Here is a 56,841-nt window from a genome sequence, read left to right as displayed (position 1 = left end):
GAGGAGGTCGAGATGAGCACCGCGGACCGTTCCGGGAAGGGCAGGACCTGGTGCCCGAGCGGCAGACCCGACGCGCCGGAGGCGGTGGTGCTGGGCGTCCGCTCCGGGCAGGACGGAGAGGTCGTGTACCTCGCCGATCCCGTGCCGGCCCGGGACGTCCTCCCGGTCGTCCCGAAGGACGTCGAGCCGACCCGGGTGCTGCGCTTCGCGTCGCACTGCGTCAGCGAGTGCCTGCACCGCAGGGGCAACGACTGCACCCTGGTGGAGCGGGTGGCGGTCACGCCGGCGGACGAGGACCGGAACGTGCCGCGGTGCCATCTGCGCGCCCACTGCAAGTGGTGGGCGCAGACCGGCGTGGACGGCTGCCGCCGGTGCCCGGCCGTGGCGACCACCGTCGTCGAGGGGGACGACCTGGGCGCGCTGGTCGCCGACCCCGCCACCACCCGCGAGCAACTGGACGCGTGGATGGCGCGGGCCGGAGCCGACGCGCCCCGCGCGGCCGCCGGGGCCCGGTGAGGAGCGCCGGGAGGGCCGTCCGGGCTTCCGCTCCGCGTCGGCCGGTTCATGACGACGCGCCACCGCGCCCCGGGATCAGACCGTCGGCAGGCCCTGGGACGGGGCGGGTCGCCGCGGGGAGCGCAGTACGAGCAGGGTGATCTCGCTGGGGGCGAAGACGCGGAAGGGCGGGCCCCAGAAGCCGGTGCCGCGGCTGGTGTAGAGGAGGGTGCGGGCGCCGTGGCGGCTCAGGCCGGCCACGGCGGGCTGGTCGAGGCGGACCAGGTGGTGGAAGGGCCAGATCTGGCCGCCGTGGGTGTGGCCGGAGAGCTGGAGGTCGACGCCGGCGGCCGCCGCCCGGTCGATGAACTTGGGCTGGTGGGCGAGGAGGAGGACGGGAAGGTCGGGGTCGGCGCCGTCCAGGGCTCCGGCGAGGTGGGCGCGGTGGCCCTCCAGGCCGGAGGACTCGGCGGTGACGTCGTCGACGCCGGCGACCACGAGGGTGTCACCGCCGCGTTCGAGCAGCAGGTGGCGGTTGCGCAGCGGCTCCCAGCCCAGCTCGCCCATCAGGTCGACCCAGCCCTGGGCCTCGCTGTAGTACTCGTGGTTGCCGGTGACGTAGACCAGGGCCCGGGTCGCCCGCACGGTGCCCAGGGGAGCGGCCTGGGCGCGACGGCGTTCGGCCGTGCCGTCCGCGATGTCGCCGGTGTGGCAGACCAGGTCGGCCTCCAGGTCGTTCACCGTCTCGCAGACCCGTGCCGACCAGCGGGCGCGGTCGAGCGGACCGTAGTGGGTGTCGGTGATCAGGACGACCCGGGTGCCGTCCAGCCCGGCCCCCAGACGAGGGAGTTCCACGTCGAGCCGGCGCACGCGCGGCACGCGTCGGGCCTCGGCGTATCCCCAGGCGAGCAGCGCGGCGGTCACTCCCAGGACGGCCCAGGTGACGATGCGCGCCCGGTCCTGGCCGTCGCCGACGCCGGCCACGGCCAGGGCGGGCCGCAGCAGGACGCCGAGCAGGACGGACCAGGTGAACAGGACCCAGACGCCGCCCAGCAGCGTGTCGCCGACGATCGCCGCCCGGTCCCGCTGGCGCCGCCCGTGGCCGCGTGCCATCGCCAGCGGCATGCCGATCAGGCCGAGGACGCACAGCGCGGTGCCGGTCGGGGCGACGGGGAGCGGCCAGTGCTGACCGGTGTGCAGGAGGACCCAGCAGGGCACGGCCCACAGCAGGACGGGGGCGATCAGGGGGACGTGGCGCATCAGGCGCCGCAGTCGGTCCGGTGACGCCCCTCGCGCCCCACCGGTGGCGGATCGGGTGTCGCTGGTCTCGGTCACGCTTCCCCTCCCGAGGTTCTGTCCGGCGGATCGTGCCCGTGGCGCAGCCGGGCGGCGGCACGGTCGACGCACCGGCCGGCCTTCCGCGGCCCCGTTCCGCTCCGGTCGGTCCCGACCGTCGGAGTCTCTTGGAGGGCCCATTGTCCGCCGTCGCGGAAGGGGTCGCTCCCCGGGCTCCGGTACGTCCGTCCCGGGGGCTTCGAGGGACCGGGGCCGAGACGGGGGAGGGCCGCCGTTTCGGGGACCGCGCCGGTTCGGGGCCGGCGACTGCGGGAGTCCGCCCCGCCTCAGGGTGAGGACGGAGCCGCCGCGTCCGCCCCCAGACCGGCCAGGCGCAGGAGCAGGGCCTTCACGTCGGTGGCTTCGATCCGGCCGTCCACGGCGCCGGGGAGGGAGCACACGAGGAGCGGACCCTCGTCCTCGTCCGCGGGGAGGAGGCCGTGGCTGCCGCGGAGGGGGGAGGGGTCGAGGGGGACGACCGCGAGCCGGTAGCGCATGCCGAGCTTCTTGCGGGCGATCTCCCGGGCCGCCCTGACCCGCACGTACGGGTCGGCCGGGTCCATGAGGAGTTCGGCGGGGTCGTAGCCGGGCTTGCGGTGGATCTCCACCAGCCGCGCGAAGTCGGGGGCGCGGGCGTCGTCGAGCCAGTAGTAGTACGTGAACCAGGCGTCGGGTTCGGCGAGGGCGACCAGCTCCCCCGAGCGCGGGTGGTCGAGACCGTGCTCCTTCTTGCCCTCGTCGTCGAGGAGCCGGGCCAGTCCGGGCAGCTCCGCGAGCGCCTCCCGGACCACCGGGAGGTCGGCGGGACGCCGGACGTACACGTGGGCGACCTGGTGGTCGGCCACGGCGAAGGCCCGGGACGTCATCGGGTCCAGGTACTCCATGCCGTCCTGGGTGTGGACCTCCAGGAGACCGGCCCGGCGCAGCGCGCGGTTGATGTCGACGGGCCGCTCCACCCGGGTGATGCCGTACTCGGAGAGGGCCACGACCGTGCGGCCCCCGGCCCGCGCGTCCGCGAGGAGCGGGCCGATGACGGCGTCGAGCTCGGCGGCGGCCCGGTGGGACCTCGGGTCGTCGGGGCCGTAGCGCTGGAGGTCGTAGTCGAGGTGCGGGAGGTAGCAGAGGGTGAGGTCGGGGTCGCGGGTGCGCATGACGTGCCGGGTGGCCTCGGCGATCCAGCGGCTGGAGACGATGTCGGCCCCCGGGCCCCAGAAGTGGAAGAGCGGGAAGGTGCCGAACCTCTCGGTGAGTTCGTCGTGGAGGGCCGGCGGGCGGGTGTAGCAGTCGGGCTCCTTGCGGCCGTCCGCGTAGTAGACCGGGCGGGGGGTCACGGTGACGTCGGTGTCGGCGCCCATGGCGTACCACCAGCAGATGTTGGCGACGGTGTAGCCGGGGTGGACGCGGCGGGCGGCGTCCCAGAGCCGGTCGCCGGAGACCAGGCCGTTGTGCTGGCGCCACAGCAGGACGTCGCCGAGGTCCCGGAAGTACCAGCCGTTGCCGACGACGCCGTGCTCCGACGGCAGGGTGCCGGTCAGGAAGGTGGTCTGGGCGGCGCAGGTGACGGCCGGCAGGACGGTGGCCAGCGGCGCCCGGGAACCGGCGGCGGCGAGCGCCCGCAGCCGCGGCATGTGCTCCAGGAGCCGGGGGGTGAGGCCGACGACGTCCAGGACGAGGAGCGGAGTGGGGCGCGGGGGGACGGACCCGGGGACGGCGGAGGCGCCGGTCGCGGCTGTCGCGTCGGTGGTGCCGGTCGTGTCGGTCATGGCAGTTCCTTGAGGCCGAGGTCGGTCAGGAGGTCGCGTGCCAGGGAGAGTTCGGCGGCGATGCCGTCGGCGAGCCGGGCCCGGGTGAGGGGCCGCAGCTCGGGCGGGAGCGCCTGCCAGGTGTAGGTCTCGACCTCCAGGTGGCGCGTCCGGGGGACGGGACCGCCCACCAGGAGGGCCAGGGTGTCCTCGACCACCCGGAGCGTGGAGGTCAGCGGCGGCGCGGGCCGCGCGTGCAGGGGGACGTGGAAGTGGGAGCGCCACGGACCCGTACGGGGAAGGGCCCCGCCCGCGACGGCCTCGCCGAGGTCGTCGGTGCCGCGCAGCCCGCCGGCGGCGACGGTACGGGTCTGGTGGAGGAACCGGGGCTCGGCGAAGGCCGCCAGCGCCTCGCGCACGGCGGGGAGGTGCGGGTGCTCGGCGTGCAGGGCCGCGGACAGCTGGGCCTTGGGAACGGTGACGCCCGCCGCGTCCAGGGCGGACAGCGCGCCGGCCGGGTCCTCGAAGGAGGTGGCGAGGTGGCAGGTGTCGACGCAGACGCCGACGCGGTGCGGCGCGCCGATCGCGGTGAGGGGGCCGATGGCGTCGGCGGTGGTCTCCACGGCGCAGCCGGGTTCGGGTTCGAGGGCCACCCGGATCGACTTGCCCGTCAACTCCTCAAGCAAGTCGAGGCGTTCGGCGAGGACGGCGAGGGCGTCCCGCGCGGCCGAACTCCCGGACGGGCCGAACCCCCGGCGCCACGCGAGCGGCAGCGTGGAGATCGTCCCCTCGGCGACGTCGGCGGGCAGGAGGGCGGCGAGCAGCCGGGCCAGATCGGTCGTGTACGCGAGGCGCTCGGGCTCGGTCCAGTCCGGCCGGTACACCCGGTACTTGACCTCGTCCAGACCGAACCCCTCGTACGGGAAGCCGTTGAGGGTGACGACCTCCAGGCCGCGCCGCTCCAGCTCGGCCCGCAGGCCGCGCAGCGCCGCCGGGTCGTCCGTCAGGGTGCGGGACGCCGCCCTCGCCAGCCACAGGCCGATGCCGAGCCGGTCGCGCCCCAGCCGTCGGCGGACGGGCTCGCAGTGGTCGCGGAGCTGGGCGAGGACGCCGTCGAGGGTCTCGGCCGGGTGGACGTTGGTGCAGTAGGACAGGTGGACGACGGACCCGTCGGGATGCCGGAAGCGCATCGCCGCCCCCTCATTCCCCGCCGCGGAGCACGGAGTTGCCCTCGTGCAGCCCGTGCGGCGGCGGGACGTCGAGCCGGAGGCGGCCGCTGAGCCCGTAGAAGGCCACCGGGTTGCGCCACAGCACCCGGTCGACGTCGTCCTCGTCGAACCCGGCGGCGAGCATCGCCTCGCCGACCCGGCGGGTCTTCAGCGGATCGCTCTTCCCCCAGTCCGCCGCCGAGTTGACCAGGACCCTCTCGGTGCCGTGGGCCCGCAGGACCGCGACCGTCCGGTCCTCGTCCATCTTGGTGTCCGGATAGACGGAGAAACCGAGCCAGCAGCCGCTCTCCGCGGCCTCCCGGACCGTCGTCTCGTTGAGGTGGTCCAGGAGGACGCGCTCGGGAGGGAGGGCGGACTCGCGGACCACGTCGACCGTGCGGCGCAGTCCGGCGAGCTTGTCCCGGTGGGGCGTGTGGACCAGCGCCGGCAGACCGTGGTCGGCGGCGAGCTGGAGCTGTGCGGCCAGGGCGGTGTCCTCGGCGGGCGTCATGGAGTCGTAGCCGATCTCGCCGACGGCGACCACGGAGTCCTTGACGAGGTAGCGGGGCAGGACGTCCAGGACGGGCGCGCAGCGCGGGTCGTTGGCCTCCTTGGGGTTGAGCGCCAGGGCGCAGTGGTGGGCGATGCCGTACTGGGCGGCCCGGTAGGGCTCCCAGCCCAGGAGGGCGTCGAAGTAGTCGAGGAAACTGGCCGGGGAGGTGCGCGGCTGGCCGAGCCAGAAGGACGGTTCGACCAGGGCGCGGACACCGGCGGCGTACATGGCCTCGTAGTCGTCGGTGGTGCGGGAGGTCATGTGGACGTGGGGGTCGAAGATGCGCATCGGGACTCCTCGGGCTACGGACGCGCCTGGGCCGTCAGGGCGAGCACGCGCTCCAGGTCGTGGGGGACGTCGCGGCCGGCGGCGGTGCGCTCGGCGGCGTGGTCGGCGAGCATGCGGGCGAGCGTGGCGTCGCCGTGGGCGCGGCGCCGCAGCCCCGCGACGGCGTCGACGGGGACGTGGACGAAGAGGCACTTGAGGACGGCGTGCCGCCAGGAGTGCTGGTCGAGGTGGGCCGCCGCGTAGGGGCCGACGGCCGCGGCGACGAGCCGGGCGTCGTGGGTGCGCAGCGCGTCGGCGACGAGGGGCAGCGCCCCGGGGCCGCTCACGAGGTGCGGCAGGGCGTGGAGCACGGCGCGGCGTTCGGCGGCGCTCCCCCGGTGGTAGAGGCGGTCGAGGGTCTCCGGGTCGGGGCGGGCCTCGGCGAGGAGGAGGACGCGGACGGCGTCGGCGTGCTCGTGTCCGCAGTGGCGGCCGGCGGCGGCGAAGCGCAACTCCCAGGCGGAGTCGGGACTCGTACCGGCGGGAACGGGGCCCGGACCCGTACCGGCGGCTTCCGCCAGTGCGTCGGCCAGCCACGCGCGGGCGGTGTCGGTGAGCCGCGCGTCGAGGGCGGCGCGCGAGACGGCCGGGGCGTCGGGGGAGGGCGCGTCGGGGGAGGGGGCGGCGGTCACGCGGCCGGGTCTCCTTCCGGGGTCCGGGAGCGGAGGAAGGCGAGGGAGCTGCGGGCGAGTTCGGGGCCCGCGTGGGAGTGGCGCGGCAGTTCGACCACGGTGAGCCCCCGGTATCCGGTGGAGGCGAGGGCGTCGAGCACCGGGGGGAAGTCGATCTCGCCGTCGCCGAACGGCAGGTGCTCGTGGACGCCGCGCCGCATGTCCTCGATCTGGACGTGGCGCAGCCAGGGCGCGGCGGCGCGGACGCAGGCGGCGGGCGACAGCGGTTCCAGGCACTGGCAGTGGCCGATGTCCAGGGTGAGGCCGAGGGGCGCGGGGTCCCCCAGGGCGGCGCGCAGACGGTGGAAGTCGTCGAGCGTGGCGAGGAGATGGCCCGGCTCGGGCTCGATCGCGAGCGGGACGCCCGCGGCCCCGGCGGCCTCGACGACCGGCCCGAGCGCTTCCGCGAGGCGTTTCCAGGCGGTGTCCGGGTCGGTGCCGGGCGGGGCGGTGCCGCTGAAGCAGTGCACGGCGTGGGCACCGAGATCCGCCGCGGCGCGCACCGCGGTGACGAGCAGCCGGACCCGGACGGCCCGGTCGTCCGGGTCGGGGTCGAGGAGGGAGGGACCGTGTTTGCGGCGGGGGTCGAGGACGTAGCGGGCGCCGGTCTCGACGGTGACGCCGAGGCCGAGCGCGCCGAGCCGGCGCGCCACGCGCGCGGTGCGGGCGGCCAGGTCGGGGGCGAGGGGGTCGAGGTGCATGTGGTCGAGGGTGAGGCCGACGCCGTCGTAGCCGAGGTCGGCGAGGAGCGCGAGGGCGTCGTCGAGCCGGAGGTCCGTCAGCCCGTTGGTCCCGTAGCCGTAGCGGAGGGAAGCCGGGGCCGGGGCCGTGGGAAGTCCGTTCACGTGGGGCTGACCTTTCGTGCGAGACGGCGGGCCGAGGGGGCGAGGGCCAGCAGGGCGAGTCCGCCGGCGGTCGCCCCGGAGCGGGACATGAGGGCGGCCTGCAGGGGGATCATCGCCCGGATGCCGCCGCCGACGGCGCGCCCGGTGAGCAGCGGGGACGGGTTCAGGGCCGCGTCGAGGAGGGGGCGGGCGGCGGTGCGGAGGTAGACGGCGGCCAGGAGCGGGGCGACGAGCTCCGCCGTGGAACGGCAGGGGGCCCGGTGCGGTGCGAACGGCGGTCTCCTCCGCTCGCCGGGACGGTACGGGGCCGGGCGGTGCGGGTCGGAGGAGTGCGGAGCCGCGCCGTGCGGGTCGGAGGAGTGCGGGCCCGGGCGGGGCGAGGCGGTGAGGGCGCCGAGGACCGCGACGGCGGCGAGCGCGCCCAGGGGCGCCGTCGTGGAGCCGCCCTGGACCTCGTGCCGGGAGACCGCGGTGACGGCGTAGGTGTGCGCCGCGAGCACCGCCGCCGAGGGGAGGGCGGTGAGGGGGAGGGCGGTGAGCCGTGAGGTGATGAGCGGGAGGGTGGCGGGCGGTCGGGCGGTGAGCGGTGAGGCGGCGGGCGGTCGGGCGGTCGTACGGTGGGAGGCACCCCCCGCCCCGCCGGTGGCGAGCGGCCCCGGACGGGCCGCGCCCGTCACCCCCCTCCGAACGCCGGCCACCGTCGCCGTGGCGCCGAGGAGGAGGTCCAGACCGCGCGCCGCGGCCATGGCGGCCGGACCGGCGGCCGTGTGCTTGAGGCGCAGGTCGTACGCCCAGACCGTCGCGGCCAGGGCCGTGGCGACCGCCAGAGGGGGCCGTCCGGCGCGGGCCGCGAGGGCGAGTCCGGCGGCGGTGAGCACACCGGCCGCGCCCAGGGCCGCCCCGGGGCTCACGCGGCCGGAGGGGACGGGACGGTGGGGACGTTCGGCGGCGTCCTCGTGCCGGTCCGCCCAGTCGTTGAGCGCCATGCCCGCCTCGTACAGGCACAGCGAGGCGCCGACGGCCCAGGCGGTGCCCCTGCCGGGCCGCGCGCCCGCCGCCGCGGCCCCGGCGAGGGCGTCGCCGGGGACGCTGAGCAGGGCCGAGACGCGCAGGAGCTCGCCCCACGCCCCCAGCCTCTCCCGGGCGGACGCGCCCCCGCGCGCGGGCGGCCTCTCCGCCCCGGCCCCGCCGGCCCCCGTCGTCGGCGGGGCGTCCGTACGGGAGGGGGCGAGCCGGAGGAACAGGGAGCGGATCATCCGGCCTCCCGGAGACGGTCGGCGAAGGAGAGGAGCGCGCCGAACTGCTCGGACAGACCGGCCGGACCGCCGTCCGGGTCCTTGAAGTAGAAGCCGAGTTCGGGCCGGGGCCCGGTGAGGCCCGCCTCGTGGGCACGGGCGACGAGCCGCGCCAGGTCCAGGACCAGCGGGGCGGCGAGGGCCGAGTCGCACCCCTGCCAGATCGTCTGGAGGATCGTCCGGGAGCCGAGGAAGCCGTCGAAGGCGATGTGGTCCCAGGCGGTCTTCCACTCGCCGAGGGCGGGGACGTCGTCGATGTGGACGCCGCCCTCGACTCCGGCGCCGAGCGTCTCGGCGAGGACGCGTTCCTTCCCGGCGTTCTTGGCCGCGGCCGCCGCCGGATCGGCCAGCGCCGCCCCGTCCCCGCCGCCCAGCAGGTTGGTGCCGGACCACGCCCGGACGGCCAGGGCCCGCTGGACGAACATCGGGGCGAGGACGGACCGCAGGAGCGTCTGGCCCGTCTTGCCGTCGCGGCCCGCGTGGGGGAGGCCGCTCGCCTCGGCGGCGGCCGTGAGCGCGGGGGTCCGCAGCCCGGTCGAGGGCGTGAAGTTGACGTGGGGGCAGCCGGCGCGCAGCGCGGCGGCGGCGTAGAGGGAGCTGGGCGGCAGACGCGTGGCGTCCGGCCCCGGCAGCGGCTCGGTGGAGGAGACGTTGACGACGACGACCCGCGCCAGCGCGTGACGCGCGCGGAAGGCGGCCAGGTCGCCGGCGAAGCCGGTGATCAGTTCCTCGTCGGTGCGGGTGTCCCCGGGGAGCGGCCCGCCCGGTCGTATCTCCCGGTCGGCCGCGGCCAGTTCGGCGTGGACGGCCCGGGCGAGACCGGCGGGCAGCACGCCCGCCCCGGTGAGGTCCTCGGCGCGTTTCGGCAGGGGGCAGTCGGCGGTGTCGTGACCGCCGAAGACGAGCGAGGCCAGCGGAGGCAGCCCCGCCTCCGCGAACGGCGGCGTCTCGGTGACCATGCCGGTCGGTGGGTACAGTCCCGCGGTGACGGCCGCGCATCCGGCGACGGCGGTGGTCGCCACCGATCCGCGCGCCCCCACGAACCAGACCCCGGTGCGTGCCCGCCGGTCGCGGACCGTTCTCCCCGTCGTGTTCCCGTGCTGCACTGGCCGCCTCCCTGCCGTGTCGGTGTAGGTGTCGGTCCGGGGCCCGGTACGGGTCCCGGTCCAGGTCTCTGTACGGGTGCCGCCGTCGGTACGGCCCCGGCCGGTGAAGACGGCGGGCGGGGGGTACGACGCCTCCCCGCCCGCCGCCGGCTCATGGACGGCCCCTCCGTGCGGCCGTGCCCCCGGGCTCCGGACGGCGCCCGCGGTTCACGGGCCGGAGAAGGCGGCGTCGAAGGAGGCGGCCGGGGGGTCGAAGTCGTACCGCTTGAGGAAGGAGAGGGCCTCGGGGGCGCCCGTGAGCCGGTCCATGCCCGCGTCCTCCCACTCCACGGAGACGGGTCCGGCGTAGCCGATCGAGCGGAGCATGCGGAAGACGTCCTCCCAGGGCACGTCGCCGTGACCGGCGGAGACGAAGTCCCAGCCGCGCCGGGGATCGCCCCACGGCAGGTGGGAGCCGAGGCGCCCGTTGCGGCCGTCGAGCCGCTTGCGGGCCTCCTTGCAGTCCACGTGGTAGATCCGGTCGCGGAAGTCCCAGAGGAAGCCGACCGGGTCGAGGTCCTGCCACACGAAGTGACTCGGGTCGAAGTTCAGGCCGAAGGCGGGGCGCCGGCCGACCGCCTCCAGGGCGCGCTGGGTGGTCCAGTAGTCGTAGGCGATCTCGCTGGGGTGCACCTCGTGGGCGAAGCGCACGCCCTCGGCGTCGAAGACGTCGAGGATCGGGTTCCAGCGCTCCGCGAAGTCCTCGAAGCCGCGCTCCACCATGCGCTCGGGGACCGGCGGGAACATCGCCACCAGGTGCCAGATGGAGGAGCCGGTGAAACCGACGACGGTGTCGACGCCGAGCGCCGCCGCGGCCCGCGCGGTGTCCGCGAGCTCGCGGGCCGCCCGCCGCCGCACCCCCTCGGCGTCGCCGTCGCCCCAGATCCGGTCGGGCACGATCGCCCGGTGGCGCTCGTCGATCGGGTCGTCGCAGACGGCCTGCCCCACCAGGTGGTTGGAGACCGCCCAGCACTTCAGGCCGTACGCGTCGAGCAGTTCCCGCCTGCCCTTGACGTACGCCGGGTCGGCGAGGGCCCGGTCCACCTCGAAGTGGTCGCCCCAGCAGGCCAGTTCGAGGCCGTCGTAACCGAATTCGCGGGCGAGCCGGCAGACCTCCTCCAGGGGCAGGTCGGCCCACTGGCCGGTGAAGAGCGTGAAAGGTCGTGGCACGGGTCCGGCCCTCCTAGGGGGATACGGGGGTGTAGACGGCGTTCTTCGCCGCGCTCTCCTCCACGGCGGCCAGCACCCGCTGGACCTGGAGGCCGTCCGCGAACGACGGCGCGGGGGCCGTCCCCGCGGCGATCGCCGTCACCAGGTCGCGGGCCTGGTGGGCGAAGGTGTGCTCGTAGCCGAGCGTGTGGCCGGGCGGCCACCAGCCCTCCAGATAGGGGTGGCCCGGCTCGGTGACGAGGATGCGGCGGAAGCCGGCCGTGACGGCGGGCTCGGTGTGGTCGTGGAAGGACAGTTCGTTGAGCCGCTCCAGGTCGAAGCCGAGGGAGCCCCGCTCGCCGTTGATCTCCAGGCGCAGCGCGTTCTTGCGGCCGGGCGCCATCCTGCTCGCCTCGAACGTCGCGAGCGCCCCGGAGGCGAGCCGCCCGGTGAAGACGGCCGCGTCGTCGACCGTGACGGGGCCGTGCCCCGGGCCGCCGGACGCGCGCAGCCCGGCCGACACCCCGGCCAGGAGTGGCCGCTCCCGGACGAAGGTCTCCAGCTGCGCCGACACCCCGACCAGCGGTTCTCCCGCCAGGTACTGGGCGAGGTCCACGATGTGCGCCCCCAGGTCGCCGAGGGCCCCGGACCCGGCGTGCTCGCGCTCCAGGCGCCAGGTCAGCGGGAAGCCGGGGTCGACGAGCCAGTCCTGGAGGTAGGTGAGGCGGACGTGCCGCAGCGCGCCGAGCCGGCCCTCCGCGACGAGCCGGCGGGCGTGCGCGAGGGCCGGCACCCGGCGGTAGTTGAAGCCGACCATGGCCACCTGGCCGCGTTCCCCGGCCCGTGCGGCGGCCGCCGCCATCGCCTCGGCCTCGGCCACCGAGTTGGCGAGCGGCTTCTCGCACAGCACGTGCTTGCCCGCCTCCAGGGCGGCGACGGCGATCTCCGCGTGGCTGTCGCCCGGGGTGCAGACGTCGACGAGGTGGACGTCGTCGCGGGCGATCAGGGCGCGCCAGTCGGTCTCGGCGGCGGCCCAGCCGTGCCGGCGGGCGGCGGCCCGGACGGCGCCGGCGTCACGGCCGGCCACCGCCGCGAGCACCGGCCGCAGCGGCAGGTCGAAGGCGCGGCCGACCGTGCGCCAGCCCTGGGAGTGGGCGGCGCCCATGAACGCGTAACCGATCAGGCCGATGCCGAGCGTCGGCGGGACCCTCTCGCTGTCGCTCTGTTCCAATTGGTGTCCTCTCGCAGGCACCGGCCACGGCCGGTGGAGACGTCGGTTCCGTGGCGCGCCGGAAGCGGGGCCCCGCCCGGACGGGGGCGAAGGGCCGGCGGACCGCCGGGGGTCCGTCCGGGCGGCGGCGCCCGTGCCGGTCAGTTGAAGCCGGTGGGCAGGTAGGCGTCGACGTTTTCCTTGGTGACGACGGCGGAGTAGAGGGTGATCGAGGCGGGGATCTCCAGCTCGGACATGCCGCCGATCCCCTTCTTCTGGCCGAGGGCGCGGGCGAGGTCGATCGCGGAGGCGGCCATGGTCGGCGGGTAGAGGACGGTGGCCTTGAGGACGCCGGAGTCGGCCTTGATGGCGTCCATGGCGGACTTGGCCCCGGCGCCGCCGACCATGAGGAAGTCCTTGCGGCCGGCCTGGGCGATGGCGCGCAGCGCGCCCACGCCCTGGTCGTCGTCGTGGTTCCACAGGGCGTCGAACTTCTGCTGGGCCTGGAGGAGTTGCGCCATCTTGGCCTGGCCGGACTCGACGGTGAAGTCGGCGGCCTGGCGGGCGACCTTGCGGATGTTGGGATAGTTCTTCAGGGCGTCGTCGAAGCCCTGGGTGCGCTGCTTGGTGAGCTCCAGGCTGTCCATGCCGGCGAGTTCGACGACGGTGGCGTTCGGCTTGTCCTTGAGCCTCTCGCCGATGAAGCGGCCGGCGTTGAGGCCCATGCCGTAGTTGTCGCCGCCGATCCAGCAGCGGTAGGCCTGCGGGGAGGCGAAGATCCGGTCGAGGTTGACGACGGGGATGCCCGCCTTCATGGCCTGGAGACCGACCTGGGTGAGGGCCTTGCCGTCGGCGGGCAGGACGACCAGGACGTCGACCTTCTTGTTGATGAGGGTCTGGACCTGGCCGATCTGGGCGGCGGTGTCGTTGGAGCCCTCGGTGATCTCCAGGGTGACGTCGGAGTACTTCGCGGCCCGCCGCTTGGCGTTCTCGTTGATGGCGTTGAGCCAGCCGTGGTCGGCCTGCGGGCCGGCGAAGCCGATGGTGACGGGAGTGCCGGGCCTGTCGTCGGCGGCGGGCGCGGCGCTCCCGGCGGGCGCCGCGTCCTTGGCGGCCTTGGGCTCGTTGCTGGTGCAGGCGGTGAGCAGGGCTCCTGCGGAGACGGCGGCGCCGCCGAGGAGGAGGTGTCTGCGGCTGGTTTCCGGCATGGCGGTGGATCCCTTCGAGCGGGTGTCGGGGGCGGGGAGGTGACGGAACGTCAGGTGTCGCGGGCGGCGCGGTGCTGGACGAGGACGGCGGCGACGATGATCGCGCCCTTGGCGATCTGCTGGACGGCGCTCTCCAGGTTGTTCAGGGCGAAGATGTTGGTGATCGTGGTGAAGACGAGGACGCCGAGGACGGAGCCGACGATGGTGCCCCGGCCGCCGCTGAGGAGGGTGCCGCCGATGATGGCGGCGGCGATGGCGTCGAGCTCGTACAGGTTGCCGTTGGTGTTCTGGCCGGAGCCGGCGAGGACGATCAGCAGGAAGGCGGCGATGCCGCAGCACAGCCCGGAGAGCAGGTAGAGGTAGAGGCGCTGGCGGCGCACGTCGATGCCGGCGAGCCGGGCGGCCTCCGCGTTGCCGCCCACGGCCACCGTCCGGCGGCCGAAGGTGGTGCGGTTGAAGAGGAGCCAGCCCACGACGGTGACGGCGGCGAAGACGAGGACGAGCGGCGGGATCCCGAGGACGTAGGAGTCGGGGAGGCCCAGGTCGAGGACCGATTCGACGGTGACGATCTGGGTCCTGCCGTCGGTGATCTGGAGGGCGAGGCCGCGCGCGGAGGCGAACATCGCGAGGGTCGCGATGAAGGGGACCATCCGGCCGTACGCGACGAGGAGGCCGTTCACGAGGCCGCAGCCCAGGCCGACGACCACCGCGGTGAAGAGGATGCCGGCGAAACCGTACTCCTGGGTCGCCACCGTGGTGGCCCAGACGGACGCCAGCGCCACGATGGCCCCGACCGACAGGTCGATGCCGCCGCTGGTGATGACGAAGGTCATGCCGACGGTGACGACGCCGATCACCGAGGCCTGTGTCAGGACGAGTTGAAGGTTGCTCGCGGCCAGGAACTCGTCGGGCCTGGTGAGGCCGCCGACGACCAGCAGGGCGGCGAGGACGCCGAGCAGGGACAGGTTGCGCACGTCAGGCCGGAGGCCCAGGGGCCGGCGCGCCGCGGTCCTCCCGCCCGGCGGGGCGGGCAGGGGGGTGACCGGCGCGTCGTGCCCCGCCGGAGTGGTCGACTGTGTCATGCCGTCGGGCTTCCTTCCATCACGAGGTCGAGCACGCGGTGCTCGTCGAGTTCCCGGGCGTCGGCGGTGTGGACGACGGTCCCCTCGCGCAGGACGAGCACCCGGTCGGCGAGGCCCAGGACCTCGGGCACCTCGCTGGACACGAGGAGGACGGCGAGGCCCTCGTCGGCGAGGCGCCGGACGACTGCGTACAGCTCGGCGCGGGCGCCGACGTCGACCCCGCGGGTCGGTTCGTCGAGGAGCAGGACCCGGCAGCCGCGCAGGAGCCAGCGGGCGAGCACCGCCTTCTGCTGGTTGCCGCCGGACAGGGTCCGGATCCGGGCGTCGGGGTCGTCGGGCCGCAGGGACAGTTCGCGGGTCGCCCGCCGGGCGTCCTCCCGCTCCCGCCGCCGGTCGAGCCAGCCGCCGCGCGAGAAGCGGCCGAGGGAGGAGACGGAGACGTTGCGGGTGACGGACTCCATCGGCAGCAGGGCCTGCGCCTTGCGTTCCTCGGGAGCGAGGCCGACGCCGGCGCGGACGGCCGCGCGGACGCTGCCCGGCCGCAGGGGGACCCCGTCGACGAGGACGCGCCCGCCGGTCGGCCTGCGCGCGCCGTAGACCGTCTCCAGGATCTCGGATCGCCCCGATCCGACGAGCCCGGCGAGCCCGACGATCTCGCCGGGGCGCAGCTCCAGGTCGAGGGGGGCGAACTCCCCCTCGCGGGCGAGCCCTTCGACGCGCAGGACGGGTGCGGCCGTGGCGGGTGCCGTCCGCCGGGGGCGCTCCGGGAAGACGTACTCGACGCTGCGGCCGGTCATCAGCGTGACGACCTCGTCGGTCGAGGTGGTCTTCGCGGGCAGTCCGCCCGCGACGGTCCGGCCGTCCTTGATGACGGTGACCCGGTCGCCGATCCGGCGGATCTCCTCCAGCCGGTGGGAGATGTAGACGACGGCGACCCCGTCGGCGGTCAGGTCGCCGACGGTCCGGAACAGGTTGTCGACCTCCTCCGGGTCGAGGGCGGCGGACGGCTCGTCCATGACGATGAGGCGCACGTCGTGCGAGAGGGCGCGGGCCATGGAGACGATCTGCCGCTGGGCGGCGGAGAGTTCGCCGGCCCGGCGCGCGGGGTCGATCTCGCCGTGGCCGAGGCGTGTCAGCAGGCGTGCGGCGGCGGTGCGGGCGGTCCGGGCGCGGACGACGAAGCCCGCCGAGGTGGGCTCGTGGCCGAGGAAGACGTTCTCGGCGACGGACAGCCCTTCGACCAGGTCGAGCTCCTGGTAGATGGTGGCGATGCCGAGGCGCATGGCCGCGATCGGGGAGCCCGGCGTCACGTCGCGTCCGCACCAGGTGATCGTGCCCCCGTCCGGCTGGTGGGCGCCGGCGAGGACCTTGATCAGGGTGGACTTGCCGGCGCCGTTCTGGCCGAGGACGCAGTGGACCTCTCCGGCCCGGACCTCCAGGTCGACGCCGTCGAGGGCGCGGACTCCGGGAAACGACTTGGTGATGCCGGACATGGTGAGCAGGGGTGGTTCTGGTGCCATGACGATTCCTCGGCTGTTGCGGGCCGTGAGCGGGCAGGGCGGAGCGAGGGCGGGGGCGTGGCCGGATGTTCCGACGGCGGTACGGGCCGCGGCGATGTGGGTCGTGCGGGGCGGTACGAGCGGTACGGACGGTGCGGGGCGTACGGAGCGGTACGGGTGGTGCAGAGCGGTACGGGGCGCGCGTGCGGCGGGTCGTACGGGGGAGCCCGGTGCTCGGCACCCGGCGGTGCTCACGCGCCGGACACCTCACGGAGCCGGTGTACGGGACACCTCGCGGTGCCGGTGTGCTCGGCACTTGGCGGTGCCGACGTACGGGACACCTGTCGGTGTCGATGTGCCCGGCGCCTCGCGGTGCCGGTGTACCGGGCACCTCGCGGTGCCGTCGTGCTCGGCACCTCGCGGTGCCCGCCGGTCCCGGATCAGGCCGGCGAGAACAGGTGGTCGCTGATGAGCCGGGCCGCGCCGGTCACGCCGGCGGTCGAGCCGAGCTCGCCCAGGACGATGGGCAGGTTCCTGGTCGCGAGGGGGAGGGAGCGCCGGTACACCTGGGTCCGCACGCTCGCGAGGAGCGTGTGCCCGAGTCCCGTCACCCCGCCTCCGATCACGACCATCCCCGGGTTGAAGAAGCTCACCAGACCCGCGATGACCTGGCCGACCCGGTCACCGCCCGCCCGGATCAGGTCCAGGGCCGCGGCGTCCCCCGCCGCGGCGGCCGCGGAGACGTCCGCCGCGGTCAGCGCGCCGGCGGCCTCCAGCCGGGCGGCGAGGGCGACCGAGCGTCCCTCGCGCGCCGCGTCCTCGGCGTCACGGGCGAGCGCCGCGCCGCCGAAGTGGGCCTCCAGGCATCCCCGGTTGCCACAGCCGCAGGCCCGGCCCTCCGGGTCGACCTGGATGTGCCCGATGTCGCCGGCGCTTCCCGTCGTACCGCGGTGGACCTCTCCGCCGACGACGATCCCGCAGCCGATGCCGGTGCCGATCTTGACGTACAGGAAGTCGCCCACGGACCGGGCGACGCCCGCGTGCTGCTCTCCCATGGCCATCAGGTTGGCGTCGTTGTCGACCATCACGGGGCATCCCAGGTCCTGGCTGAGCGCCTCCCGGACGGGGAAGCCGTCCCATCCGGGCATGATCGGCGGGGCCACCGGGACGCCCTCGGGGAAGCGGACGGGGCCCGGCACGCCGATGCCCGCGCCGTCGAGCCCGTCCGTCAGGCCCGACGCCTTGAGCTTGCCGACCATCGACAGGACCTGCTCGAAGACCGCGACGGGGCCTTCGCGCACGTCCATGGAGTGGTTGAGGTGACCCAGGACCTCCAGTTCGGCGTTGGTCACCGCGACGTCGATCGACGTCGCGCCGATGTCGACGCCGAGGAAGCGGAGTTCGGGGGCGAGCCGGATGTTGTGCGAGCGGCGTCCGCCCCGGGAGGCGGCGAGTCCGTCCGCGACGACGAGGCCCGTCTCCAGGAGCCGGTCCACCTCGACCGCGAGCTTGGATCGGGAGAGGTCGACCTGATCGCCGAGCTGGGCACGCGAGTTGGGGCCGCCGTCGCGCAGCAGCCGGAGCAGGCGGGCCTGATGCGCGTTCGCGGGCCGGGCCGTCATGCGCCTCATGTCCCCCTCCTCTCCTCGTACTTGCTTCGCTTTCGAGGGGAACGTAGCAGTGCTCCACCCGAAGGGGAAGAACTTGCGCACGGTTCCACTTCGACTTTTCCCACACGCAGGACAAAGGAGGGGCGCGTGCGGGCCGTACGCCACGGCGTACGGCCCGCACGCGCCCCGTCGTCACCTCAGGGAAGGGCCCACTTCTGGGCGCTGGATCCGTTGCAGGTCCACAGCTGGACCTTCGTGCCGTCCGCCGTGGCGCCGCCCGCGACGTCCAGGCACTTGGCGGACTGCGGATTGCGCAGACTGCCGTCGGCCTGGGCCTGCCAGGTCTGGGCGCTCGATCCGTTGCAGGTCCACAGCTGGACCTTCGTGCCGTCCGCCGAACCGCCGCCCGAGACGTCCAGGCACTTGCCGAGCACCTTCAGCGCGCCGTCCCCGGGCACCGTCCACCGCTGGGCGCCGGTGTCGTTGCAGCCCCACGTCTGGATCTTCGTACCGTCCGCGGTCTGGGAGTTGTCGACGTCCAGGCACTTGTTGCCGAGCCCGCGTATCTCTCCCGTGGGCACCCCGCCGGCCAGCCGGTTGAGCGTGTACCAGGCCTCGGTGCTCCACAGGGACTCCCCGGTGGCGGAGCTGAAGGGGCGGGCCGAGCGGACGTGCACCACCCGGTCGGCCTTGAGGCCGGGAATGGCCAGGGTGACCGTCTTGCGGTCGGCGGAGAGGGTGGCCGACTGCGCGGTGAGCGTCTCCTCGCCGATCTTCGGACCGCCGTAGTCGGCGGTCGGCGCGTAACGCCACTGCTTGATCTTGTAGCGCTTGGCCAGGTCGGCGGCCGTCTGCGTCGACAGCGGCTGGGTGTACTCCAGGGCGAAGCCGCCCGGTACGGCGCGCATGGCGCGGATGTCGAAGGCGTTGGCGCCGTTCGGGGACAGCTTCTGCAGGCCGAAGGCGAGCTTGCCCTCCTGGCCCCAGTTGCCGCCCGCGCCGAGCCCGCCCGCGTACAGCGCCCCGTCCGGGCCGACGCTGATCCGGGTCACGCCCGCCTCCAGGCCCTGGGTGAGGCGGAAGACCGCGCCCTGGTACTCGCCGCCGACCTTCTCCAGGAAGCCGCGCTGCACACCGCCGTACGTCACGTCGCCGAACAGCATCTGCCCGGCGAACGGTCCGTCGGTCAACTGGAGCGGTGTGCTGGGGGAGTTGCCTATCTCGTTCTGCGGCAGCCAGAGCACCGGCCTGGTCACCGGCCGGGCGTCGAAGGGGCCGGCCGGGTTCATGTAGTGGTTGAAGAACCGGTCCTGCTTGATGTGCACCAGCTTCGACGAGGGCAGCCAGCCGCCCTGGTTGTCGGTGACGAAGATGCCGCCCTCGGGGCCCCAGCCGATGCCGTTCGGGGTGCGCAGCCCGCCGGCCACGTACGAGACCTCGCCGGTCTGCCGGTTCACCTTGACGGTGGTCCCGCGGTTCGGCGCGGGCTGCGGATTCGTGGTCGCCCCGCCGTAGTTGATGGAGACCGACAGGTTCAGGTAGAAGAACCCGTCCTTGTAGAGGAGGCCGAAGGCGAACTCGTGGAAGTTGCCGCCGAAGGGCCAGGTCGCGACCCGCCGGTACTGGTCGGTGACCTCGTCGCCGTTGGTGTCGTTCAGCTCGGTCAGCTCGTGCTTCTGGGAGACGTAGAGCTTGCCGTCGACGTACTTGACGCCCATCGGCTCCTTCAGGCCCGAGGCCACCTTCTTCACCGTCACCTTGTCGGGGCCGGTGTTCCCCGTGACGTTGCCCAGCAGGTAGACCTCGCCCGTGGTGTTGTTGCTGCCGCCCCAGGTGGTCACGGCCAGGCGGCCGTCCGGCAGCCAGTCCATCGCGGAGACCTGCGGCTCGAAGCCCTTGGGGCGCAGGTCGGTGAGGGTGTAGTTCGGGTGCACGCCGGTGAGCGGCAGGCCGTCGCCGGGCGTGTCCGCGATGCCCTCGCACTCCTTGCGGCCCGGCGCGGTCACGCGGACGACGTCGGCGTCCGTGCTCAGGGCCGTGTTCGGTACGACGGCGAAGCCGGCGGCGCCCGGCGGCTTCCAGGACAGCGTGATCTGCTGGCCGCCGTCGCGCTCGAAGTGCTCGATGCGCAGCGCGTGGGAGCCCGCCGTCAGGTTCACGGTCGCGTCCTTGGGATCGGGACCGTGCAGGCCGTCGTGGTTGATCACCACCTGGTCGTCGATCAGGAGGCGGGAGCCGTCGTCGCTGGCGAGGCGGAGGGTGTAACCGCCCGTCTGCGGGACGTTCAGGTTGCCGATGGCGTGGGTGACGAAGTTGCTCTCCAGGCCGAAGTCGGTGGACGTGGACCAGTCGATCACCGGCATCAGCTTGTCGATGTTGGGGGTCTGTCCCGGCTTCAGCACGCAGAGGTTGTTCAGCGGGACCTGCACGTCGAAGACGCGGAGCGTCACCCCGGGCGTCTGCGGGGGCAGTGCGGCGGCGGACCGGCCCTTGAGCGTGGAACCGGCCGGGACGGCCGAGCCCTTCACGCGGACGGGCCTGTTCGCGTCGTCGGGATCGCTCGCGGGGCCCCGGGAGTCCGGTGCGGCGGGCGAGGTGGGGGAGGGGGGAGCGGTCGGGGAGGCCGGAGAGGCCGGGGAGACCGACAGGGCGGCGGTCAGTAACGAGGCGAGGAGCGTTCCGGCCAGGCGGCCGGCCGATCGTGGGGAGTACAGCCGTGGATGCACGTGACCTCCTGACGGCCCTTCGGGTCGTGAAGGGCTCGATCGGGCAAGTGGGGGATCCATCGCTGCCGGGACGCGCCGTCGCCCCGGACTCGGAGGCGCTGCGGGCGGGATTCGAACGGGTCCGCACCGTCGCGTCGGACACAGTAGGGACTTCTCCCGACACCGTCCATACTTTGTCCTCGACGCACGCAAAGCGACCGTGCCGCGATGATCACCTCTCCTTTGCCCTTACGGGCGAAGGGAGTTGACGGATCATGCTCTCCGGCACCCGGTACTTTGTCCCGCGCGGGGAGAAAGTGCCGGAAACTCGCGCGCACCGGGTTACGGACTTCGACAAAGCCCGCTAACTTCCTTGAAATGAACCGGTCATGAGCTGCGGGCCGGTCCCTACGGCGTGACGGCGCACGTCCGTAGCCCCTCGGCGGCACGCCGAGGCTGCCCCCACCCCACCCCTGTCGGGAGACCTCTGTGCGCATGAGAACGCCCGGGCGCGGACGCGCCCGCTTCTTGCTGACCGCCGTGGCATGCACCCTCGGCTGTCTCCTGCCGGTGCCCACGGCCAACTCCGCGCCCGCGCACCGGGACCACACCACCGCGACCGCGGCCGGAACCGGGACCAAGACCGGGACCGCGGCCGGCACCACGGCTACGGCCTCGGCCGCGGCCGCCCCCGAGTTCCAGCAGGTCACGCTCGCCAAGGGCGTGGCCGAGACGGGCGAGCCCATGACCCTGGCCGTGCTCCCGGACCGCTCGGTCCTGCACACCTCGCGCGACGGCACGCTCCGGCTGACCGACGCCGCGGGCACCACCACGGTGGCGGGCAAGGTGGAGGTGTACAGCCACGACGAGGAGGGCCTGCAAGGGGTCGCGGCGGACCCCGGCTTCGCCTCCAACCGGCACGTCTACCTCTACTACGCGCCCAAGCTCACCACTCCGGGCGGGGACGCCCCCGCGGACGGCACGGCCGCCGACTTCACCCCGTACGACGGGGTCAACCGGCTGTCCCGGTTCGTCCTGAGGACCGACGGCACCCTGGACCTCGGCAGCGAGAAGAAGATCCTGGACGTGCCCGCCTCCCGGGGCCTGTGCTGCCACGTCGGCGGCGACATCGACTTCGACGCGGCCGGAAACCTCTACCTCTCCACCGGCGACGACAGCAACCCCTTCGCCTCGGACGGCTTCACCCCGATCGACGAGCGGGCGAACCGCAACCCCGCCTACGACGCCCAGCGTTCGTCCGGCAACACCAACGACCTGCGCGGCAAGGTCCTGCGGATCAAGGTCAACGCCGACGGCTCCTACGCGATCCCCAGCGGCAACCTCTTCGCGCCCGGCACGGCGAAGACCCGTCCCGAGATCTACGCGATGGGCTTCCGCAACCCCTTCCGGATGAGCGTCGACAAGGCCACCGGCACCGTCTACCTCGGCGACTACGGACCCGACTCGGGCACCGCGTCCCCCGCCCGCGGACCGGAGGGCCAGGTCGAGTTCAACCGCATCACCAAGGCGGGCAACTTCGGCTGGCCCTACTGCACCGGCAGGAACGACGCCTACACGGACTACGACTTCGCCACCGGCACCTCGGGAGCCGCGTTCAACTGCGCCGCCCCGAAGAACACCTCCCCGCGCAACACCGGCCTCACCGACCTGCCGCCCGCCCAGCCCGCCTGGATCCCGTACAACGGCTCCTCCGTCCCCGAGTTCGGCGGCGGCTCCGAGTCGCCCATGGGCGGCCCCGTCTACCGCTACGACGCCGCCTCGACCTCCGAGGTGAAGTTCCCCCAGGAGTACGACGGCGACTTCTTCGCCGGCGAGTTCGGCCGCCGGTGGATCAAGCGGATCGAGTCCGCCGCCGACGGCACCGTGCAGTCGGTCAACCCCTTCCCCTGGAGCGGCACCCAGGTGATGGACACGGCCTTCGGACCGGACGGCGCCCTGTACGTCCTCGACTACGGCACCGGGTACTTCAACGGCGACGAGAACTCCGCCCTGTACCGGATCGAGCACGTCACGGGCGGCCGCGCCCCGGTCGCCCAGGCCCGCGCGAACGTCACCTCGGGCAAGGCGCCGCTGGCCGTCTCGTTCTCCTCGGCGGGCAGCTCCGACCCCGACGGCGACGCCCTGGCGTACGCCTGGACCTTCGGCGACGGCTCCACCTCCACCGCTGCCGCCCCCTCCCACACGTACACCGCCAACGGCCAGTACACGGCCACGCTCAAGGTCACCGACAGCACCGGGAAGTCAGCGACGGCCTCGGTGCGGATCACGGTCGGGAACACGGCGCCCACGGTCCGGCTCGACCTGCCCGCCGACGGGAGCGTCTACGACTTCGGCGCGGCGATCCCGTTCAAGGTGACGGTCACCGACCCCGAGGACGGCACGATCGACTGCTCCAGGGTGAAGGTCACCTTCGTCGTCGGGCACGACAGCCACGGACACCCGCAGACCTCGGCCACCGGCTGCACGGGCACCCTGCGCACCCTGGCCGACGGGGAGCACGACCCCAACGCCAACATCTTCGGCGTCGTCGACGCCGAGTACACCGACAAGGGCGCGAACGGCCAGCCCGCGCTGACCGCGCACGACCAGCACGTCACCCAGCCCAGCCACCGCCAGGCCGAGCACTACAGCGAGGCCTCGGGGGTCCAGGTCACCAGCCACGCGCCCGCGCACGGCGGCAAGACCGTCGGCTACATCGAGAACGGCGACTGGATCGCCTTCCGGCCGTACGCCCTGGCGAACGCGGACCGGTTCACGGCCCGGATCTCCTCGGGCGGGACGGGCGGCACGATCGAGGTGCGCGCGGGCTCCGCGACCGGCACCGTGCTCGGCACGGTCGCCGTGCCCGTCACCGGCGGCTGGGAGACCTTCCGGGACGTGACCACCACCCTCGGCAACCGGCCGGCCGGCTCCACGACCCTGTACCTCGTCTTCAAGGGCGGCGCCGGTTCGCTGTTCGACGTGGACGAGTTCTCCTTCACGACCTCCGGCGGGTCCCGCTCGGGCCCGGTGAAGGGCGTGAACGCCAAGTGCCTGGACGTCGACAACGCCGGTACCGCCGACGGTACGAAGACCCAGATCTGGACCTGCAACGGCAGCGCCGCCCAGAACTGGACGGTCCCCGGCGACGGCACGCTGAGGGCCCTCGGCAAGTGTCTGGACGTGTCGGGCGGCGGCAGTGCGGACGGCACGAAGGTCCAGCTGTGGACCTGCAACGGATCGGGCGCCCAGAACTGGACGGCCCAGGGCAAGTGCCTGGACGCCTCGGGAGGCGTGTGGAACGACGGGACGGCGGTCCACCTGTGGACCTGCCACACCGGCTCCAACCAGAAGTGGACCCTGCCGTAGCCCCTCGACCCGCAGCTCCATGGCTCCATGGCTCCACAGCTTCGCGATTCCGCAGCTCCGCAGCCCCACAGACAAGGAGGCGACCGTTCCATGCGCACCCCTCTGAAAGCGGTTCTCGGCCTGCTGGCCGGCGCCGCGCTCTGCCTGACCCCCCAGGCGGCGGCCCAGGCCGCGCCCCCGGGGCACTCCACCGCCCCGGCCGCCGAAGCGCGCGCCGCGGCGGACCCGGCCTACAAGGTCCTCGTCTTCTCCAGGACGGCCGGCTTCCGGCACTCCTCGATCGACGACGGCATCGAGGCCCTGCGCGGCCTCGGCACGGCGAACAACTTCACCGTCGACGCCACCGAGGACGCCCAGGCCTTCACGGCCGGCAACCTCGGCCAGTACAAGGCCGTCGTCTTCCTGTCGACCACCGGCGACGTGCTGAACGCCGGCCAGCAGACCGCGTTCGAGCAGTACGTCCGGGGCGGCGGCGGATACGTCGGCGTCCACGCCGCCGCCGACACCGAGTACGACTGGCCCTTCTACGAAGGACTGGCCGGGGCCCTCTTCCACTCGCACCCGGCCGTCCAGTCCGCCACCGTCAAGGTGGAGGACCGGGCGCACGACGCCACCGCCCACCTGGGCGGCAGCTGGCAGCGCACCGACGAGTGGTACAACTACCGCACCAACCCGCGCGCCACCGCCCGCGTCCTGGCCTCACTGGACGAGTCCAGCTACTCCGGCGGGAACATGGCCGGCGACCACCCGATCGCCTGGTGCAAGGGCTACGAAGGCGGCCGGGCCTTCTACACCGGAGGCGGCCACACCGACGAGTCGTACGCCGAACCCGCCTTCCGCCGGCACCTCCTGGGCGGAATCCGCTGGGCCGCCGGCATGACCGAGGCCGACTGCCGCCCGGAGACCGGCTACACCTCCCTGTTCGACGGCTCGTCCACCACCGGCTGGCGCCAGGCCGGGCCGGGCGGGTTCACCCTCGCGGACGGCACGCTCACCTCCCAGGGCGGCATGGGCCTGCTGTGGTACGCCGGCAAGGAGTTCACCGGCGACTACTCCCTGAAGCTCGACTGGAGGGCGGCCGGGGACGACAACTCCGGCGTCTTCATCGGCTTCCCGGCCTCCGACGACCCGTGGACCGCGGTGAACAACGGCTACGAGATCCAGATCGACGCCACCGACGCGGCCGACCGCACCACCGGCGCCGTCTACGGCTACCGGTCCGCCGACATCGCCGCGCGCGACGCGGCGCTGAACCCGCCCGGCGAGTGGAACACGTACGAACTCCGCGTCACCGGAGAGCGCCTGGAGATCTTCCTCAACGGCCGCAAGATCAACGACTTCACCAACACCGACCCGGTCCGCAGCCTGCGCCAGGGACACATCGGCCTCCAGAACCACGGGGCCGGGGACGACGTGTCCTTCCGCAACATCCGGATCAAGCAGAGCGGAAGCCAGCCCGGACCGCGCACGGGCGAGGTCAAGGGCGTCAACGGCAAGTGCCTGGACGTCGACAACTCCCAGACCGCGGACGGTACGAAGATCCAGCTGTGGACCTGCAACGGCACGGCCGCCCAGAAGTGGACGGTCGCGGGCGACGGCACGGTGAAGGCCCTCGGCAAGTGCCTGGACGTGTCGGGCGGCGGCAGCGCGGACGGCACGAAGGTCCAGCTGTGGACCTGCAACGGATCGGGCGCCCAGAAGTGGGCGCCGCAGTCCGACGGGGGCAAGTGCCTGGACGCCTCGGGAGGCGTGTGGAACGACGGGACGGCGGTCCACCTGTGGACCTGCCACACCGGCTCCAACCAGAAGTGGACCCTGCCCTGACGTGACACCGGCTCCGACCGGGCGCGCCCGCGCCCGTCCCGGTGACGTGCGTCCCCGCACGTCACCGGGACGGTCGGATCACGGAGCGCCCGCCGCCGTACGGCCCGCTCTCGGGCCCGGGTGTACGGCGGGGTGCCGGCCGGCGCGGCCGTCCGGCACCGCCCGGTATTCGCCCCGGGTCTCCGCCAGGACGCGGTCCACTCCGGCGAGGAGGTCCTCCTCGGCCACCCTCTCGCGCAGGCGGTGCGCGGCGCTGCCGCGCGCCAGGGTCTCCTCCGCGAGGGTCCGCACGGTGTCCCAGTCCCCGTACTCCTCCAGCGTCGGACGCAGCCGCCGCAGCATGCCGCGCACGACCGCGGAGGCCGGTGCGGCGAGACGGGTGGAGGGGTCGACCAGGTCGCCCTCCAGGCCCGACCTGGCCGCGCGCCAGGTCGCGGCCCGCAGCCATTCGTGCCGGCCGTCGCACCCGGCGTCACCGGTGAGGCGGATCCGTTCGCACGCGTCCACCACGAGGGCGCGGAAGAGGGCCGCGACCAGCACCACCGTCTCGACGCGCGGGGACGCGTCGCAGACGCGCAGCTCCAGCGTCCGCAGGTGCGCCGAGGGACGGACGTCGTAGTAGATCATCCCGGGGTCGCTGATGACTCCCGAGCCGACGAGCCCGTCCACCGCCCGGTCGTACTCCGCGGCGCCGGAGAAGCACCCGGGCGGGCCGGAGGTGGGCCAGCGCTGCCAGACCATGGTGCGCCAGCTGGCGTAGCCGGTGTCGGCGCCGAGCCAGTAGGGCGAACTCGCCGAGAGCGCCAGCAGGGTCGGCAGCCAGGGGGCGACGGCGCACATCGCGCGTACGGCGGTGTCCCGGTCGGGCACGTCCGCGTGCACGTGCGTACCGCAGATCAGCTGCTCGTCCGCGAGCCGGCGGTACTCCCCGGTCATGCGCAGGTAGCGCGGGTCGGACGCCGGCGGAACGGCGCCGAGCCGGGCCAGCGGCGCGGTGCCCGCCGCGGCGATCGCCAGGCCCTGGGAGGCGGCGGCCCGGTCGAGCAGCCGGCGGGACGCGGACAGGTCCGCGAAGAGGGCGTCGAGGGAGGCGTGCACCTCGCTGTTGGACTCCACGACGGACTGTGACAGCTCCTCGGTGAAGACGTCACCGTGCCGGGCCAGCCGGCGAAGTACGGAGTCCGCCCGCGGCACGAGCTCTCCGCTTTCGGCGTCGATCACGTGGAACTCTTCCTCGACCCCGATCCGAACGGTCACGGCGACTCCTTGTGGTCGGCTGGTCATCCTCCGCACGGTCCTCCGCGGACCTTCCCCCGCGCGGCGGCCCCGTGTGTCCGTGCGGCTGCCCGGCCGGACGGGAACCATGCCCCTCGCCCGGTCCGTTCTCGCGGAGGTCGGAAAGGCCCGGGTCGGGCGACCGGGCCGACGCCGACGGAAGGCCGTCCGGAGGCCGGCGCCCGGGCCGTGTACCCGGCGCACGAGCGTTCGGTTAACCTGGCTGTGCCGGGCGGGCCCGGCTCGCGCCAGACCCGGATTCCGGGCCGCCGTGGCGGGAACGCAGAGGACGGAACGGGCTTAGGCGGATCTCAGGTGAGAGACGGAGACCGGGCATGCGCCCGTCGCGGACCCGCTGGGGCGGGTCTTCCGGCACGGGTGACGGAGGCGGCTCGCCCCGGCCCGGCGTCCGGGACGAGGCGCCGTGGATGAGATCGCGCTCACGGCCGCCACCCTCTACGTCATCGTTCTCCTACGGGCCGGAGGGACGTTCGCCCTCGGATGGCTGGCCGGCGCCGGCGCCCGGCGCAGCAGGTTCGCCGGACGGATCTCCTCGGCCAGGTTCCTGCGCGCGGAACGGGCGATTCAGCGATGGGGCGCACCGGTGGTGGCCGTCTCCTTCCTGACCGTCGGTTTCCAGACCGCCGCCAACTTCCTCGCGGGCAGCATGCGCATGCCCCTGCCGCGCTACCTCCCCGCGCTGTTCGTGGGCGGAGCGGCCTGGGCGCTGATCTACGCGACCGTCGGGATCGGGGTGCTCGAAGTACTGCGGAGGCTGTTCGCCGAACACACGGCACTCGGGCTCGCCGCGGTCGCCGCCCTCCTCCTCGCGGTGTGCGGTGCGGTGGTGTACCGCAGACGCGGCACCGCGAGGACCCCCCGCGACGCCGCGACCGAAGAGGCCTGAGCCCGCCCGGCGCCATCCCGACGCCACGCGGACCGCGCGGCGGCGGACGGGACGGCGGCGCTCCGCCGACCGGTCCCGCGGAGCCGGTCGGCCAGACGGTCGCCCCCGCTTGATCGTCCCGGGTCGGGGTAGCGAAGGGGCATGGCCACCGACAACGCATTCACCACCGGGAGCGGCTACGCGCAGCCCGAGATCGACGTCCGGGCGCTGGCCGGGGTGCTCGACGGCGAGTACGCCGGAATCCGCGACCTCGTCCGGACCAACCTGGCGACGTACGCCTCCGTCCTCGAAGAGGCCGACGAGCTCGACATCGACGCCTTTCGCGAGCGGGTGCGCGAGATCGTGGTCGGGATGGCCGCGACGGGGCAGACCGGCATGGGCTTCCCGGCCGAGTACGGCGGCGGCGGTGACGTCGGGGCCTCCATCGCCGCGTTCGAGACGCTGGCCTTCGGCGATCTGTCGGTACTGGTGAAGACCGGCGTGCAGTTCGGGCTCTTCGGCGGCGCGATCCTGCACCTGGGCACCGAGCGCCACCACGAGGCCTACCTGCCGGACCTGATCGCCGGACGGCTCATGGGGTCCTTCGCGATGACGGAGAGCGGACACGGCTCCAACGTCCAGGCGCTCGGCACCGTCGCCAGGTACGACGCCGGGAGCCGGGAGTTCGTCATCACCACCCCCGGTGACCGGGAGCGCAAGGACTACATCGGCAACGCCGCCCGCCACGCCGAACTCGCGGTTGTCTTCGCCCAGTTGGAGGTGGACGGCACCTCCGAGGGCGTGCACGCGTTCGTCGTGCCCGTCCGGGTGGGCGGCGAGACCGCGCCCGGCGTCCGGATCGAGGACGACGGGCGCAAGATGGGCCTCAACGGCGTCGACAACGGCCGCATCTGGTTCGACGGCGTGCGGGTGCCGCGCGAGGCGCTGCTCGACCGGTTCGCCGCCGTCAGCCCCGAAGGCGTCTACACGAGCCCGATCGAGAACCCGAACCGGCGCTTCTTCACCATGCTCGGCACCCTGGTGCAGGGCCGGGTCAGCGTCGGCGGCGCCGGGGTCAACGTCGCCAAGGTCGCCCTGGCCATCGCCGTGAAGTACTCCGTACGGCGAAGGCAGTTCGAGGCGTCCCCGGGCACGGAGGAGCAGCTCCTCCTCGACTACGGCCTCCACCAGCGCCGGCTGCTGCCGCTCGTCGCGCGCACGTACGCGCTGCACTTCGCGCAGGACGTCGTACGGACCCAGCTGCACGAGGTCTTCTCCGGCACCGAGGACGACCCGCCGGCGCGGCGGCGCCTGGAGTCGCGGGCCGCCGGCACCAAGGCGCTCGGCACCTGGCACGCCACCCGGACCGTCCAGGAGTGCCGCGAGGCGTGCGGCGGCGCCGGCTACCTCGCCGTCAACCGGTTCGCCGCCCTCAAGAGCGACAGCGACGTCTTCACCACGTTCGAGGGCGACAACCACGTCCTGCTCCAGCTCGTGGCCAAGGGCCTGCTCACCGACCACGCGAGCGAGTTCGAGGACCTCGACCAGCTCGGCATGGTCCGCTACGTCACCGGCCTCGCCGTCGAGACGGTCATGGAGCGGACCTCGGCCCACAAGCTGCTCGAACGGGTGCGCGACCTGCTGCCCGGCGGGGACGAGTGGGACCGGGAGGCCGGGCTGCTCGACCCGGAGTACCAGCTCGCCATGGTCCGCTACCGCGAGGAGCACATGCTCGCCGGCGTGGCCCGGCGGCTCAAGCGCGGCATCGACCAGAAGCGCGACCCCGGCGCCGTCTTCTCGCACGTGCAGGACCACGTCATCGCGCTCGCCCACGCACACGTCGAACGGCTGGTCCTCGAATCGTTCGTCGACAGGGTGCGGGCGATGCCGGAGGGCGGCAACAAGGAGGCGCTCGCCCTGCTGTGCGACCTGTTCGCCCTCTCGACGATCGAGGCGGACCGGGCCTGGTTCATGGAGCACGGCCGGCTCACCGTCCAGCGCTCCAAGGCCATCACCCGCGAGGTCAACGACCTCTGCCGCAAGGTCCGGCCCCTCGCGGTCGACCTCGTCGACGCCTGGGGCGTCCCGCCGGAGATGCTGCGCGCACCGGATCTGGTCGGCTGATCCCGCCCCGCCCCGCCCCGCCTTGCCCAGCCCGACCGGGCGGGGCGGGCACGCGGACGCGAAACCGTCTCGGCCGGTGGTTGTACTCCCCCCGTGTGGGGCGGGGCACAACCACTGGCCGAGACGGCGTCGGTACGGCTCCTCAGGTCATCGGGTCATCGGGTCGACGAGGTCACGCGCTCGCGACGACGGCGCCCAGGATCATGCCGCCCACCAGGCCGGCGGCGCTGACCACGAGGGCGACGGTGGCGAGCCGCTCGTGCCGGACGAACTTGGCGATGACGGCCAGCACCAGGGCGACCACGCCGAACACGATCGGGAAGAAGAGGAGCGAGATCACACCCAGCACGATCGCGATGATGCTCAGCACGTTGCCGGTCGCCCCGCGGGACTGCTGACCGGTGGAAGGGTTGCTGTACTGCGTCGTCATGTTCCACTCCTTCGGGACGATCACCTTGAGAGCTGATCCGGAGGTGGACCCGCCCACCACCCGGGTACCCCGAAGTTCCTTGCTGACACGGTGACTTGAAGAAGCGTGGATCGGAAGGCCCGCCCGGCCGCCCGTCCTGTCAGTCGACCGGTCGCTCCTGGCGGCTTCCGGAGGGGGTGAGCAGCGAGGCGGCGAGGATCGAGACGCGCGTGATCAGGCCGGCGAGGACGATCGTGCCGAACCCCTCGACCCGCAGCTCCGCGCCGAGCGTCCCGCCGAGCCACGAGAGCAGCCACCAGATGAGGGAGTCCTGCAGGACGCCGGCGGCCGCGAAGGCCGCCAGGGGGGCGGCGCCGACGCGCGCCGACGGGCCTATGTAGACGATCTGTGTGATCAGCGCGACCGCGCCGAAGGCGACGGCGAGGGAGAAGGCGACGTCGGCGCCGGACGCGCCCAGGGCGATGCCGGGCAGCAGCCCTCCGGCGAGGCACACGCCGACGAGGGCCCCGAGCTTGCGTCTTCCTTGATCGGTCATGCGCGGACTCTGGCACATCGTGAGCGGCGTTGTGAAGAATTCGTGGAAAGTGATCGTTCTGGAGGGACGCGGGAGATTTCCCGGCCCTGGGAACGACAGGCTGCGGACCCACCGAATCCCCGTCAGCGGTCCGTCACCAGGATCACCTCCAGGGTCCGGGGGCCGTGGACGCCCTCGACGCGGTCGAGTTCGATGTCGCTCGTCGCGGACGGGCCCGAGATCCAGGTCAGCGGGCGCGCCGGGTCGAGCCGGGGGAGGGCCCGCGGGACCGAGGCGACGACCTGTTCCGGGGCCCGGACCACGCACAGGTGCAGGTCGGGGACGAGGGTGAGGGCGCGGCGGCCCTGCCCGGGGCCGCCGTCGAGGACGATCGTGCCGGTCTCGGCGACCGCCACCGCGCACCCCGTCACCACGGCGTCGACGCCGTCGAGTTCGTACGGGGTCAGCCGGGGCTCGTCGGTCCGCCGGACGGCCTCTGTGGCGGCGAGCCAGCCGGCGGGCAGTCCGGGCGGAACGGCGACGCTGCCGGCGCCGCGCTCCGCCAGGATCCGGGCGATCAGCTCCGCCAGGCCGTCCGGGGCGGTGCGGTGGACGTGGGCCCGGTAGTCGGCGAGGTTCTCGTGGAGCAGGTCCAGGAGGCCCGCCGGGTCCTCGGCGGTGTGGCTCGTCCGGTAGTCGCGGGCGACGGCGGGCGGCTCGGGCGCGTCCGCGACGGCGGCCCGGATCCGGGCGAGCACGTGCGCGCGTGAGTCGGTCATGTGCGGTTCTTCCTCCACCAGTCGCGGAACGGTTCGGCGGGCATCTCCGGCAGGTCCCGGCTCCCGGTCCACGGGCGGGCGCCCGGCCCCGGCAGTCCCTTCGGGTGGAGCCGGCGGGTCTTCGCGGCGAGGCGTTCGCCGGCGGCGAGGGCGTCGGGGCGGTCCAGTACCCAGGCGGAGGCCTTCATGGCGGCCTTCTCCAGGCGGTGTCCCCTGCCGCCCCGGTCGGCGACCCTCTCCCGCAGGTGGACCAGGACCTCCGGGATGTCGATGGCGACCGGGCACACCTCGTAGCAGGCGCCGCAGAGCGAGGAGGCGTACGGCAGGGAGGCGTCGATACCGCTCGCCGTGCCCCGGAGTTGGGGGGTGAGGATCGCGCCGATGGGGCCGGGGTAGACCGAGCCGTAGGCGTGCCCGCCGGCCCGCTCGTACACCGGGCAGACGTTCAGGCAGGCCGAGCAGCGGATGCAGCGCAGGGCCTGGCGTCCCACCTCGTCGGCGAGGGCGCCGGTGCGGCCGTTGTCGAGCAGGACGAGGTGGAAGGCGTCCGGTCCGTCGCCGTCGGTGGTGCCGGTCCACATCGACGTGTACGGGTTCATCCGCTCGGCGGTGGAGGAGCGGGGCAGCGTCTGGAGGAAGACCTCCAGGTCCCGCCAGGTCGGCACCACCTTCTCGATGCCGACGACCGAGATCAGGGTGTCGGGCAGCGTCAGGCACATGCGGCCGTTGCCCTCGGACTCCACCACGACCAGGGTGCCGGTCTCGGCGACCATGAAGTTCGCCCCCGAGATCCCGACCTTGGCCCGCAGGAACTTCTCCCGCAGGTGCAGCCGGGCCGCCTCCGCGAGCTCGGCCGGGGCGTCGCTCAGCCCCTCCGGCGCCGGGCGTCCCCAACTCCCCATCCGTTCGCGGAAGATGTCGCGGATCTCGGTCCGGTTGCGGTGGATGGCCGGGACCAGGATGTGCGAGGGGCGGTCCTCGCCGAGCTGCACGATCAGCTCCGCGAGGTCCGTCTCGTACGCGGCGATCCCCTCGGCCTCCAGGTGTTCGTTGAGGCCGATCTCCTGCGTGGCCATCGACTTGACCTTGACGACCTCCCTCTCGCCGGTGGCCCGTACGAGAGCGGTGACGATCCGGTTCGCCTCGGCCGCGTCCCGCGCCCAGTGCACGGTGCCGCCCGCCGCCGTCACCGCCTCCTCCAGCCGGAGGAGGTGCGTGTCGAGGTGGCGGAGCGTCTCGTCCTTGATCCGCTTGCCGGCCTCGCGCAGGGCGGCCCAGTCGTCGAGTTCGGCCACCGCCCGCGCCCGCTTGTCCCGGATCGTGCGGGTGGCGTGCCGGAGGTTGGCCCGCAGGGTCGTGTCGCCGACCGCCTTCCGCGCCGCCTCCGGGAAGGCCGGCATGCCGACGAAGGCCGGGTCGGGCTTCGGCGCACGCGTCCTCCCGCCGCCCTCCTCGTTCCGCCCGCTCGTGCCGCTCGTACTGTTCACGCCGCTCGTACTGCTCGTACTGCTCGTACCGCGCGTGCCACTCGTGCCGTTCACGCCGCTCACCGCCAGGGCTCCTCTTCCGTGCTCGCCAGGATCTCCGCCAGGTGCAGCGCGCGCAGCGGCGCCTTCCGTCTGCTCAGCATGCCGCCCAGGTGCAGCAGACAGGAGTTGTCCGCGCCGCACAACACCCCCGCGCCCGTGGACAGGGCGTTCGCGATCTTGTCGGCGCCCATGGCCGCCGAGACGTCGGGGTTCTTCACCGCGAAGGTGCCGCCGAAGCCGCAGCACTCCTCCGCGCCCGGCAGCTCCACGAGGTCCAGGTCCTTGACGGCGTCGAGCAGCCGGCGGGGCCGGTCCCCCAGGCCGAGGAGGCGCAGCCCGTGGCAGGAGGGGTGGTACGTCACCCGGTGCGGGAAGTACGCGCCCACGTCCGTCACCCCGAGCACGTCCACCAGGAACTCCGTCAGCTCGTACACGCGCGGCGCCAGGTCCGCGGCTCCCGGGACCTCCGCGCCGAACGAGCCGTAGTGGTGCCGGACCATCGCCGCGCACGAGCCGGACGGGGTGACGACGTGGTCGTACCCCTCGAAGGCCCGCACCGTGCGCCGTACGAGGGGCGCGGTCTCCCTCCGGTAGCCGGTGTTGAACTGCGGCTGCCCGCAGCAGGTCTGGGCGGCCGGGAAGTCGACCTCCACGCCCAGCCGTTCGAGGAGCCGGACCGTGGCCACGCCGGTCGAGGGGAAGACGGCGTCGTTGACGCAGGTGACGAAGAGGGCGACACGCATCACGGATTCCTCGGGGACGGTTCGGCGCGGGGTCTGACGCGGTCCGTAGTCTGGCAGGAGGCGCCGCCGGACGCCCGGCCGAAACCCCGCGCCGCCACCGACACCCGCGCCGCCACTGATACCCCGCCCGTTTACCGACCCCCGCCCTTCTACCGGCGCACCCCCAGCAGGTGCTCCAGGGCCAGCTGGTCGAGGCGCTCGAAGGCCATCGAGCGCGCCGCCGCCGCGTCCGCGTCGAACGTCTCGTACGCCGTGGGGTCGGCGAGCAGCCCGGCGAGGCCGTCGGCGGCCGTGGGGACGGCGAGCTCGGGCAGCCGGGAGGCGTCCAGCGCCGCCACGACGTCCGGGTCGGCGCGGAAGGCGGCCGAACGCTCCTTCAGGATGAGGTAGTTGCGCATGCAGTTCTTCGCGGACTCCCACACGCCGTCGAAGCCGTCCGTGCGCACCGGCTTGAAGTCGAAGTGGCGCGGGCCCTCGTACCCGGCCGTCTCCAGCAGGTCCACCAGCCAGAACGCCTGGCGCAGATCGCCCGCCCCGAAACGGAAGTCCTGGTCGTACTTGATGCCCGACTGGCCGTTGAGGTCGATGTGGAACAGCTTGCCCGCCCACAGTGCCTGCGCGATGCCGTGCGGGAAGTTGAGGCCGGCCATCTGCTCGTGCCCGGTCTCCGGGTTCACGCCGACCAGCTCGGGGCGCTCCAGGCGCTCGATGAAGGCGAGCGCGTGCCCGATCGTGGGGAGCAGGATGTCGCCGCGCGGCTCGTTCGGCTTGGGCTCGATCGCGAAGCGCAGGTCGTAGCCCTGCTCGGTGACGTACTGGCCGAGCAGGTCGAAGGCCTCCTTCATGCGGTCGAGCGCGACCCGCACGTCCTTGGCCGCGCCGGACTCCGCGCCCTCCCGGCCGCCCCACGCCACGTAGACGCCGGCGCCGAGCTCGACGGCGAGGTCGATGTTGCGGAGGGTCTTGCGCAGGGCGAAGCGGCGCACGTCCCGGTCGTTGGCGGTGAACGCGCCGTCCTTGAAGACGGGGTGGGTGAAGAGGTTCGTGGTGGCCATCGGCACCGCGAGCCCCGTGCGGTCCAGGGCGGCCCGGAAGCGCTTCACGGTCGCGTCGCGCTCGGCCTCCGGCGCGCCGAAGGGGATCAGGTCGTCGTCGTGGAAGGTGACGCCGTACGCGCCGAGGGCGGCGAGCCGCTCGACGGCCTCCACGGGGTCGAGGGCGGGGCGCGTGGCCTCGCCGAAGGGGTCGCGGCCCTGCCAGCCGACGGTCCAGAGACCGAAGGTGAAGCGGTCCGCGGGGGTGGGGGAGAAGCGCTCCGGCATGGTGTGTCCTTCTCTCGTGCGCCGGGCCCGCGCCGTGCGAGGGCCGGGTCCGTGCGGGATGAGCGGGAATCGTCCGCCGGCCGGGTACTGGCCACCGGATTTGTTTTCTGCGATAACTAATACGGGACGGGGCGCTGCCACGCCAGACCCGCTCCCGAAAGAACCACCGGCCGACCGCCTGGGCGACCATCGAGACACGAGACCGAGACGAGGTGAGGGCGTGCCCGCGAGCCGCTCCGTCGTGATCGGCGTGGACAGCTCCACGCAGTCCACCAAGGCCGTCGCCGTCGACGCCGACACCGGCGCGCTCCTCGCCGTCGGCCGTGCCCCGCACACCGTCACCGGGGCCGCCGGGGCGCGCGAGAGCGACCCCGGGGAGTGGTGGACGGCGCTCGTCACCGCCGTCCGTTCGGCCGTACGCGACGCGGGCGTCCCCGCCGCGTCCGTCACCGGCATCGCGGTCGCGGGCCAGCAGCACGGCCTCGTCACCCTCGGCGCCGGCGGGCGGCCCCTGCGCCCCGCACTGCTCTGGAACGACACCCGCTCCGCGCCCCAGGCCGCGGCCCTCGCCGCGCGCCTCGGCGGCCCGGAGGCCTGGCCGGCCCGGACCGGGTCCGTCCCCGTCGCCTCCATGACCGCGGCCAAGTGGCAGTGGCTGCGCGAGCACGAGCCCGAGCGGGCCGACGCCGTCACCGGCGTCCGCCTCCCGCACGACCACCTCACCGAGCGCCTCTCGGGCGCCGCCGTGACCGACCCCGGGGACGCCTCCGGCACCTGCTGGTACGGGACCGCCACCGGCGCGTACGACCCGGAGGTCCTCGACCTCATCGGCCTCGACCCGGCCCTGCTGCCCGCCCTCGCCCCCACCGGCGCCACCCGCGTGGGCACCCTCGCCCCGGCCGCCGCCGAGGCCCTCGGCCTGCCCCGCACGGTCGCCGTCGCCGCCGGGACCGGCGACAACATGGCCGCCGCCGTCGGGCTCGGCCTCGGCGGCGCGGGCCTGCTGGACCACCCCGTCGTCAGTCTCGGCACCTCCGGCACGGTCTTCGCCGCGACCCGCGCCCGCCCCGCCGCTCCGGGGCTCGCCGGCTTCGCCGCCACCGACGGCACGTACCTCCCGCTCGGCTGCACGCTCAACTGCACCCTCGCCGTCGACCGGTTCGCCGCCCTCCTCGGCCTGGACCGGGAGGACGCCGTGCCCGGCGGTGAGGGCGGGGTCGTCGTCCTGCCGTACCTCGACGGCGAACGCACCCCGGACCTCCCGCACGCCGCCGGACTCGTCACCGGCCTCCGGCACGGCACGGACCCCCGGGCGGTCCTCGGCGCCGCCTACGAGGGCGCCGTCCACACCGTGCTCCGCGCCCTCGACGAGCTCCTCGCCGCCTGCGGCCTCGATCCGGCGGCGCCGGACGTACGGGACCGGCCGCTGCGCCTGATCGGGGGCGGCGCGCGCGGCCGGGTCTGGACCGACACCGTCCGCAGGCTCTCCGGCCGCCCCCTGGTCGTCCCCGCCGCCGGCGAACTCGTCGCCCTCGGCGCGGCCGCCCTCGCGGCGGGCGCCGTCACAGGCTCCGACCCCGTCGCCCTGGCCGCCGCGTGGGGCACGGGCGACGGCCGGGTCCTGCCCCCGCTGCCGCGCGACGGGGAGGCCTGGGACAGGATCGCCGGGGTCCTGACGGCCGCGACGCCGACCCTGCTGAGCTGACGGACGGCCACGGGAGGACGGGTACGAGTACGGGAGCGGAACGGGCCTGATCCACTTCACCGCCGCACCCTGGCCCGGTCATGTGCTCCGGGTTACCCTGCCGGTAACCACGGGGGAGGAACACATGACCGCTCTGCTCGTCCTGTTCGGGGTCATCATCGGTGCCGGGGCACTGGCGTTCACCGTCGTGCACCGCCGGGGCGGAGGCCGGGCGGACCCGGTCGAGGGCCTGCTCCAGGAAGAAGAGGCCCTGCGCCGGGCCCGGACCGACCGGGTCTCCTTCAACTCCTGGTCCGTCCACAACTACCTGCCGACCAGCAGCGACGCCTACCACCGCCGGAGCGACAACCGGCACTAGCCGGCGTCCTCACGGCCCCCGCCCCCACCGGCGGGCGGCACGCTCCTCCCGCCGTACCCGTTCCCGCTGTCCGGCCCGGCACGCGACCCGCACCTCTTCCTCCTCCTCCGTGAAATCCCGGCGCGGCGGGCGCGGACCGGGGGACCGCTCCAGGGCGTGGAAGTACGGCTCGAACGTGTCGGTCGGCTCGGGACGGTCCAGCTCGGCACGGCGCACGGCCCGGTCGACGAAGTCCGGCTCACCGCCGCGCACATGGGGCGCGTGGCCCCGCTCGTACCGGATCAGCTCCTCCATGCCGTCGCCGTCGCCGTCGGCGACGCGGCGGCCGTCCCGCAGACAGTCGTCCGGACCGCCACCGCGGAACCGTCCGCCCCACCCCGGACCGACCTGCCTCAGCGCTTCCGCGACCTCCTCGGGACCGCCGCCGGCGGCAGCCCCACCCCGTCGAACAGGACGTGCCGCGAGACCGCCCGCCCCCATGCCTCCGCGAGTACCCGCTCGGTGATCTCCACGACCCCGAGGCAAGAGGGGCACTGACAACCGGCCGGCCTCCGCCGGTCCTTCGAACACCCCCGCCTTCAGGCCCCCGTCACCGCCGCGGCCGTGACCCGGCGCTGGTGGACGCGCAGGTGCAGGGTCGCCAGGTCGAGGAGGGGGGTCGCCACGCCGAGGGCGCGGGCCCGGGCGGTCAGGTCGCCGAAGAGGTGCTCGACCTCCGTGGCGTGGCCCCCCGTCAGGTCGCGGTAGAGGGAAGGGACCAACGGCGAACCGGGCGCGGACACCACGGCCAGCGTCGCCGCCCGCTCCTCCTCCGGTACGGGGTGCCCGGCCGCCCCGGCCACCGCCGCCGCCTCGTCGAGCACCGCCGGGCCCAGGGCGGGGCCGCCCGGCGCGTCGTACACCTCCCCGACCGTGCCGCGCATCAGGCTCGTCACGGCACCGAAGGTGGTGATGAACACCCACTTGTGCCACATCGCCGTCAGGACGTCCTCCGGCACCGGCGCGTCGATCCCCGCCCCTTCGAGGACCGCCCGGATCCTCTCCACGCGCGCGGAGACCCTGCCGTCCTGCTCGCCGAGGGCGAGGTGGGCCAGGGGGGCGAGCCGGTGGATGTCCCCCGCGCCGTCGAGGGTGGTGACCACCTTCGCCACGCCGCCGAGGACGGCCGACGGGCCGAAGCGGGCGTTGAGGACGTCCAGGTGGGCGAGGCCGTTGAGGAGCGGCACGATCGCGGTGCCCGGCCCGACGGCCGGCGTCACGTCCGCCACCGCCCCGTCGAGACCGGTGGACTTCACCGACAGCAGGACGAGGTCGTACGTCCGGTCCAGCCCGTCCGCCGTGACCAGACGGGGCTCCAGGGTCCACTCCTCGTCCGGCCCGACGACCCGCAGCCCGCGCTCGCGCAGCGCGGCGGCCCGGGCGGGGCGGACCAGGAAGGTGACGTCCTCGCCGGCACGGGCCAGCAGGGCGCCGAAGCAGCCACCGGTGGCACCGGCGCCGACGACCAGGATCCTCATCATCGCGAACCTTTCGTGGGGCGCCCCGCGGGTGCGCCGGTGAGCAGGGGGGTGAGCAGCCGGTGGGGCTTCGCGAGCGCCGCCGTCACCGGGTCGTCGTCGGGGCCCGCGGGGGCGAGCCCCGGGCCCGGGGCCACCAGGACGTCCGCGGCCGGCACGGACGCGCCGCACCCCGTGCAGCGCCCGTCCGGATCGATCGGGGACTCGTCCCCGGCGTGCCGGAAGACCCGCCGGGGGCCGCCCTCCGCCGGGTGGAACTCCTCGCCCCACGTGGTGAGCGCGCGGACGGCCGGCCAGAGGGCGACGCCCTTGGGCGTCAGCCCGTACACCTCGCGGCGGCCCGTCCCCGGCTCGGCACGGCGCTCCAGGACCCCCGCCCCGGTGAGGGTGGCGAGCCGGTCGGTGAGGACGGCCCGGGGCACGCCCAGGTGCGCGGCGAACTCGCCGAACCTGCGGACCCCGTAGAAGGCGTCGCGCAGGATCAGCAGCGTCCAGCGCTCGCCGACGGTCTCCATCGAGCGGGCGAGGGCACAGGTCTGGCCGCGGTAGTCGCGCGGAAGCGTCATGGGTGGAGCCTAGCGGAGAAGAGTTCGGTGACCGAACTGTTTTGGGGGAGCCCCGGAGGAGCCGTGCGGCCGTCGGGGACGGACGACGCTGCCGGACCGGACCGGACCGGCCCGGACCGGACCGGACCGGACTGGGACCCGGACCCGGACTGGGACCCGGACCCGGACTGGGACCCGGACCGGACCGGACCCGGACCGGGACCCGGCCCCGGGCTTCGGGCGCCCTCGCCGGACGCCGTTGTCCTGCGAACGAAAGGGACGACTAGGCTCTCGCTCACCATGAACCAGCCCACGGAACCCAAGGCCGACAAGTCGGGAGTGCGCCGGCACAACCTGAGCCTCGTCCTGCGGACCGTCCACGAGGCCGGCGAGACCACCCGCGCCGCCGTCGCGGCCCGCGTCGGACTCACCCGGCCCGCCGTCTCCTCCCTCGTCGAGCAGCTCCTCGACCTCGGGCTCCTCAGGGAGTCGGGCAAGACCTTCAGCGGGCAGGCGGGACGGCCGGGCACCGTCCTGAAACCGGCCGACACCGGCCCCGCCGGGCTCGGCGTCGAGATCAACGTCGCCTACGTCACCGCCTGCGTCGTCGACCTGACCGGCGCCGACCGCGTCCGCCGCACCGAACACCTCGACAACCGCGCGGCCGGCGCCGGCGAGGTGCTGGCCCGGGCCGCCCGCATCGCCGCCGGAGCCCTGGGCGAGGCGGCCGGCCTCGGCCTGGTCCCGGCGGGGGCCGGACTCGCCCTGCCCGGACTCGTCTCCGGCGGAACCGTCCGGCAGGCCCCCAACCTCGGCTGGAACGAGGTCCCTGCCGAACGCCTCTTCGCCGAGGCCCTCGCCGCCCTGCGCCCCGCCACCGCCGGCCTTCCCGTCGCCTCCGACAACGAGGCCAACTCGGCGGCCCTCGCCGAGCTGTGGTTCGGCTCCCTCGGCGAGGTGCGCACCTTCCTGCACCTGACGGGGGAGATCGGCGTCGGCGGCGCGATCGTCGTCCACGGCGAACTCCTGCGCGGCGCGCACGGGTTCGCGGGCGAGATCGGCCACATGGTCGTCGACGCCGAAGGGCCCCGCTGCCGCTGCGGCTCGCGCGGCTGCCTGGAGCAGTACGCGGGGCAGGCGGCCCTCCTCGCCTCGGCCGGGGCGTCCGGCGTCCCCGACCTGGCGCGCCGCGCCGGAGCGGGGGAGCCGCGCGCCCTCGCCGCCCTCGCGGAGGCGGGCCGCATGCTCGGGCGCGCCCTGTCGGGGGCCGTGAACCTCCTGGACCCCGAGGCCGTCGTCCTGGGCGGCGTCTATCCGCGCCTGATGCCCTGGCTGACGCCCGCCCTGACGGAGGAGCTCGCCGACCGCGTCGTCTCCGGCCTCTGGTCCCCGGACGCGGGCCGTCTGCGCCCGGCCTCCACCGCCACCGACGCGGCCCGGGGCGCGGCGGCCCTCGTCCTCCACGACGTCCTGGCCGACCCGCTGGCCCACGCCGTGACGGCGGCCGGCCGGGCGGACTGACGGCGCCGGCTCCCCGTCCGAGGGGCGTTGTCAGTGGTCACCCCTAACGTTCTTCCCATGACGACGACTTACCTGGAGCTGTCGCAGGACGGCGACGGTGCCCACAAGTTCTACGAAGTGACCGTCGAGGACCTCGCGGTGTCGGTCCGCTACGGCCGGATCGGCACGGACGGACAGACGCAGCGTTCCACGTTCCCGACCGTGCAGAAGGCCCAGGCCGCCGCCGCGAAGAAGATAGGGGAGAAGGTCCGCAAGGGATACGCGCCCGCGGTGCGGGGGCAGCGCGCCGCCCGCGCGGTGACGCGCCGCGCCGTGACCTCGGCACCCTCCACCGCGCGGGCCGTCGCCCCGGTGCTCTGGCGCTTCCGGACCGGCTCGGCCGCCTTCGGCATCCACGTCGACGAGGAGCGCTGCTGGGTCGGCAACCAGGCGGGGGACGTCTTCACGCTCGACCGCACCGGCGAGGTGCAGGCCCGCTTCAGCCTGCCCGACGGCGTCAAGTGCCTGGTCGCCGACGACTTCTGGATCTACGCGGGCTGCGACGACGGCAAGGTGTACGACCTGTCGTCCAAGCTGCCCTTCGCCGCGTACGACATCGCCACCGACGTCGACATCTTCTGGCTCGACATCCACGAGGGGGTCCTGAACGTCGCCGACCGCTCCGGCCGGCTCACCGTCATCGACCACGAGGACGAGCACCAGTGGGCGCGCGGCGGCCGGGGCGAGCACGCCTGGATGGTCCGCGCCGACGGCGACGCCGTCTACTACGGGGACACGGGCGGCGTCGCGGCCCACGCGCCGGACGGCGGCGGCGAGCTGTGGCACACGGCCACCGACGGCGCGGTCCTCTTCGGCTGGCAGGAGGACACCGCGGTCTACGCGGGCACGGGCCGCAGGAAGGTGCAGCGGCTCGCGAAGAAGGACGGACGGGTGGAGGCGGTGTACTCCTGCGACAGCCCGGTGTACTCCTGCGCCACCTCGTCCGGCGGCCGGTTCGTCTTCGCGGGCGACTCGTCCTCCTCCGTCTACTGCTTCGCGGAGGACGGCACCCGGCTGTGGAAGCTCGGCACGGGAGGCGGCTCGGCGCTCTCCATGCAGTACCGGGACGAGCGGCTCTACCTGGTGACCACCGACGGCTCGCTGGTCTGCGTGGACGCGAGCGAGGCGGCGATCGCGGCCGCCCAGCGGGGCACGGTCCCGGTCGCCCGGGACGTCAAGCTCGCCGCCGCGATGCCGGTGTACGAGCCGGCCACGACCGCCACCGCCGTGACCGTCGTCAGCGACGCCCCGGCCGGCGCGGTGGTCGTGGAGTGCGTGAACGAGTCGGGCCGGACCCGGGTGCGGGTCGTCTCGGGGGGCTACGACTCCTCGTGGAACGTGCAGTTCCCGCGGGCGATCCGTGAGCCCGGCGCGCGCTACGTGGTCGACGCCCTGCACCCCGCCGCGGGCGGCTTCTACCGGGTCCGCGGCGACATCCGGCGGCTGCTGTGACGGCACGGGGACCCGAAAGCGGAGGTGCCGGGGGCGTCTTCGAGGCGGCCACGGGCGACGGACCGCCCCTGCCCCCGGCCGACGCCGAGCAGCGCTCCCGTGAGGTCCGGGCGGCCCTCGACGGGCTGCTCCAGATCAGACGGCTGACCAGGAGCCGGGGCGGGGACCCCGAGGCCGCGCCCGCCGACTGGGAGCTGCGGCAGCCGGTCCGGGCGGTGGCCCTGGCCCTGGAGTCCGGCGGGATCACGCCCTCGTCCGTGGACGCCGCCGGGACGCGGAGCTCCACCGGCTACCGGGTCCGGCCGGGGGAGCGGCCCGGCACGGTCGTGGTCGAGTGGCTGGGGCCGCCGGGCACGGGCGCCGCCCGGGAGGAGACGGAGACCCTCGGCGCGTGCGTCCCCGTCCTGGCCCGGCTCGGCTGGGACGCCCTGCTCTACAAGGGGCCGCGCGGACGCCGCTTCCTGGAGGTGGAGCCGAGGGAGGTCTGAGCCCGGCCGGGGCTCAGGCGATCGAGGCGGAGACGATCGCCGAGACCGCGATGTTGCAGGAGGCGGTCACCCAGACCGCCGGGTGGGGCTCGGGGTCGACGAGGGTGGCGCCCAGCCTGCCCGGCGTGATCAGGTCGACCACGAGGAAGGCCACCGCCATCATCGCCAGGCCGAGGAGGCCGAACGCGGCGGTCGAGACGAGGCCCTTGCCGAAGTCGTCGTACGTCGTCCAGATCGAGGTGAAGACGATGCCGCCGATGCCGAGGAGCGCCGAGCTCAGCAGGATCGCGGCGTTGCGGTTGCGGTCCTCCCAGATCTGCCGCCCGAGCCTGCCGGGGGTCAGCAGGTCCACGAGCACGATGCCGAGGATCAGCAGGACCACGCCGAGGGCGCCGTAGGCACTGGTCCGGCCGAGGCCGTTGACGATGTCGCTCATGGGATGCCGGCTCCGAGGGGTTCACGATCGCGGGGATCGGTGGTCAAGGACCGGCAAAATGTAGCGCACGCGTCAAAGGCGACCGCCGTCCGCCCGGAGACCGGACGGACGGCGGACGGCGGCGCTCGGGTGCGTGACGCCCGGTCAGACCCCCGGCGGCAGGCTCTTGGCGCGCGAGCGCACCTGGAGGGCCGTGACGATCTCGACGGCGCCGACGGCGACGAGCCAGATGCCGCCGAGGAGCGTGAGCACCGCCGCCGACTCCAGCGGGGACACGATCAGCACCACCCCGGCCAGCGCGCTGACGACGCCGAGGAAGACCTGCCAGCCGCGGGCCGGCATCGCCGGGTCGGAGGCCGCCGCCACGGTCTGGGTGATGCCCCGGAAGAGCCAGCCGATGCCGATCCAGAGCGCGAGCAGCAGGATCGACTGCGTCGCGCCCCGGAAGCAGAGCAGACCGAGCAGGATCGAGAGGGCGCCGCTGATGAAGGCCATGACCCGCAGCGCGGTGCTCACATGGGTGCCGAAGGCGGCGACCAGCTGCATCACGCCGCTGAACAGCAGGTACAGGCCGAAGAGCACCCCGGCCACCAGCAGCGAGGCGCCCGGCCAGACCAGGACGAGGACGCCGAGGACCAGGGCCGCGAGGCCGGCGAGGAGCAGGGCCTGCCAGGCGGCGCCCGCCAGCGCGCCGAGGGGTCCGGCCGGGGTCTCCCGGTCCCGGGGGTGTTCACGGGATCGGTCATGGGTCTCTGTCATGGGACGGGTTCCGTCCTTTCGTGGGGCGGGGTTCGGAGCGGGTCGTGGGGGCGCGGTTCAGAGAGGGGTGGCGTAACGGCTCAGGAAGAGCGCCTCGGTCAGCGCCATGTGCTCGATCTCCGAGGGGTCCACGCTCTCGTTGGGCGCGTGGATGAGGCAGCCCGGCTCCTCGACGCCGACGAGCGCGATCTCGGCGTCCGGGAAGTGCGCGGCGAGCACGTTGCACAGCGGGATCGACCCGCCCTGCCCGGCCCGCACCATGTCCTTCCCGTACGCCTCGCGGAACGCCGTCGCCAGGGCCCGGTAGGCGGGACCGTCGGTGCGCGCGAGGAAGGGCTGGCCCGCGCTCTCCGGCTCCACCTCCACCCGGGCGCCCCACGGGGCGGCCGAGGTCAGGTGGTCGGTCAGGGCGCGCCGGGCGTCGTCCGCGTCGATCCCCGGCGGGACCCGCAGGCTGACCCTGGCCCGCACCCTCGCCTGCACCGCCGCCGAGGAGCCCACGACCGGCGGGCAGTCGATGCCGAGGACGGTGACGGCGGGCCGGGCCCACAGCTCGTCGGCGACCGATCCCGTACCGACGAGGGACACCCCGTCCAGGACGCCGGCGTCGGCGCGGAACTGCTCGGCCGGGTAGTCGACGCCCCGCCAGGTGCCGTCGCCCGCGAGGCCCTCGACCGCCGTGTTGCCGTGCTCGTCGCGGAGGCTGTCGAGCATCCGGACGAGCGCGGCCAGCGCGTCGGGCGCCGGGCCGCCGAACATGCCGGAGTGCATCTCCCCCTTCAGGGTGGAGACGGTCACCACGACGTTGGTGAGCCCGCGCAGCGAGGTGGTCGCGGTGGGCAGGCCGAGCGCGAAGTTGCCGGTGTCGCAGATCAGCAGCGCGTCGGCGGCGAACAGGTCCGGCTGGAGCGGAACGAGCTTCTCCAGACCGGCCGTTCCCTGCTCCTCCGAGCCCTCCGCCACGAACTTGAGGTGTACGGGGAAGCCCCGCCCCTCCGGACCGCCGAGCGCGCGCAGCGCCGTCAGGTGCATGGCGATGTTGCCCTTGCAGTCGGCGGCGCCGCGGCCGTACCAGCGTCCGTCGCGCTCGGTGAGCTCGAAGGGCGGGGTGCGCCAGGCGGCGTCGTCGAGCGGCGGCTGCACGTCGTAGTGGCAGTACAGCAGGACGGTGGGCGCCCCCTCGGGCCCCGGCGCGTGCCCCACCACCGCGTCCGTGCCGTCCGGGGTGGTCACCCGCCGCATGTCCCCGAGCCCGGCCTCGGTGAAGGCCCGGACGAGGAAGTCGGCGGTCTTCGCGCACTCCTCGGGCGGGAACTGGCGGGGATCGGCGACGGAACGCATCGCCACCAGCTCGGTCAGGTCCTCCTTCGCCCGGGGCATCAGGTCCCGGACCCTCTTCCGCAGGGCTGCGGTCTCGGTGGACTCGGCGGTCATGCGCACCCACTTCCCTCGGGTCGCCTCCGGGGGCGCGACGCGCGACGGTCCCGGGACGGCGACAGCCCTCCCACTAAAGCAACGGCGGACAAACGCCGCAAAAGGTGACTCGTACGGAGTACGGAGCCGGCGCACGGGCGGCGCGGACCGCGGAGGACGACGACAGTGGACGGCGTACGCGTCCCCTCCCGCACCTGGAGAACCCATGGCCCACCCCAACCGACGCGACCTCGGGCTGCTCGTACTGAGGGTCGGCACCGGCGCCGTGCTCGCCGCGCACGGCACGCAGAAGCTCTTCGGCTGGTTCGGCGGCGGGGGAGTCGAGGGCACCGGCAAGGCGATGGAGGCGATGGGCTTCTCGCCGGGCCGGCAGAGCGCGATCGCCGCCGGTCTCGGCGAGGCCGGCGGCGGCGCCCTCCTCGCCCTCGGCCTCGCCACCCCGGCCGCCGGCGCCGCCGCGGCCGGCGCCATGGCGGGGGCCGTCTCGGTGCACGCGCCGGCCGGCTTCTTCGCCCAGGGCGGCGGCTACGAGTACCCCGCCTTCCTCGGCTTCACCGCCGCCGCGATCGGCGTCACGGGCGCCGGACGGTACTCCCTGGACCACCTCACCGGCCACGTCCTCGACCGGCGCTGGGTCGTGGCCGTCGCCTTCCTCGGCACCGCGCTCGCCGCCGCCGCCGTCGTGGGCCGCCGCGCCCAGGGCCAGGCGGCTCCCGAGCCGGACCCCGAACAGTCCTAGAGGGGGCCGGCGGGCACCCGCACGCGTTCGCCGCGCGGGAGGGTTAGGCTCGCGGGAGAGGAAGGGACGGGCGCCGCGCATGAAGATCGATCTGACGGACACCAATTCCAGCAGGATCAACAAGGCGATCCTGAAGGGCCGCAGGGACGTCGGCACCCCCGCCGTCGGCGCCGTGCTCACCCTCGTCGTCGTCACCGACGAGGAGAACGCCTACGACGCCGTCAAGGCGGCCGGCGAGGCCTCCCGGGAGCACCCCTCCCGCATCCTCGTGGTCATCAAGCGCCACGCGCGCTCCCCCCGCGAGCGGCACGAGACCCGGCTCGACGCCGAGGTCCGGCTCGGCAGCGACGCCGGTTCGGGCGAGACGGTCGTGCTCCGGCTCCACGGCGAACTCTGCGCCCGCGCCGAGTCCGTGGTCCTACCCCTGCTCCTGCCGGACGCGCCCGTCGTGGTCTGGTGGCCCGTCGACGCCCCCGAGGTCCCCTCCAAGGACCCGCTCGGCTCGCTCGCCCAGCGCCGCATCACCGACGCGTACGCCGTGGAGGACCCCCTCACCGTCCTGGAGACCCGCGCCGCCTCGTACGCCCCCGGTGACACGGACCTCGCCTGGACGCGGCTCACCCCCTGGCGCTCGATGCTGGCCGCCGCGCTCGACCAGGCGCCGCTCGACATCACCTCCGCCGCCGTCGAGAGCGAGGCGGAGAACCCCAGCGCCGAACTCCTCGCCCGCTGGTTCGAGGTCAGGCTCGGCGTCCCCGTCGACCGGGTCGTCACCGACGGCCCCGTGGTCACCGCCGTCCGCATGGGCACCCCGGACGGCGAGATCCTCATCGACCGGCCCGAGGGTCCGGTGGCCCGCCTCTCCATCCCCGGCCAGCCCCACCGGGTGCTCGCCCTCAAGGTCCGCTCCACCGCGGAGCTCATCGCCGAGGAACTGCGCCGGCTCGACCCCGACGAGGCCTACGAGGCCGCCCTGCGCGGCCGCGCCTGACCCGGTCTCCGGTCGCACCCGGATCCGGACCGGCCGTCAGGTCCCGGCCGACGCCGCCGCCCGCCGCAGCCGTCCGGCGATGTCGGCCACGGAGAGCGCACCCGAGACGCCCGGCCGCCCGTCGAAGGAGAAGCCGGGCACACCGGTGATCCCGAGCCGGACGGCCCGCCGCTCGTCGGCGCGGACGGCGTCCCCGAACTCGTCGCCGTCCAGCAGCGCCTCCACCTCCGCGGCGTCGAGTCCGGCCTCGCCGCCGAGCCGGACGAGGGTGCGCCGGTCGCCCAGGTGCGCCCCCTCGGCGGTGTATCCGCGCAGCAGCCGCTCGCGCACCGGCTCGCCCAGCGAGCGGTGCTCGCCGAAGTGGATGAGACGGTGCACGTCGAAGGTGTTGACCGGTACGGCGTTCTCCAGCCGGTACTCCAGCCCCGCCTCGGAGGCGAGTTCGGTGGCCTCTTCGTGGCACGGCAGCGCCGGCTCGCCGACCCGCTGCTCGACACGGAGCTCTTCGCGGACCGCGGCTTCAGCGTCTCCCTCGTGACGACTGACCCTGACCGTGGCGTTCACGCTGGGCGGTCAGTTCCTCATCGCCCAGTACATCCAGATGGTGGTGGGCATGGAGCCGCTGGAATCGGCGGTGTGGAGCCTGCCGATGGTCCTCTGCGGAACCCTCGCGATGTTCGTCGCCCAGGGCGTGGCGGCCCGGGTGGGCAAGGCGTACGTCTTCGGCGCCGGTCTCACGGTCGCCGCCGTCGGCTTCGCCGTGCTCTCCCGGGTGGACGGGGGCTCCGGGATCGGCCTCGTCGTCACGGCGGCGTCCCTGCTGTTCGCCGGTCTGATGCCGGTGTCGTCCCTCGGCATCGCGATGATCGTCGACGCCGCGCCGCCGGAGCGGGCGGGCTCGTCGGCGTGGCGAGGGACTCCTTCGCGCAGGGCCTCGCCTGGATCGCGACGGGAGCCGTCCCGGTCATGCTCGCGCTCGCCGTCACGGCCACGGCGCTGCTCCGGAACGTGGGGCGCGGCGGTGAGACCGCCGACCACGGGAAGAAGCCGGGCGAGGCGGACGTGCCGGCGTCCGGGGCGGGAACGCCGAGGCCTTGAGCGGCGGTCGGCGACCGGCGACCGGCGGTCGCCTGTCGGTGTCGGTGGTCGGGCTCGCCGGTCGGTATCGGCGGCCGCCGGTCGCCGTGAAGGCCCTCCGGGACGTCAGCCCCGGTACGTGACCGCCGTGGCCAGCAGTCCGCCGGCCACCAGCCACCGGCCGGCGAACTCCGACGGCCCGGGGCCCCGGAGCAGTACCGCCCGGAACGAACCCGCCGGATCGAAGGCGATGTCCGCCTCGTCGAAGCCGAGCCGGGTCCGCGTCAGCGGGAACCACGCCTTGTAGACGCTCTCCTTCGCGCTGAACAGCAGCCGGTCCCAGTGGACGTGCGGGGCCGTGCGCAGGAGCCCGTCGACGCGGCGGAGTTCGGCGGGCAGCGCGATCGCCTCCAGCACGTCCGGCGGCAGGCGCCGGTGCGGCTCCGCGTCGATGCCGACCGACAGCACCTCCGGGGCCCGCCGTGCGACGGCCGCCGCACGGTAGCCGTCGCAGTGGGTCATGCTGCCCACCACCCGCTCCGGCCAGCGCGGCGCGCCCCGCTCGCCCGGCAGCAGGGGCACGGGCGCGACGCCCAGTTCGGCGAGGGCGCGCCGGGCGCACAGCCGTACCGTGGCGAACTCGCGCCTGCGGCCCTCCGAGGCCCGGCGGACCAGCGCCTCCTCGGCGGGGAACAGCAGCGCGTCCGGCGGGTCGCCGTACGCCTCCGCCGACGCCACCCCCGGCGGCAGCAGCCGCTCGATCACCCCGTCGTACCGCAGGAGCGGGACGCGTGCGCGTCCGGCCGCCCGGGCGCGGCCGTGGATCCGGTGTCCGTCATCCGCCCAGGCTCGGCGGGCCCGCTGAAGCGCCGCTGAAGGCAGGCCCCGGAGGTGGTTCAGGGCTGCTTTAGAACGCGCGCCTAGCGTCCCCACGCAAGCCGGACAGCAGGCCGGACGCAACGAGAGAGGAGGACCTCACGTGGTGGACCTGGACCGTACGGTGCGTGTTCTGTCCGCGGGGACCGCCCTGCCGGGCTCCCCCATCGACACCGGGGCGCTGGCCGGACGCTTCGGAATGGACCGGCTCTGGCAGCAGTGGGTCGACACGTTCATCGGCACCCGCACCCGCCATCTCGCCCTCGACCTCGCGACGGGGGAACCCCGGGAATCGCTCGCCGACCTCGCCACGACCGCCGCCGGGACCGCGCTCGACCGCGCCGGGGTGTCCCCGGACGACATCGACCTCGTGATCCTCGGCTCCGCGACCCCCGACACCCTGATGCCCGCGACCGTCAACGTCGTCGCCGACCGGCTCCGCATCGACGGCATCCCGACCTTCCAGCTCCAGTCCGGCTGCTCGGGCGCCGTGCAGACCTTCGACGTGGCGACCTCGCTGCTCGCCGCCGGCCGCCACCGCACGGCCCTCGTCATCGGCGGCGACGTCATCGCCAAGCACTACGACGTGACCGCGGACCTCGGCGCCCTGCCGCCGGAGGAACTCGTCAACTACGTCCTCTTCGGCGACGGCGCCGGCGCGGCCGTCCTCACCACCGAACCCGGCCACGACGACTCCCCGGCCGTCCGCACCGTCCTGACCCGGCTGTCCGGCCTCGACCGGGAACCGGGCCAGGTGCTCCGCTGGTACGGACTCGCCGACCGCGACAGCCCCCAGGCGCCCGCGGGCGAGGACTACAAGGCCATCGAGGAACTGGTCCCCGAGCTCGCCGCCGAAGCGGCCGACGAGATCCTCGACGACCTCGGCTGGGAGCGGGAGGACGTCGACTACCTGCTGCCCCCGCAACTGTCCGTCACCATGACCGACCGGATCGTCAAACGGCTCGACTTCCCGCTCGCCGAGGAGATCAGCTGCGTCGGCGAGACCGGCAACAACGGCAACGCCCTGCTCTTCTTCCAGCTGGAGCGGCTGCTCGACGCGATGGACACCCCGTCGCGGGCCGTCGCCGTGGCCATCGAGTCCAGCAAGTGGATCCGCTCGGGCCTCGCCCTGGAACTGAACGGGAACATCTGACATGAGCGCCGCATCCGGCCGCCCCCTGGACCGCCGGGAGTTCGCCGACCTGGTCCGCGACGAGATCGGGATCGACGTCACCGAGGCCGAACTCGACCTCCCCTTCGACGCGCTGACCGGCTGGGACTCCGTACACCTGCTGTCCCTGCTCGTCCTCCTGGAGAAGGAGACCGGCAGGCCGCTGTCCCTGCCGGACTTCCTCGACGCGGGCAGCCTGGCCGCCGTCCACGAGACGGCGACCCGGTGACCGGCCGCCCCTTCCCCGTCCAGCGCCGGCACACCCTCTTCTTCCTCGACCAGATCAGGGACTTCTCCCCGGTCCACCTCGACACCGAGGTGGACGCCACCGCGATCGTCGCCGCCCGCCGCCGCGCCCACGAGGCCGGCGTGCGCCGCTCGGTCGTCGCCCACGTCGTGCACGCCGCCGCCGGAGTGCTCCGCGAGCACCCCGAGGCCAATGCCGCGATCCACGGACGGCTCGACCCGACCGTCGCCACCTACGACACCGTCAGCGCCAAGGTCACCCTCGACCGGACCCTGGACGGCCGCCGCGTCGTCCTCGCCACGGTGATCCCCCGCCTGGAGGACGCCGGCCTCGACGCGATCCAGGAGCACCTCGACCGCGCGCTCGCCGACGACCCCGACACCGCCGAGCGGTTCGCCCCCGTCCGGGCCCTGGGCGCACTGCCCTGGAAGGAGGCCCTCGACCGGTTCCGGACCGCCGCCGGACTGCTGGAACGCCGCCCGGAGATCACCGGCACGTTCAGCGTCACCTCGCTCGGCCACCGGGCCGTCGACGGATTCCACTCCGTCGGCGGCACCACCGTCACCCTCGGCGTCGGCCGCATCGCCGACCGGCCGGTCGTCCGCGACGGAGCGGTCGTCGTCGCACCGGTCCTGCGGCTCTCCCTCACCTTCGACCACCGGGTCATCGACGGCGCCGAGGCCGCCGACGTCCTCACCGAGATCAAGGACGCGCTGGAGGCGTACCCCGCATGACCGACACCACCGGAGGACCCGGCCGCGGCAACGACCTGGACGAGCTCAAACGCTTCGTCGTCGCCCACGCCGTCTCGCAGAACCTCCCCGCCGACCACTACGCCCCGCTCCTGGACCGGATCACCGCCGACGCCGGCGACGCACCCGGCTCCTGGGCGTACGAGTGGATCCGCGCCGGCGACGAACTGGACGCGGCCGGGCAGACCCTGGCCGCCGGCCAGTACTACGTCCTGGGCCGCTTCCCGTTCGTGGACGGGCCCGGCCGGGCCCGGGCCCTGGCGCGCTCCGTCGACGCCTTCGACCGCTGGCGCAAGACCGGGGCGACCGGCATCGAGACCGGGACGGTCGACGTCGACGGCGTCCCCGTCCGGATCTGGACCGCGGGCCTCGACCCGGCCCGCCCGCTGCTCGTCGTGACCGGCGGGATCGTCAGCACCAAGGAGCAGTGGGGGCCGCTGCTGCCCCAGCTCGCCTCCCTCGGCCTGGCCGCCGCCGTCGCCGAACTGCCCGGCGTCGGCGAGAACCCCCTGCGCTACGAGCGCGACGGCGCCCGCCTGTTCGGTGCGATCCTCGACGGGCTCGCGGACCGCGCCGACGTCTCCCGCACCTATCTGCTCGCCCTCAGCTTCAGCGGCCACCTCGCCGTCCGCGCCGCCCTGGCCGACCCCCGGATCCGCGGCATCGTCGGGAACGGCACCCCCGTCCACGACTTCTTCACCGACCCCGACTGGCAGCGGACCGTCCCCCGGATCACCCGCGACACGCTCGCCCACCTCGCCGGCGTCCCCTCCGACACCGTCTACGCGCACCTGCGGGACTGGGCCCTCACCGACGACGAACTCCGTTCCCTCGACGTCCCGTTCGCCGCGGTGGCGGCCCGTCGGGACGAGATCGTGCCGCCCGCCGACGCCGAACGGCTGCGCCGGAACATCGCCGACCTGCGCCTCCTGGAACACGACGACGTGCACGGCGCCCCCGCCCACCTCGCCGAGACGAAGGCGTGGAGCCTGCTCGCCGTCCAGGAGATGCGGCCGGACGCCGACCCGGCGGTCACGGAACGCCTCACCGCCGCCCTCGCCGCGGCACGCGACGCGGGAGCCGCCCGATGAGCCAGGCCGGGACCACCACGACCACGGCGACCGCGGCGGCCACCGCACGGACCGGCGTCGCGGCCGACTGGCTCCGCCAGTACGCCCCCGCCGACGCCGGGGCCCCCTGCCTGGTGGCCTTCCCGCACGCCGGAGGGTCGGCCGGCTTCTTCGCCCCGCTCGCCCGCGCCCTCGCCCCCGCCGTCCGGGTCCTGGCCGTCCAGTACCCCGGACGGGTCGAACGCCGCGCCGAACCGCCCGCCGAGAGCATCCGGGACCTCGCCGAACACGCGCTCGCGGCCGTCGCCGAGGCCGTCGCGGGGACCCCGGTGGGCGACGGGACCGCCCCGCTCGTCCTCTTCGGACACAGCATGGGCTCGCTCGTCGCCTTCGAGACCGCCCTGCTCGGAGAACGCGGACCCGGGCCCGCCCCCGCCGCGCTCCTCGCGTCCGGCGGCCGCGCCCCGGCCCTGACCCGGGTGGACCCGGCGATCCTGCGCAGCGACGACTCCCTCGTCGAGGAGGTCCTGCTGCTCGGCGGCACCGACCGGACCGTCCTGGACGACCCCGACCTGCGCGAGCTGTTCCTGCCCGCGCTGCGCGCCGACTACCGGGCGCTCCAGTCCTACGTCCCCGAGCCCGCCGCCCGCGTGCGCTGCCCCGTCCGGGCGCTCGTCGGCGACGGCGACCCGCTGGTGCCGGTCGCCGACGCGCGGCGCTGGCGGGACCACACCACGGGCCCCTTCCAGCTCCGGGTGCTCCCGGGCGACCACTTCTATCTGAATCCGCGGCTGACGGACGTGGCGGACACCGTACGCACGGTGCTCGCGGAACTGTCCTGACCGAGAGTGAGGCTGTAGTTGAGCGGCAAGGGCAACGACACGCGGGAAGCCCCGACCACCACGACCGCCACGGCCGGGCCGGTCGCCCCGATCGCGGTGATCGGCCTGGCCTGCCGGATGCCCGGGGCCCCCGACCCCGAGGCCTTCTGGCGGCTCCTGCGCGAAGGACGCAGCGCCGTCCGGGACGTGCCCGAGGACCGCGCCGGACCGGCGTCCGGACCGGGCTCCGTCACCGCGCTGGCCGGCGGGCACCCCGGCGTCCGGTACGGCGGATACCTGGAGGCCGTCGACGGGTTCGACCCGGCCTTCTTCGGCATCTCGCCGCGCGAGGCGACCGCCATGGACCCGCAGCAGCGCCTCGTCCTCGAACTGGCCTGGGAGGCGCTGGAACACGCCGGCGTCCTGCCCGCCGCGCTGCGCTCCACCGCCACCGGCGTCTTCGTCGGCTCGCTCGCCGACGAGTACGCCGCCCTCGCCCGCCGCACCGGGCCCGGCCGCCACACCCTGACCGGCACCACCCGGGGCATCCTCGCCAACCGCGTCTCCTACGTGCTCGGGCTGCGCGGACCCAGCATCGCCGTCGACACCGCGCAGTCCTCCTCCCTCGTCGCCGTCCACCTCGCCTGCGAGAGCCTGCGGCGGGGCGAGTCCGGGCTCGCCCTCGCCGGCGGCGTCAACCTGATCGTGGACCCCGCCTCCACCGCGGCCGTCGCCCGGTTCGGCGGGCTCTCACCGGACGGGCACTGCTACACCTTCGACCGCCGCGCCAACGGCTACGTGCGCGGCGAGGGCGCCGGCCTCGTCCTGCTCAAGCCGCTCGACGCCGCCCTCGCGGACGGCGACCGCGTCCACGCCGTCCTCCTCGGGAGCGCCGTCAACAACGACGGCACGACCGACGGGCTCACCGTGCCCAGCCCCGAGGCGCAGGCCGACGTGGTCCGGCGCGCCTGCGCCGCGGCCGGGGTGTCGCCCGAGGCACTCCAGTACGTCGAACTCCACGGCACCGGAACCCCGGTGGGCGACCCGCTGGAGGCCCGCGGCCTCGGCCTCGCACGGGACGGCGCCGAGGACCGGCCGGTCCTGGAGGTCGGCTCGGTCAAGACCAACATCGGCCATCTGGAGGGCGCGGCCGGCATCGCCGGACTGCTCAAGACCGTCCTCGGGGTCGCGCGCCGCGAACTGCCGGCGACCCTCAACCACGCCGAACCCCACCCCGACATCGACCTGGCCGGGCTGCGCCTCGCCGTCCGCACCGAGCCCGGCGCCTGGCCGCGCGCCGACGAGCGGCTCCTCGCGGGCGTCAGCTCCTTCGGCATGGGCGGCACCAACTGCCACGTCGTGGTCGCCGAACCCCCGGCACCGGCCGGGGGGACCGCCGTCCCGGCGGGGGCACCCGCCTCCGCCGGCACGGGGGCCCGGGCGTCCGCCGCCTCGGAGGCGGCCGTCGCGGAGCCCGGCCTGCCGCTGGTGCTCAGCGCCCGCACCCCGGCCGCGCTGCGCGAACAGGCCGCCCGGACCGCCGCGCTGATCGAGCGCGAGGGTGGCGTGCCGCCCGGCCTGGCCCGCGCCCTCGCCACCACCCGTACCGCCTTCGAACACCGTGCCGCCGTCACCGGCGACGCCCGTACCGGACTCGCCGCGCTCGCCGCGGGCCGCGCCTCCGCGGGCGTCGTCACCGGCACCGTCGCCGCGGCGGGCCCGGGGCCGGACGCCGGGCCGGGCCCGGCCGTGCTCTTCCCCGGCCAGGGCAGCCAGCGGCTCGGCATGGGCCGCCGCGCCCACGCCGAGTCCCCGGTCTGGCGGGCCGCGTTCGACGAGGCCGCCGAGGCGCTCGCCCCGCACCTCCCGCGCCGCGTCGAGGACGTGCTGTGGGCGGAGCCGGGCACGGAGGAGGCGGCCCTGCTCGGCCGCACCGCCTTCACGCAGCCCGCCCTCTTCGCCGTCGAGGTCGCGACCCTCCGCTGGCTGGCCTCGGTGGGCCTCGAACCCGCCTTCGTCGCCGGCCACTCGATCGGCGAGGTCGCCGCCGCGCACGTCGCGGACGTCCTGGACCTCGACCGGGCCGCCGAACTCATCGCCGTACGCGGCAGGCTGATGGACGCGCTCCCCGAGGGGGGCGGCATGCTCGCGCTCGGTGCCGCCGAGGAGATCGCCACCGCGCTGCTCGCGCACACCGCCGGCACCGTCGCGATCGCCGCCGTCAACGGACCGGCGTCGGTGGTCCTCTCGGGCGAGACCGCCGCACTCGACGAGATCGCCGCGCGCGCGGCCGAACGCGGCCTGCGCCACCGCCGGCTCGACGTCAGCCACGCCTTCCACTCGCCGCTCATGGACCCGATGGCGGACGAGTTCCGCCGCACCCTGTCCGGGTTTGCCTTCCGGCCCGCCCGCATCCCCTTCGTCTCGACGGTGACCGGCGACCTCGTCACGACCACCGACGCCGACCACTGGGTGGAGCACGCGCGCAGACCGGTCCGGTTCGACGCGGCCGTCCGCCGGCTGACCGCCCTCGGCGCGACCGTCCTCCTGGAGGCGGGCCCCGGGACGACGCTCAGCGCGCTGGGCCGGGAGATCACCGGCCGCTCGGCGGCCCACGTACCCGTCCTCGGCAAGGACGGCGCGCCCGCCGCCGCCCTCGGACGGCTCTTCACCGCCGGGGCCACCCCGGACTGGGACGCCGTGGCCCCGCCCGGCGGCCCCCTCCCGGAGCTGCCCACGTACCCCTTCCAGCGGGAGCGCCACTGGCTCGACGCCGGCCCGGAGGCCGCGGGTCCGGAGGTCGCGGACCCCGGGCGGACCCTCCCCGCACCGGAGCCGGGGGCCGGGACCGCATCGGCCTCCGCGTCCGGCTCCGCCGTCGACCCCCTGCGCGAACAGCGGGTCGTCGACGAGGTCGCCGCCGTGCTCGGCTTCGCCGACCCGGCGCGCCTCGACCGCACCGCCACCTTCAAGGACCTCGGCATCGACTCGCTGGGCCTGGTCGAGCTCCGCGACCGGCTCAGTGCCGTCCTGGGTACGGATCTGCCCGCCGCGACCCTGTTCGCCCACCCGACGACCGAGGCCCTGCTCGGTCTGCTCCGCGCCGACGCTCCGGAGAAGGCCGTGGCCGTCGTCCGGGAGCGGGACGTGGAGGATCCGGTGGTCATCGTGGGGATGGGCTGCCGGTTCCCGGGGGGCGTGGCCTCGCCGGAGGACCTGTGGCGCCTCGTCGCCGGCGGCGTCGACGCCATCGGCCCGTTCCCCACGGACCGGGGCTGGAACCTCGACTCCCTCTTCGCCGACGACCCCGACCGTCCCGGCACGTCCACCACCCGGCACGGCGGATTCCTGGACGCGGTCGCCGAGTTCGACGCCGAGTTCTTCGGCATCAGCCCGCGCGAGGCGCTCGCCCTCGACCCGCAGCAGCGGCTGCTGCTCCAGACCTCCTGGGAGGCCCTGGAGCGGGCCGGGATCGATCCGCACAGCCTCAAGGACTCCGACACCGGCGTCTTCATCGGGGCGACCGCCTCCGACTACGCGCCCCGGCTCCACGAGGGCGGCGCGGGCTCCGACGGCTACCTCCTCACCGGCTCCACCATCAGCGTGGCGTCGGGGCGTATCGCGTACGTCCTCGGTTTGCGGGGGCCCGCGTTGACGGTGGACACGGCGTGCTCGTCGTCGCTGGTGGCGCTGGACCTCGCGGTCAGGGCGGTGCGGTCGGGGGAGTGCTCGACGGCCCTCGCCGGAGGCGTGGCCGTCATGGCGTCGCCCGGGATGTTCGTGGAGTTCTCCCGACAGCGCGGCCTGTCCGCCGACGGCCGGTGCCGTGCCTTCGGCGCGGACGCCGACGGCACCGGTTGGGCGGAGGGTGCGGGAATCCTCGTGGTCGAGCGGTTGTCGAGGGCGCGGCGTGAGGGTCATCGGGTGCTCGCGGTGGTGGCGGGTTCGGCGGTGAACCAGGACGGTGCG

The 56,841-nt window shown here is 74.5% G+C and carries 50 protein-coding genes; 19 read left to right on the top strand and 31 right to left on the bottom strand.

The features are described from left to right. Positions 1-12: 12 nt before the first annotated feature. The gene (locus ADL08_RS28060) at positions 13-516 is read left to right on the top strand and encodes a hypothetical protein (protein WP_053647830.1); all 504 of its coding nucleotides are present in this window, start codon (positions 13-15) and stop codon (positions 514-516) included. Between the two features lie 75 nt (positions 517-591). Here the strand turns inward: ADL08_RS28060 and ADL08_RS28055 are convergent, their stop codons facing one another. The 15 genes from ADL08_RS28055 to ADL08_RS27985 all read right to left on the bottom strand — a co-directional run bounded on the left by ADL08_RS28055 (position 592) and on the right by ADL08_RS27985 (position 19,902). Further along, entirely contained in the window at positions 592-1,830 is a 1,239-nt protein-coding gene (locus ADL08_RS28055; protein WP_053647828.1) for a metallophosphoesterase, read from the bottom strand. Positions 1,831-2,117: 287 nt separating this feature from the next. Continuing rightward, a complete protein-coding gene (locus tag ADL08_RS28050; protein ID WP_078968489.1) occupies positions 2,118-3,593 on the bottom strand; it encodes a nucleotide pyrophosphatase/phosphodiesterase family protein in 1,476 nt (491 codons plus the stop codon). After that, positions 3,590-4,762, bottom strand: coding sequence for a metabolite traffic protein EboE (gene eboE, locus ADL08_RS28045; protein WP_053647825.1), 1,173 nt, complete (start codon positions 4,760-4,762; stop codon positions 3,590-3,592). Before eboE ends, ADL08_RS28050 begins: the two co-directional genes overlap by 4 nt. 10 nt (positions 4,763-4,772) lie before the next feature. Beyond that, positions 4,773-5,621: a TatD family hydrolase gene (locus ADL08_RS28040; protein WP_053647824.1), complete on the bottom strand. Its 849-nt coding sequence runs from the start codon at positions 5,619-5,621 to the stop codon at positions 4,773-4,775. Between the two features lie 14 nt (positions 5,622-5,635). Next, positions 5,636-6,292, bottom strand: a complete 657-nt coding sequence (locus ADL08_RS28035) for an EboA domain-containing protein (protein ID WP_053647822.1) — start codon at positions 6,290-6,292, stop codon at positions 5,636-5,638. Then, positions 6,289-7,176 (bottom strand): sugar phosphate isomerase/epimerase family protein, encoded by an 888-nt coding sequence (locus tag ADL08_RS28030; RefSeq protein ID WP_053647819.1) that lies wholly within the window; start codon positions 7,174-7,176, stop codon positions 6,289-6,291. Before ADL08_RS28030 ends, ADL08_RS28035 begins: the two co-directional genes overlap by 4 nt. Continuing rightward, complete coding sequence (locus ADL08_RS28025) at positions 7,173-8,432, bottom strand: SCO3242 family prenyltransferase (RefSeq protein WP_078968490.1); 1,260 nt, start codon at positions 8,430-8,432, stop codon at positions 7,173-7,175. The genes ADL08_RS28030 and ADL08_RS28025 overlap by 4 nt, the downstream gene beginning before the upstream one ends. Then, the gene (locus tag ADL08_RS28020; RefSeq protein ID WP_053647818.1) at positions 8,429-9,577 is read right to left on the bottom strand and encodes an inositol-3-phosphate synthase; all 1,149 of its coding nucleotides are present in this window, start codon (positions 9,575-9,577) and stop codon (positions 8,429-8,431) included. Before ADL08_RS28020 ends, ADL08_RS28025 begins: the two co-directional genes overlap by 4 nt. A gap of 207 nt (positions 9,578-9,784) precedes the next feature. Further along, the gene (locus tag ADL08_RS28015) at positions 9,785-10,786 is read right to left on the bottom strand and encodes a sugar phosphate isomerase/epimerase family protein (protein WP_053647817.1); all 1,002 of its coding nucleotides are present in this window, start codon (positions 10,784-10,786) and stop codon (positions 9,785-9,787) included. A 13-nt stretch (positions 10,787-10,799) separates the two neighbouring features. Next, positions 10,800-11,996 (bottom strand): Gfo/Idh/MocA family protein, encoded by a 1,197-nt coding sequence (locus ADL08_RS28010; protein WP_053647816.1) that lies wholly within the window; start codon positions 11,994-11,996, stop codon positions 10,800-10,802. A gap of 140 nt (positions 11,997-12,136) precedes the next feature. Then, positions 12,137-13,183 carry a substrate-binding domain-containing protein gene (locus tag ADL08_RS28005; protein WP_053647815.1) on the bottom strand — a complete coding sequence of 349 codons (1,047 nt, stop codon included), beginning with the start codon at positions 13,181-13,183 and terminating at the stop codon, positions 12,137-12,139. Positions 13,184-13,233: 50 nt separating this feature from the next. Beyond that, positions 13,234-14,265 carry an ABC transporter permease gene (locus ADL08_RS28000; protein WP_053647812.1) on the bottom strand — a complete coding sequence of 344 codons (1,032 nt, stop codon included), beginning with the start codon at positions 14,263-14,265 and terminating at the stop codon, positions 13,234-13,236. Continuing rightward, a complete protein-coding gene (locus ADL08_RS27995; RefSeq protein ID WP_053647810.1) occupies positions 14,262-15,785 on the bottom strand; it encodes a sugar ABC transporter ATP-binding protein in 1,524 nt (507 codons plus the stop codon). The genes ADL08_RS28000 and ADL08_RS27995 overlap by 4 nt, the downstream gene beginning before the upstream one ends. A 419-nt stretch (positions 15,786-16,204) precedes the next feature. Next, the gene (locus ADL08_RS27990) at positions 16,205-17,386 is read right to left on the bottom strand and encodes an ROK family transcriptional regulator (protein WP_053647808.1); all 1,182 of its coding nucleotides are present in this window, start codon (positions 17,384-17,386) and stop codon (positions 16,205-16,207) included. A 185-nt stretch (positions 17,387-17,571) separates the two neighbouring features. After that, positions 17,572-19,902, bottom strand: coding sequence for a ricin-type beta-trefoil lectin domain protein (locus tag ADL08_RS27985; protein ID WP_078968496.1), 2,331 nt, complete (start codon positions 19,900-19,902; stop codon positions 17,572-17,574). Between the two features lie 672 nt (positions 19,903-20,574). Here ADL08_RS27985 and ADL08_RS27975 point away from each other — a divergent pair. Continuing rightward, positions 20,575-23,448 (top strand): PQQ-dependent sugar dehydrogenase, encoded by a 2,874-nt coding sequence (locus ADL08_RS27975; RefSeq protein ID WP_107093255.1) that lies wholly within the window; start codon positions 20,575-20,577, stop codon positions 23,446-23,448. Between the two features lie 90 nt (positions 23,449-23,538). Further along, on the top strand, positions 23,539-25,272 hold the full coding sequence (locus tag ADL08_RS27970) for a ThuA domain-containing protein (RefSeq protein WP_053647802.1): 1,734 nt from the start codon (positions 23,539-23,541) through the stop codon (positions 25,270-25,272). Between the two features lie 78 nt (positions 25,273-25,350). Here the strand turns inward: ADL08_RS27970 and ADL08_RS27965 are convergent, their stop codons facing one another. Beyond that, entirely contained in the window at positions 25,351-26,529 is a 1,179-nt protein-coding gene (locus tag ADL08_RS27965) for a carboxylate-amine ligase (RefSeq protein ID WP_159043137.1), read from the bottom strand. 442 nt (positions 26,530-26,971) lie between these two features. Here ADL08_RS27965 and ADL08_RS27960 point away from each other — a divergent pair, with 442 nt between their 5' ends. Both ADL08_RS27960 and ADL08_RS27955 read left to right on the top strand, forming a co-directional pair. Next, positions 26,972-27,454: a DedA family protein gene (locus ADL08_RS27960; protein WP_053647800.1), complete on the top strand. Its 483-nt coding sequence runs from the start codon at positions 26,972-26,974 to the stop codon at positions 27,452-27,454. Positions 27,455-27,595: 141 nt separating this feature from the next. After that, entirely contained in the window at positions 27,596-29,557 is a 1,962-nt protein-coding gene (locus tag ADL08_RS27955) for an acyl-CoA dehydrogenase (protein WP_053647798.1), read from the top strand. A 172-nt stretch (positions 29,558-29,729) separates the two neighbouring features. Here the strand turns inward: ADL08_RS27955 and ADL08_RS27950 are convergent, their stop codons facing one another. The 6 genes from ADL08_RS27950 to xylA all read right to left on the bottom strand — a co-directional run bounded on the left by ADL08_RS27950 (position 29,730) and on the right by xylA (position 34,874). Next, positions 29,730-29,987: a hypothetical protein gene (locus tag ADL08_RS27950; RefSeq protein ID WP_053647866.1), complete on the bottom strand. Its 258-nt coding sequence runs from the start codon at positions 29,985-29,987 to the stop codon at positions 29,730-29,732. 139 nt (positions 29,988-30,126) lie between these two features. Continuing rightward, complete coding sequence (locus ADL08_RS27945) at positions 30,127-30,522, bottom strand: hypothetical protein (RefSeq protein WP_159043138.1); 396 nt, start codon at positions 30,520-30,522, stop codon at positions 30,127-30,129. A 122-nt stretch (positions 30,523-30,644) separates the two neighbouring features. Next, entirely contained in the window at positions 30,645-31,280 is a 636-nt protein-coding gene (locus ADL08_RS27940; protein ID WP_053647794.1) for a LutC/YkgG family protein, read from the bottom strand. After that, the gene (locus ADL08_RS27935) at positions 31,277-32,680 is read right to left on the bottom strand and encodes a LutB/LldF family L-lactate oxidation iron-sulfur protein (protein ID WP_053647864.1); all 1,404 of its coding nucleotides are present in this window, start codon (positions 32,678-32,680) and stop codon (positions 31,277-31,279) included. Before ADL08_RS27935 ends, ADL08_RS27940 begins: the two co-directional genes overlap by 4 nt. 146 nt (positions 32,681-32,826) lie before the next feature. Then, a complete protein-coding gene (locus ADL08_RS27930) occupies positions 32,827-33,552 on the bottom strand; it encodes a (Fe-S)-binding protein (RefSeq protein ID WP_053647792.1) in 726 nt (241 codons plus the stop codon). Between the two features lie 149 nt (positions 33,553-33,701). Continuing rightward, a complete protein-coding gene (xylA, locus tag ADL08_RS27925; protein ID WP_053647791.1) occupies positions 33,702-34,874 on the bottom strand; it encodes a xylose isomerase in 1,173 nt (390 codons plus the stop codon). A gap of 220 nt (positions 34,875-35,094) precedes the next feature. Here xylA and xylB point away from each other — a divergent pair, with 220 nt between their 5' ends. Together xylB and ADL08_RS27915 are read left to right on the top strand one after the other, a co-directional pair. Next, a complete protein-coding gene (xylB, locus tag ADL08_RS27920; protein ID WP_053647789.1) occupies positions 35,095-36,579 on the top strand; it encodes a xylulokinase in 1,485 nt (494 codons plus the stop codon). Positions 36,580-36,703: 124 nt separating this feature from the next. Then, entirely contained in the window at positions 36,704-36,937 is a 234-nt protein-coding gene (locus tag ADL08_RS27915) for a hypothetical protein (RefSeq protein WP_053647786.1), read from the top strand. A 9-nt stretch (positions 36,938-36,946) separates the two neighbouring features. Here ADL08_RS27915 and ADL08_RS27910 read toward each other — a convergent pair whose 3' ends face one another. The 3 genes from ADL08_RS27910 to ADL08_RS27895 form a co-directional block, all read right to left on the bottom strand. Next, positions 36,947-37,231 (bottom strand): hypothetical protein, encoded by a 285-nt coding sequence (locus ADL08_RS27910; RefSeq protein ID WP_199837102.1) that lies wholly within the window; start codon positions 37,229-37,231, stop codon positions 36,947-36,949. 284 nt (positions 37,232-37,515) lie between these two features. Next, entirely contained in the window at positions 37,516-38,457 is a 942-nt protein-coding gene (locus ADL08_RS27900; RefSeq protein ID WP_234352286.1) for a ketopantoate reductase family protein, read from the bottom strand. Next, a complete protein-coding gene (locus ADL08_RS27895; RefSeq protein ID WP_053647780.1) occupies positions 38,454-39,020 on the bottom strand; it encodes a winged helix-turn-helix transcriptional regulator in 567 nt (188 codons plus the stop codon). Before ADL08_RS27895 ends, ADL08_RS27900 begins: the two co-directional genes overlap by 4 nt. A gap of 279 nt (positions 39,021-39,299) precedes the next feature. Here ADL08_RS27895 and ADL08_RS27890 point away from each other — a divergent pair, with 279 nt between their 5' ends. From ADL08_RS27890 to ADL08_RS27880, 3 genes are read left to right on the top strand one after another with little or no spacing between them, the layout of a single operon-like run. After that, complete coding sequence (locus ADL08_RS27890; RefSeq protein WP_053647777.1) at positions 39,300-40,520, top strand: ROK family transcriptional regulator; 1,221 nt, start codon at positions 39,300-39,302, stop codon at positions 40,518-40,520. 57 nt (positions 40,521-40,577) lie between these two features. Then, on the top strand, positions 40,578-42,011 hold the full coding sequence (locus tag ADL08_RS27885; protein WP_053647775.1) for a WGR domain-containing protein: 1,434 nt from the start codon (positions 40,578-40,580) through the stop codon (positions 42,009-42,011). Then, positions 42,008-42,499 (top strand): hypothetical protein, encoded by a 492-nt coding sequence (locus tag ADL08_RS27880; RefSeq protein ID WP_053647774.1) that lies wholly within the window; start codon positions 42,008-42,010, stop codon positions 42,497-42,499. Before ADL08_RS27885 ends, ADL08_RS27880 begins: the two co-directional genes overlap by 4 nt. Before the next feature lie 13 nt (positions 42,500-42,512). Here ADL08_RS27880 and ADL08_RS27875 read toward each other — a convergent pair whose 3' ends face one another. The 3 genes from ADL08_RS27875 to ADL08_RS27865 all read right to left on the bottom strand — a co-directional run bounded on the left by ADL08_RS27875 (position 42,513) and on the right by ADL08_RS27865 (position 45,128). Then, positions 42,513-42,935 (bottom strand): DUF350 domain-containing protein, encoded by a 423-nt coding sequence (locus ADL08_RS27875; RefSeq protein ID WP_053647772.1) that lies wholly within the window; start codon positions 42,933-42,935, stop codon positions 42,513-42,515. Between the two features lie 144 nt (positions 42,936-43,079). Next, positions 43,080-43,694: an HdeD family acid-resistance protein gene (locus ADL08_RS27870; RefSeq protein ID WP_053647770.1), complete on the bottom strand. Its 615-nt coding sequence runs from the start codon at positions 43,692-43,694 to the stop codon at positions 43,080-43,082. Positions 43,695-43,751: 57 nt separating this feature from the next. Continuing rightward, the gene (locus tag ADL08_RS27865) at positions 43,752-45,128 is read right to left on the bottom strand and encodes a dipeptidase (RefSeq protein ID WP_053647767.1); all 1,377 of its coding nucleotides are present in this window, start codon (positions 45,126-45,128) and stop codon (positions 43,752-43,754) included. 205 nt (positions 45,129-45,333) lie between these two features. Here ADL08_RS27865 and ADL08_RS27860 point away from each other — a divergent pair, with 205 nt between their 5' ends. Both ADL08_RS27860 and opcA read left to right on the top strand, forming a co-directional pair. Beyond that, complete coding sequence (locus ADL08_RS27860) at positions 45,334-45,867, top strand: DoxX family protein (RefSeq protein ID WP_053647765.1); 534 nt, start codon at positions 45,334-45,336, stop codon at positions 45,865-45,867. A 79-nt stretch (positions 45,868-45,946) separates the two neighbouring features. Next, positions 45,947-46,858: a glucose-6-phosphate dehydrogenase assembly protein OpcA gene (opcA, locus tag ADL08_RS27855; RefSeq protein ID WP_053647763.1), complete on the top strand. Its 912-nt coding sequence runs from the start codon at positions 45,947-45,949 to the stop codon at positions 46,856-46,858. 36 nt (positions 46,859-46,894) lie between these two features. On the opposite strand, the gene ADL08_RS27850 is transcribed toward opcA, so the two are convergent. After that, positions 46,895-47,422 carry a DsbA family protein gene (locus ADL08_RS27850; protein WP_053647761.1) on the bottom strand — a complete coding sequence of 176 codons (528 nt, stop codon included), beginning with the start codon at positions 47,420-47,422 and terminating at the stop codon, positions 46,895-46,897. Positions 47,423-47,431: 9 nt separating this feature from the next. Next, the gene (locus tag ADL08_RS27845; RefSeq protein ID WP_053647759.1) at positions 47,432-47,716 is read right to left on the bottom strand and encodes a hypothetical protein; all 285 of its coding nucleotides are present in this window, start codon (positions 47,714-47,716) and stop codon (positions 47,432-47,434) included. Positions 47,717-47,764: 48 nt separating this feature from the next. On the opposite strand from ADL08_RS27845, the gene ADL08_RS27840 reads away from it, so the two are divergent. Continuing rightward, on the top strand, positions 47,765-47,956 hold the full coding sequence (locus ADL08_RS27840) for a hypothetical protein (RefSeq protein ID WP_053647757.1): 192 nt from the start codon (positions 47,765-47,767) through the stop codon (positions 47,954-47,956). Positions 47,957-48,061: 105 nt separating this feature from the next. On the opposite strand, the gene ADL08_RS27835 is transcribed toward ADL08_RS27840, so the two are convergent. After that, on the bottom strand, positions 48,062-48,700 hold the full coding sequence (locus tag ADL08_RS27835; RefSeq protein WP_053647755.1) for a 4'-phosphopantetheinyl transferase family protein: 639 nt from the start codon (positions 48,698-48,700) through the stop codon (positions 48,062-48,064). 214 nt (positions 48,701-48,914) lie between these two features. Here ADL08_RS27835 and ADL08_RS27830 point away from each other — a divergent pair, with 214 nt between their 5' ends. The 6 genes from ADL08_RS27830 to ADL08_RS27805 all read left to right on the top strand — a co-directional run. Beyond that, positions 48,915-49,964 (top strand): 3-oxoacyl-ACP synthase III family protein, encoded by a 1,050-nt coding sequence (locus tag ADL08_RS27830; RefSeq protein WP_078968493.1) that lies wholly within the window; start codon positions 48,915-48,917, stop codon positions 49,962-49,964. Between the two features lies 1 nt (position 49,965). Further along, positions 49,966-50,211, top strand: a complete 246-nt coding sequence (locus ADL08_RS27825; protein WP_053647753.1) for a phosphopantetheine-binding protein — start codon at positions 49,966-49,968, stop codon at positions 50,209-50,211. After that, positions 50,208-50,963, top strand: coding sequence for a 2-oxo acid dehydrogenase subunit E2 (locus tag ADL08_RS27820; RefSeq protein WP_053647752.1), 756 nt, complete (start codon positions 50,208-50,210; stop codon positions 50,961-50,963). Before ADL08_RS27825 ends, ADL08_RS27820 begins: the two co-directional genes overlap by 4 nt. Next, positions 50,960-52,072, top strand: a complete 1,113-nt coding sequence (locus ADL08_RS27815) for an alpha/beta hydrolase (protein WP_053647750.1) — start codon at positions 50,960-50,962, stop codon at positions 52,070-52,072. The genes ADL08_RS27820 and ADL08_RS27815 overlap by 4 nt, the downstream gene beginning before the upstream one ends. Beyond that, the gene (locus ADL08_RS27810) at positions 52,069-52,893 is read left to right on the top strand and encodes a thioesterase II family protein (protein ID WP_053647748.1); all 825 of its coding nucleotides are present in this window, start codon (positions 52,069-52,071) and stop codon (positions 52,891-52,893) included. The genes ADL08_RS27815 and ADL08_RS27810 overlap by 4 nt, the downstream gene beginning before the upstream one ends. A gap of 18 nt (positions 52,894-52,911) precedes the next feature. Further along, positions 52,912-56,841: type I polyketide synthase (locus tag ADL08_RS27805; protein ID WP_159043139.1), on the top strand; the 3,930-nt coding region annotated here is incomplete at its 3' end.

This window comes from Streptomyces sp. NRRL F-6492 (assembly GCF_001280125.1).
Classification (GTDB): Bacteria; Actinomycetota; Actinomycetes; order Streptomycetales; family Streptomycetaceae; genus Streptomyces.
The sequence above is the reverse complement of the archived record's forward strand: the minus strand, read 5'-3'. Positions and strand labels throughout refer to the sequence as shown.

Coding starts and splice junctions, on each gene's coding strand:
- ADL08_RS27860 (WP_053647765.1), top strand. CDS start 45,334: ATGGCCCACCCCAACCGACGCGACCTCGGGCTGCTCGTACTGAGGGTC.
- ADL08_RS28000 (WP_053647812.1), bottom strand. CDS start 14,265: ATGACACAGTCGACCACTCCGGCGGGGCACGACGCGCCGGTCACCCCC.
- ADL08_RS28050 (WP_078968489.1), bottom strand. CDS start 3,593: ATGACCGACACGACCGGCACCACCGACGCGACAGCCGCGACCGGCGCC.
- ADL08_RS27875 (WP_053647772.1), bottom strand. CDS start 42,935: ATGAGCGACATCGTCAACGGCCTCGGCCGGACCAGTGCCTACGGCGCC.
- ADL08_RS27900 (WP_234352286.1), bottom strand. CDS start 38,457: ATGATGAGGATCCTGGTCGTCGGCGCCGGTGCCACCGGTGGCTGCTTC.
- eboE (WP_053647825.1), bottom strand. CDS start 4,762: ATGCGCTTCCGGCATCCCGACGGGTCCGTCGTCCACCTGTCCTACTGC.
- ADL08_RS27950 (WP_053647866.1), bottom strand. CDS start 29,987: ATGACGACGCAGTACAGCAACCCTTCCACCGGTCAGCAGTCCCGCGGG.
- ADL08_RS27955 (WP_053647798.1), top strand. CDS start 27,596: ATGGCCACCGACAACGCATTCACCACCGGGAGCGGCTACGCGCAGCCC.
- ADL08_RS27975 (WP_107093255.1), top strand. CDS start 20,575: ATGAGAACGCCCGGGCGCGGACGCGCCCGCTTCTTGCTGACCGCCGTG.
- ADL08_RS27810 (WP_053647748.1), top strand. CDS start 52,069: ATGAGCCAGGCCGGGACCACCACGACCACGGCGACCGCGGCGGCCACC.
- ADL08_RS27940 (WP_053647794.1), bottom strand. CDS start 31,280: ATGACCGACTCACGCGCGCACGTGCTCGCCCGGATCCGGGCCGCCGTC.
- ADL08_RS27935 (WP_053647864.1), bottom strand. CDS start 32,680: ATGCCGGCCTTCCCGGAGGCGGCGCGGAAGGCGGTCGGCGACACGACC.
- ADL08_RS27845 (WP_053647759.1), bottom strand. CDS start 47,716: ATGCCGAGGGACGACACCGGCATCAGACCGGCGAACAGCAGGGACGCC.
- ADL08_RS27915 (WP_053647786.1), top strand. CDS start 36,704: ATGACCGCTCTGCTCGTCCTGTTCGGGGTCATCATCGGTGCCGGGGCA.
- ADL08_RS28040 (WP_053647824.1), bottom strand. CDS start 5,621: ATGCGCATCTTCGACCCCCACGTCCACATGACCTCCCGCACCACCGAC.
- ADL08_RS28005 (WP_053647815.1), bottom strand. CDS start 13,183: ATGCCGGAAACCAGCCGCAGACACCTCCTCCTCGGCGGCGCCGCCGTC.
- ADL08_RS27910 (WP_199837102.1), bottom strand. CDS start 37,231: ATGGAGGAGCTGATCCGGTACGAGCGGGGCCACGCGCCCCATGTGCGC.
- xylA (WP_053647791.1), bottom strand. CDS start 34,874: ATGCCGGAGCGCTTCTCCCCCACCCCCGCGGACCGCTTCACCTTCGGT.
- ADL08_RS27970 (WP_053647802.1), top strand. CDS start 23,539: ATGCGCACCCCTCTGAAAGCGGTTCTCGGCCTGCTGGCCGGCGCCGCG.
- ADL08_RS27825 (WP_053647753.1), top strand. CDS start 49,966: ATGAGCGCCGCATCCGGCCGCCCCCTGGACCGCCGGGAGTTCGCCGAC.
- opcA (WP_053647763.1), top strand. CDS start 45,947: ATGAAGATCGATCTGACGGACACCAATTCCAGCAGGATCAACAAGGCG.
- ADL08_RS28060 (WP_053647830.1), top strand. CDS start 13: ATGAGCACCGCGGACCGTTCCGGGAAGGGCAGGACCTGGTGCCCGAGC.
- ADL08_RS27990 (WP_053647808.1), bottom strand. CDS start 17,386: ATGACGGCCCGGCCCGCGAACGCGCATCAGGCCCGCCTGCTCCGGCTG.
- ADL08_RS27885 (WP_053647775.1), top strand. CDS start 40,578: ATGACGACGACTTACCTGGAGCTGTCGCAGGACGGCGACGGTGCCCAC.
- ADL08_RS27870 (WP_053647770.1), bottom strand. CDS start 43,694: ATGACAGAGACCCATGACCGATCCCGTGAACACCCCCGGGACCGGGAG.
- ADL08_RS27995 (WP_053647810.1), bottom strand. CDS start 15,785: ATGGCACCAGAACCACCCCTGCTCACCATGTCCGGCATCACCAAGTCG.
- ADL08_RS27895 (WP_053647780.1), bottom strand. CDS start 39,020: ATGACGCTTCCGCGCGACTACCGCGGCCAGACCTGTGCCCTCGCCCGC.
- ADL08_RS27865 (WP_053647767.1), bottom strand. CDS start 45,128: ATGACCGCCGAGTCCACCGAGACCGCAGCCCTGCGGAAGAGGGTCCGG.
- ADL08_RS28025 (WP_078968490.1), bottom strand. CDS start 8,432: ATGATCCGCTCCCTGTTCCTCCGGCTCGCCCCCTCCCGTACGGACGCC.
- ADL08_RS27930 (WP_053647792.1), bottom strand. CDS start 33,552: ATGCGTGTCGCCCTCTTCGTCACCTGCGTCAACGACGCCGTCTTCCCC.
- ADL08_RS27945 (WP_159043138.1), bottom strand. CDS start 30,522: ATGACCGATCAAGGAAGACGCAAGCTCGGGGCCCTCGTCGGCGTGTGC.
- ADL08_RS27890 (WP_053647777.1), top strand. CDS start 39,300: ATGAACCAGCCCACGGAACCCAAGGCCGACAAGTCGGGAGTGCGCCGG.
- ADL08_RS27815 (WP_053647750.1), top strand. CDS start 50,960: ATGACCGACACCACCGGAGGACCCGGCCGCGGCAACGACCTGGACGAG.